The following is a 57,671-nucleotide window of genomic DNA, read 5'->3' as shown; positions in this document are numbered from 1 at the left end:
CGTGAAGAGATTTTACGTTGGTTTAAAGATTTATCTGTCGCTGACAAACAACACCATGGCAGGCAAGCATTGGATCGTGCGCTCAGAACGCATCAGAAAAGTTTTGATGATTTGACGGATGCTGATTGGAAAGACCTGACTGAATGGCGCGGTCTGACAGAAAAAGATGCGTTATTTGAACAAATAAGCTCAGGTACGCTACTTCCTCAGTTAGTTGTGACACGTTTGTTTAGCGATGAGCTGAGCGATCTACAGGCAAAAGTACATAGCGACGACATGACCCAACCGCAACAGCTGATTGCAAATGCTGCTGGCGTCGAGCTTGATTTTGCCAATTGCTGTCATCCGATATATGGCGATCCTATCGTAGGCCATTTATCACGTCATGGTTTGGTCGTTCATCGTCATAAGTGCTTCTCACTGGACGATATCCGCAAAGACAATCCTTATCAGGTGATCCAGTTACGTTGGCGCAATGACAATGCGGTCAAACAAGGTGATATAGGCGAGCATGACCTAAAAAACAGCGGCAAGATTCGTTTTCCTGCTTATTTAAAGCTCTCTATTGCGCTTAGTGACGAGCAAATCAGTGAAGTTATTTATCACTTACGCCAGCTCAATATGGGTGTTGAAACCGTTGATGTTCGTAATACTGACACTATCATTCATATCGTGGTACGTAGCCGCAACCACTTAGCACAGGGTATCCGTGAACTACGCTCGCTGCTAGGTTTCCCTAACATTATACGGTTATATCAATTATAATAAGCGCATTTGCTGATTTGCATTACTGATACAGTCGTGTATGCAAATAGCTAAAATAGAACTGCTATTCTAGTAGCAATGAATCACTCACATAAAATATAAAAGGGACATCCTATGACTCGTCAAACCATCCAAACTGATAAAGCACCTGCAGCAGTCGGCACCTATTCTCAAGCCGTAAAAGTCGGCAATACTGTCTATATCTCAGGTCAGCTTGGTTTTGATCCTGACACGATGGAGCTAAGAGAAGGTTTTAAAGCACAGGCTGAGCAAGTATTTGAAAATATCAAAGCTATCTGTGAAGCAGCTGGTGGCAGTCTAAATGACGTGGTCAAATTCAACGTATCTTTGACTGACTTGAGTGATTTTGCTGTCTTGAACGAAGTGTTTGTTGCCAATCTAAGCGAGCCATACCCTGCCCGTGCTGCCGTCCAAGTAGCTGCTCTACCTAAAGGTGGTGTGGTAGAAATTGAGTCTATTCTTTATATAGAATAAGATAATATTTGATGCTTAGTATTAGGTGCTAGTTGTTAAGCGCTCATTATTAAGTGCTAATTTTAGCAACAGCCTATAAGTCATATCACCATAAGCTTAGCGTCATGCTAAGCTTATTGGTCTCCGTTCTATTATTCTGATTTTATATTCACCTAATAAGACTGCGAAGCCGTTTATGTTGGTACAAGTTGCTCTGCCCGTTCCCCTTTATCGGGTGTTTGACTATAGCTTACCAGCTGATATGCTTGCTTTGCCAGACAGTGCGATACCGCAAATCGGCAGCCGTGTCGAGGTTCCATTTGGTCGTCAGACTCTGATTGGTATTGTGATTGCTCATATTTCACAAGCCGATAGCAGCGTACCTGCTAACAAGATCAAACCTATTAATAAATGTCTAGATGCTGAGCCTATTTTGGACTCGGACATGCTCAAGCTTGCCTACTGGTTGGCACGCTATTACCACTATCCACTTGGCGATGTGTTAGCAGTTATCCTGCCAAGCCTTGTTCGTCAAGGCAAACCGTTAGACTTGCTGATTACCCATTGGCGAATTTTGCCTCATATCACTGATGATGATTTTCGAGCCAATGCTAAGAAACAAAAGCAGCAGTTCGATATGCTAAAGCTACATGGTCAGCACGGCGCCAGTGAAGATGTATTGCTACTAGAAGGGATGCAACGAGCCTTTTTAAAGACGCTAGAAGATAAAGGGCTAGTCGAGCGCTATATTCAGCCAAAACAAGCACCTACTCCAGTCAAACTGGCAAAAATGCCACTTGATCTCAATGATGAGCAGAAACTTGCTGTCGACGCTATTCTTGCTGCACACGAATCCGATACTTATACTGGTTTTTTGCTCAATGGTATTACTGGTAGTGGTAAAACCGAAGTCTATCTGCAAGCGATGCAAGCTGTACTAGAGGCTGGTAAACAGGTTCTTATTTTAGTACCAGAGATTGGACTAACGCCGCAAACGCGGGCAAGATTTGCCAGTCGGTTTGCTGCCCATATTGTGCTATTGCACTCTGGTATGACCAACACTCATCGCTTACAAGGTTGGCAAGACTGCCGCACGGGGCATGCACAAATCGTAATCGGTACACGTTCGGCTGTGCTATATCCTTTTGCAAACTTAGGCTTGATTGTTGTTGATGAGGCGCATGATGGCTCGTATAAGCAACAAGACACATTGCGTTATCATGCTGCTGATGTCGCTCTCTATCGAGGTTTGCAGTACAAAATCCCAGTGATACTTGGTACTGCCACACCTTCTCTTGAGCATTTAAAACTGGTCGATGATGGCAAGCTATCAGAATACCAACTGCTTACTCGTCCGGGTAATGCCAAGCCTGCAACCATGCAGCTGATCGATGCTCGCTTGCAAAGTACCCATCAACAAGCCCAAGATGACGGTGCGCGCTATGATACAGGGCTGACGGATGCCATGATCGGGGCGATACGGCAAACGCTAGAAGCTGGTGATCAAGTACTAATATTTTTGAATCGTCGTGGCTATGCGCCTGTTCTCTTATGCGAGGCTTGTGGCTGGCAAGCAGATTGTCCGCGCTGTGACGCGCACCTGACCGTTCACTATAACGGCCAATCCCAGCGAAACAGTTATTCAAGCAACTCTTATTTGAAATGCCATCATTGCGATTGGCAAGCCTATATCCCTACCGTATGCCCTGATTGTGGCAGTCAAAATCTAGACGCCAAAGGCATGGGAACGACAAGGCTCAGCGAAAATCTACACGCAATCTTTGCTAATCCTCAAACCAGCAAAGAGCTCTATCCGATTATTCAAATAGACCGTGATACCACAAGACGTAAAGACAGCTGGGAAAATATTTACGAGCAAATTAATAAAGGCAACCCTGCTATCTTGGTCGGTACGCAGATGGTCGCCAAAGGACATCACTTCCCCAACGTTACATTGGTTTGCTTACCCAATGCTGATCGCGGATTTTTATCAGCAGACTTTCGCTCACCAGAGCATACCGCACAGCTTATGATTCAGGTAGCTGGCCGTGCTGGTCGAGGTGACAAAGCTGGCCGCGTATTGATTCAAACGTTGCAACCTGATAACGAGTTACTATTAAAACTGGTCAAAGACGGCTACTTGTCATTTGCACGCGAGCTACTGCAAGAGCGTCAAATGATGGGCTTGCCTCCTCATCGACATGCTGCATTGATACGCTGTGAAGGCAAAACATTAGCAGCTACTACTCAAGCGCTCAAGGATGCTATTGCGCATTTGCCGAATGCTCATAACCTCGCTGTTCTCGGTCCTATTGATGCGCCCATGAGTAAAAAGAACAGCCGCTACCATGCACAGCTTTTGCTACTGGCTAAAGATCGTCGTCAATTGCATCATGTGTTAGAACAGTGGTGGCAACCAGTGCTTGCCCTGCCAAGCGCTAAATACCTTAAGCTTACTTTGGACATTGATCCTGTCGGTTGGTAGTTCTCACGCAGCTCTCAACAAATGGGTGCATATCTTTCTACTCATCTCCTCATCTCCTCATCATGTTTACTTCGTCGTTACAGCTTCTCATGCTTGGCTATGTTAAATTTATAACCATCAAATGGTATGCGGAAAAGGCTCTACGCCTACTCTCTCTGTCCATAGTCATAGCAAGCATCACTTATTAGTAAACGTCACTTATCAGTCAGCATTATCTATCGAACGCAACTATCAGCGAATTTGAGTATTATTATGAATCCAAATAATCCAAACTCTGCCGAGCACAATCATAGCCAACAGCATGATAATAAGGATGTGCCTAAGTACGTTCGCGAAGATGAAGAAAATAACTACACTCAGGGAAATCAAGGCCGTCACGATCATGATGAGCATTTAGAACAAACAACCATAGCACGAGATACCAAGGGCTATCAGCGCACCTTGCTGTTCAGCTTTATTATCATTACTGGTTATATGTTTATCGAAGCCATTGGTGGCTGGCTTACCGGTAGTTTAGCCTTGCTGTCCGATGCAGGGCATATGTTAAGCGATGCGATAGCGCTTGGCGCCACTTTGGTCGCATTTAAAATCGGCGAAAAAGCAGCCACTCACCAGAAAACCTTCGGTTACAAGCGTTTCGAGATATTAGTCGCTACGGTAAATGGCGCGACACTTGTCATAATCGCTTTGATGATTTTTTATGAAGCGATTAAACGCTTTAACTCACCGCCAGAGATTGCGACCCAAGGTATGCTTATCGTGGCCACTATCGGTATGCTGATCAATATTTTGGTCGCTTGGCTAATGCACCGAGGTAGTCAAGGTGGCGAGTCACACGGTCATAATCATGGTACATATGATAACAAGGTCACAGAGCAGAAACCTAATAGTGCAGAACCCGTTAACCTTAATATGCAAAGTGCTTATTTGCACGTATTGAGCGATTTATTAGGGTCAGTGGCTGCGATTATCGCTGCGCTACTGATGATGGGATTTGGTTGGGTATGGGCAGACGCAGTAGCATCAGTAATCGTTGCCGTACTTATTTTAATCAGTGGCTACCGCGTTGTACGTGATTCTGTGCATATATTGATGGAAGGAACGCCTGCCAATATATCGCTCGTCGATGTGGAACAAAAATTACTCGAAGACTCTCAAGTACAAAAAGTACATGATCTACATGTTTGGAGTATTACTAGCGGTCTCAATGCACTCTCTTGTCACGTGGTGGTCGATGGTGAGATGAGTATCCATGAGTCAAATATTCTGATTGTCAGTCTCGAGCAAAGACTGCTAGAGCTTGGTATTCACCATGCTACTATTCAGGTCGAAAGCTCTTCTCATCCGCAGAATATCGCACATAGCGATGCATTGATCTGTGATATTTCGGGACAGCCACCTGATGGTAATAGTCATATTGGTCATAATCATTAATGATACATTTTCAGCTCAATGATTGAATAAAGAAGTCAGTAACTTGAAACACGACCTAGAAAATACAAGTATAGGCATCTGATACTGGCTCATACTAAAAGTTACGTAGAATTAGAACTAGAATCCAGATCACATTAAAGCAGTCATGATTTGCGACAATCTTTTACTTTATTCAACTTAAAAAAATTAAGTCCGAATCGGCTTATGTGGTTATAATAACTATTATAAAGTTTTGTTTAGCACCCCAGTTAATTTTTATAATCATACTTTTTGGTATTTTCACTCTATCTATTGATGATACAACACTATGTCTAGACGCTCAGCACCCTTTGTCGCCCCAGACTATATCGATGATCCTGCATCAAAAGATGGCAAAAAACACGCCAAAGTTTTGTTATCAACGCTGCAAGAAGACATTGCAAACTTTCGTAATGAACAGTTTCCACCTGATATTTTGCGCCAAATTCGTGATATGCCTATTTATGAAGGCAACTTAGCCGAAGTCCAAACCTATCAACAACGTTGGCAAAATCTGCTTGAGCGTGCCAAGGATTTTTATCCAGCGGCCAATATGCCACCTGATTACTTGCCACTTCCTGCCAGCCTTGAAATACCACAATTCATCTATCATGTTCAGCGTCTACACTTGACTAAGACGCGCGCTAAAGAATCTAAAAGCTTTGGATCAGTAGGCGCCCTGACTGATAAATGTGGTCAATATACGGATGATGAAATTGAGCGCATGACAGCGGTGCTAGATAACGACGAGGAAGCGCGACTGGTAGCGCATCGTGAATTTATCGATCTGCGTGCTTATGTTTTTTGTCGTGATAGTAAGGGCGAGATGCTAGAGCCTGAGCGGGTACGCTTTTATCGTACTGGTCTTATTGTACATGCTCTGCCTGACTTTAAGATTGTCGATAGCAGGCAAACACCGCGCAAACGCCGTAACGATGCTTATAATAATCCGCTCGCAGACAATGGGGTGTGGAAAATTTATCGCAAAAAATAATAGATACTAGCGCGATATCGTTTTAGCCATACTGATTTTAGTCACGTTCATTTCATATTGTATATTTTATTCAAATTTTAAGGAGCCCAGATGTTTGCTGCCGCCGCAGGCTCACCAAATCTCATGTTGCAAGCCACTATTTTTTTGGGAGCAGCATTGCTCTTTGTCCCTCTCGGTAAACGCTTCGGCATTGCAACGGTTTTAGGCTACCTCATCACTGGACTCATATTGGGCCCCAGTGGGTTGGATGTGGCAGGCGACGCTGAAAGTTTATTGCACTTTTCAGAGTTTGGCGTGGTCATGCTGCTGTTCATTATCGGGCTCGAGCTCCAGCCTTCGCGGCTCTGGGCATTGCGCCGCTCTATATTCGTATTGGGCGGTTTGCAGGTCGGTTTGACTGGTACGCTACTGATGTGGCTCCTACACCAGTTTTTCTCCTTGCAACTAGATACTGCCTTTATCGTTGGTTTTGGTTTAGCCCTGTCTTCTACTGCGTTTGTACTACAGATACTGACTGAAAAACAGCAGCTTTCGAGCACACATGGTCGAGAAGCTTTTACTATCTTGTTATTCCAAGATATTGCGGTCATTCCATTGTTAGCAGTCATTCCCTTTTTATCAGGAGTGCGTGAACAAAGCTACGATTTGATTTATTTTGGTAAAGTGTTTGCTGTCTTTGCCGGTCTGATTTTTGCCAGCCGTTATGTGGTTCGACCCTTCTTTAAATTTGTGGCTTCAAGTGGTGCATCAGAACTACTGACAGCGGTCGCGCTATTTATTGTGATGGGCGTGTCTATTTTGATGGGTCAAATCGGTCTATCAATGGCGTTAGGTGCATTTTTGACAGGTGTGTTGTTAGCAGATTCTGAGTATCGTCACGAATTAGAAGCCAGTATCGAACCTTTTAAAGGGTTGCTATTAGGTCTGTTCTTTATGTCGGTCGGTATGCTTACCGACGTCAAACTCATTTTGGCAGAGCCCATCTTTATTATTGGCTGCGCGCTTGCATTGATGTTTATCAAGTTTGCAGTGATTGCAGGGATTGCCAAAGTATCGGGCAATCGGTGGCCGACCAGTATTAGATTAGGCGTGACCTTAGCCCAAGGTGGTGAGTTTGCCTTTGTCCTATTCAGTGTTGCCACTGCCCAAAATGTCTTACGCCCTGAGCTTGCCAATACTCTTAACCTTGTCGTCACTATTTCAATGGCACTGACACCTTTGGCATTCTTATTGTTAGAGAAAGTGGGCGAACCGTTATTTGCCAAGAGTAAACCAAGTCGCGAATACGATACCATTCCTGATCATGAGCATCAGGTCATTATTGCAGGCTTCGGCCGTGTCGGTCAGATTATTGGCCGTGTACTGCGCATGCATAATATCGAATTTACCGCCATCGAACGCTCTGCAAACCGAGTAGATTTCGTAAGAAAATTCGGTAACCAAGTCTATTATGGCGATCCGAAAAACCCCGAGATTTTACGAGCTGCGGGCATTCAGAAAGCGCGAGTGTTTATTCTTGCTATCGATGACTTAGAACGCTCCATCACGACCGCTCAATACTTACGTAAAAATTATCCTGAACTGATTGTATTGGCAAGAGCACGCGACCGTCAGCACTATTATCGATTGCGTGAAGTTGGGGTACGTCATATTTGGCGTGAGACTTATTTGTCGTCTTTGGACATGTCACGCGAATCACTACAGTTATTAGGTATCTCACCAGAAAAAGCGCGAGAAACAGTAAAAACATTCCGTGACTATGATGATGACTTGATCGAACGCCAACAAGCTATCTACGATGATGAAGCCAGCATGATTGAATCCGCACAATCAGCAATGGCTGAGCTTGAAAGCTTGTTTGATGAAGATATTGGTAAAGCACGTAAAATGGATTTGACCGATTTTTATGAGGCGTTAAAGAGCCAAGCAACACCAGTTGAGGAAAAGGATGATACTGCAACGGACTCTAAGCATTAGCTCTAAGAATCAGCTCTCAGCACTAGCAGCATCTACAAGTACTCGTGAAATACAGCCCCTAATCAGCTATGCAGTTTTTAGGGGCTTGTTTTTTATTCAGTGAGCTGGTGCAATCCCAATTATCACTGTCTGGTATATGATAAAAGACCAGCGTCTGCTCGTTTAAATAGCGTATTGGAAACGTCACGTTCTGAATCGTTGCCACTACCGCACAGTCAGTTTCTGTCACGCCAGCAGCCTGAGTATCGACATGCATGCGTATTTGCTGCTGCTCGGTACTCAGGGGCAGATTTACTGGGCACTGCCCTGTCTGTTGATAAATCAACGCCACTCGATTTTGGGCATTCTTTGCAATATCATAAGCGTCAAACAACACTTCGTTTGCTTTTGGCTTGGCAATAATCGGTAAGAACTGCACCTTAATCACCAATAGCGAAAATGCAAAAAAACCAAACCCTAATGCCAGCCCAAATAAGCTAACACCACCTTCTCTTTGCAGATGTGCCTTCTGTGCTGCCTCATCTCGCGGATGGTCATTTATCGCATCAGCGATCTCACGCCTTGCCATGCGGTAGTAATACGCATCTGTCCAGCGTGCCACCATAAACGACCAAAATAGCCAAATAACAGCGGCAATACTGATACGTGTTGCCATCTGATAAGCATCTGGTACATAGGACATCGCTATAAATTCAAAGGCGACTAGCACTAATGCCACATTAAGCTGGATAAAAGACCACCCTGCGACACTATAAACAATCGCATCCATATAGCGCTTGCGATATAGCAGCCAAGGAAAAGTGATAAAAAACGCAGCCCAATGCCATTTTGGTGACAGATAACCTTGCTGATCAAACTGCTCAAAACGTTTGAGATAATAACGCTGGGTACGATTACCGATGAACCACTTGTCTAACTGCTTACGTTTAGTAGGTGTTAACGACTCTTGATAAAACGGTGGCGGTGAATCTGTCTCAATAAATAACATGGCAACACGCTCTACTTACTGACTCTTAGGAAAAGCACTTGAAAGATACCATTATATGATAACGCTAAAACCCATGTGTAACATAGAGAAACCACAGCACCGATCAGCCAATACGCGAAAATAGGATTGTCCGTTCACAGTTGTATGGATTTAACTTATAATAAGCAAACATCACCCACCTAATTAAGCCTTACGAATCCTATGAGTCAACATTCTGATATCAATGACAACGTCAATAGTACCGATACTACTGATGAGCAAACCCTTAATAGCACAAGCGAGTCTATCGATATCGATAACAGCACTAGCCAAGAGATAGAACCGACCTCTGACAAGCATATCCGCATCGTCAATACGTTTATGAAGCGCCGTACGCACATGAACAAAAACGCCGAGCTTGCACTAACTGCTCCAGAATTTTCTGAGTATTTGGTCAATAACAGTTTTGGTGATGGCGATCTTACCGGTATTGACAACCTACGTACGTTATTCGCCGATAGCCCTAACGGCCCAGATGCGCCGCTTACGGTAGAGATTGGTTTTGGCTTGGGCGATTCGTTTATTGAAATGGCGGCCGCTGACCCTACTCGTAATTTTGTCGGTGTAGAAGTGCATGAGCCTGGTATTGGTAAATGTGCGTATATGGCTGGCACCCAAGATTTGAGCAACGTAAAAATCATCAATGGTGATGCCATTCAATTGCTCAAGCAGCTACCAGAAAACCATATCGACCGTATTCAGCTATACTTCCCTGACCCATGGCAAAAGAAGCGTCACTATAAGCGTCGTTTTGTCAGTCCTGAACGTATGACCATCGTTACGCGCAGCTTAAAACAAGGCGGCTGGTTCCATACAGCAACTGACTGGGAGCATTATGCATTTTGGATGGTTGAAGTATTGGATGGTTTCGCTGGATTGACCAACAAAGCAGGTACAGGTAATTTCACTGAGCGTCCTGACTTTCGTCCAATGACTAAGTTCGAGCGTCGTGGCCTCGATCGTGGGCATGGCGTCTGGGATTTGATCTATATCAAAGACTGATCAATACAGCTCTACTTTTAAGTGTTTTGACAAAGCGGCTATCTGATGTAGCCGCTTTTTTTTGGCCTTCTATAGGCTGTAGAAAATATCTCTAAAAATACTAGACATCCTATGCATAACTATGTCTACTGACATCTTAGATATATATCTCGAGTCATACTCCTGACTTTTAATGCCTATAGTATGATTATGCATAAAAAAAGATAAATTTATAATTTGTGAAACATAGCGCTCATAGCGTTGTTTGTAGACAAAACTGCTTCTCTAAAGTGATTGAAAACGAAATATAAAATCCGTTCCTCATACTAATAATCTACGTAAACTTATGTATTATAAGGCTTTACAGAGTTCTCCCCATAAGCTGTGGATAACCCTGTGCATAAGTCGCTACTTGACAACTTTATAGCTAAGCAACTTAAAGGATAAGGTAAAATCGTTCATTTTTTGTACAATTTATAAAACCTTTATAATCAATAACTTATATTAAATTCACACACATAAAAAATTATTTTAAATAATTTCTAAAATAATTTAATTCTTCATAATGTTTCACAATTAGCGAAAATAAGCCTTTTATTTGTTGTGGACAACTCCTAAATCTATTGACAAGCACAGTCATTATCAGGTTCAAAACAAGAGCGACCTATCGCATCATTTCTATAAGTTTTCAGCCTCATACCATACGACAGATAGTGTCGTTTAGCCTCCCTCAACGCTCATTATCGTGCTTTGCTTTTGTTATAATTACCTTATCAAATCAACAGTGTTAAGAAGTTGAGTCGAGTAATTAGCACGCCAAGTCTGACTTAAAAACAACGATAACGACAATATAGTACGGACTTATTTTTACTTCTCTCGCTATTTAATTTTACTGTATAGTAGAACGATACCTTCGATACTACTACCTATACCAGTCAGGTGACAACCTATTTTTCGATAAAACAGCCAAACAATAATTGCCGACTTCATAACAGTCAGTATGCGTTTGCCAAAGGTTTTAACCGTACCAATATTTTATTTATAGCATCAACTTAACTACCGAAAACAAGGAATCCAATATGGACGACAATAAAGCCAAAGCCCTCAAAGCGGCATTAGGTCAAATCGAAAAGCAATTTGGTAAAAATACCATCATGCATCTAGGCGATGACTCAGCCATCCTTGACGCCGATGTGGTTTCTACAGGCTCTCTAGGATTAGACATCGCGCTTGGCATTGGTGGTCTACCAAAAGGCCGTATCGTTGAAATTTACGGCCCAGAAAGCTCAGGTAAGACGACGATGACTCTGCAAGCTATTGCAGAATGTCAAAAGCAAGGCGGCACTTGTGCCTTTATCGATGCTGAGCATGCGCTTGACCCTGTTTATGCGCGCAAGCTTGGGGTAAACACTGATGACTTATTGCTCTCGCAGCCTGATAATGGTGAGCAAGCTCTTGAAATTACCGATATGTTGGTACGCTCAGGCGCAATCGACATGATCGTGATTGACTCAGTAGCTGCGTTGACACCACGTGCTGAAATTGAAGGCGAAATGGGCGACTCACACATGGGTCTGCAAGCGCGTCTGATGAGCCAAGCCCTACGTAAAATCACTGGTAACGCCAAACGCTCTAACTGTATGGTAGTGTTTATTAACCAGATTCGTATGAAAATCGGTGTTATGTTCGGTAGCCCTGAGACTACGACTGGTGGTAACGCGCTGAAATTCTATGCCTCTGTACGTATGGATATCCGCCGTATTGGTGCGGTCAAAAATGGTGATGAAATCATCGGTAACCAAACCCGTGTCAAAGTCATTAAAAATAAAATGGCACCACCTTTCCGCCAAGCTGAGTTCGAAATTACTTACGGTGAAGGTACGAACCACTTAGCCGAAGTTATTGACTTAGGTGTAGAGATTGGAGCGGTTGGTAAAGCAGGATCTTGGTATAGCTATGGCGACGAAAAAATTGGCCAAGGTAAAGCCAACTCTGTGCTTTTCTTAAAAGAGAACCCTGCCATTGCTCAAGAAATCGAAGATAAGATTCGTGACGAAAAGCTTGGTACAAAGAAAAATAGCAAAGCCGACGAAACTAAAGAAGCAGAACAGGCTTCTGAACCTGTACAATAATGGTTTAATGATTAACCGTTGTCAGTCACTATGATTCATTATGAAAATTAAAACCTTAGCTGAAATTCTAGCTGAGTCGGGTGCCGACTCAGCTAGTTCTGTTGATAATAAACCAAAAAAACCGTTCAAGAACTCTCATACGAAAGAGTCTAAAAAACCAGAGAAATCCAGTAAACGGACTACCCGTTCAAATAAAGATGATTCAGTCAAGAATGACGCTACTATTGATACAGCGTTTTTTGAAGACTCCTCTCCTAAGTCAAAGAAAACTTCTAAATCTAAAAAACGTAAAAAGCGTTTCCACCCAGCGGCCAATTTTACCGCTGAGCCTAGTGACACCCCTATATATCAACCCCCTGAAGCGCAAACCATCAAAGAGATGCTAGCAGAAGTCAAACTCGACATTTATAATGACGAAATTGACAACAGCTTAGCAACAGGTAATGGTCGTAGCACTGAGCCGCTATCCAGAAACTCAGAACATGAAGCTGAGCTTTTTTCTATCAATGATAGTGAAACAGACAGCCAAAACGATAATATACCAGCCGCGCTCAAAGCCTACTTACGAACCCCTGAACAAAAACAAGCAGAAATCGATGCGATTAAAGCAGAAAGTCGATTGCGTTGGCTTGCATTTTATTATTTATCACGCCGTGAATACGGTAAGGCTGAGCTAAAGCAAAAGCTGATCGACAAAGAACAAGACCCAGAGAAAATTGATGCCCTGCTCGATGAGTTTGAAGAAAAAGGTTATCAGAGTGATTACCGCACTACTCTGATGCTGATACGTGAAAATATTCGCAAAGGTCGCGGACGTGGTCGGATCAAACAAGAATTCTATCGTAAGAAGATTGCTATGCCAGGTAACATCGATGAGCTAATCGATATGGCAAACACTGAGTCTGATGAATTTAGTGAGTTTGTAGATGATGATGCAGACAACTTAGTCGATGGTGTAGATTGGCTAAAACTGGCGGTGATAGCTCGTACCAAAAAATACGGTAATGAGATACCAGTTGAACAAAAGGAAAAAGCCAAGCAGCTACGTTTTTTACAGTATAGAGGGTTTAATACCGATATCTGCTTTGCAGCACTTAACCATACAACAGAGACGCTAGACGAGCGATTTTAAGGGCTTACTATCGCTATCACTGTCCCTGCCGAACGGTATTTACCGACAGTCATGCTCTTGTGATAGACATAAAAAAGAGCATGTTATATAACGTGCTCTTTAATCAATACTGCCAGTTATTTTAATCGAGGCGGCTTTAAAGTATACAATCAGAAGTCTTCGAATTTTAAGCTATCAAACTACTTGAACAAACTATTTAAAATTACCAAGACGACTAGATAGCTGGCTAATGATTTGATCTATCTCTTCATTGGCTTCAGACTCATTATCCAGATTGCCATTAGGCGTTAGCTGATTCATTACCTCAGGCAACAGCTCAGCAAGTCCCTGTCTTACCTCAGTTTCATTAGCACCAGTATGAGCGGCTACTTGCTGAATTTCGTTTTCATCAAACAAACGATTAATTTCGTTTGGATCTAAATTATCATTTGCTTCGTTATTACTCATCCAAGAGCGTGCTTGACCTTCATAGCCCATACCAGTGATTTTCGACAATGCCCCACTCAAACCACCATTACGTTTGATCCAGCTAAGTACCATAGGCATCAATGCAGCGACGAGCATACCTTTACCACCAAACCCACTATTAGTTCGCTGACCACCTAATACACTACCTAAAATATCACCTAGTCCGCCAGCACCTGAGCTCATACCGCCGCGCTGACTGCCGCCCGTGAGTCCACCAATGATGTCGTCTAAGCCAAAACCATTATCTGCTTGACGACTATTTTGTTGAGGGCTATAACCACCTGCCTGACTGCCACCGCCCAGTACACTACCTAAGATATCACCTAGTCCACCAGTCTGCCGTGTTTCAGTACGTTGGTTAACTGCATTGCGCTGAGCGTCGTCTGGATTCATTGCACTACGTGCCACTTGGCTCACTAAATTCCCTAATAAGCTCATTATCTATTCCTCTTTTTATCGTATTGTTTACTACAAAAATACTGCTAAAAATTGCAAAACGTCATACCTGCCTACGTGTTATTTAATAAAAGGACAGCAGACTTACGAGTTTTATTTTCTATTTTTAATATAACCGATTTTAATATAACAGACCTCTTTGTCCTTTGAGATAGCTATTTTGTTATGATGTGTAGGGATTTCTCATCGTAAAAGGAAAAACCTAAGCTCCATAAATACTCAATTATCTAGCATTACCCTTACTGGTATTGGCTAAAATATTTAATTGTCGCCATTGCTCGTGATTTACTTGATCGCGGAATATAGTGGTTGAAAACGTTCTTTGATAAGGCTCAACAATGTTGAACTCGACACTCATCGCCCATTGATAGCGATTTATATCAACTAACTCTGCTTGCCATAACTCATCACCGCGACCCGTTCGTATCAGTAATTGCCATTCTTTATCGACACGCTGACTGAGCGATGGCTGACTAATATGTAATAGGATCGGTCTCGATATAATCAGATAACTTGCAACCGCTGCCGAGACTATTAAGATCAGTAGATACTGCCACAAAGTCAAAGATGCAAACCATGCCAATATCATCATAACGCCAGTCAAGCCTACATATAGCAGCGCGCGTAAATAACTGGCAGGCTTGATAGCTGTATCAATACGTAGCGAGGTTACTGGCGTCATATAAGCGTACCATGGAAAACATTAGATATTGTGCCGACCCATTCTTTAAGACCTAAACCAAGTCTTTGGTATGGCGCCATGTTTTTATCTTATTAACCAATGCCCAGATGTCATCCTCTTCTGGACGATTTTGATTGGTAAAGTAATCAAGCAAGTCTGGGTCTTCATGAGTCAGCATTTCTGCAAATGCTGCTTGTTCAGTAGCATCTGCTGTCAGATATAGCTCTTTAACATAAGGATCAATATAAAAATCCAATTCTTTTAATCCGCGGCGAGCTTGATAGATAATACGGCGTTGCTCATTGGTTGGTTCTGGCTGAGTTGTACTTGTCATAGATTTACTCTTATTAATTGAGACAGTTTTATTGGTTTAGATAGTTTAAAAATAGACGTTAAGCATAGCGTATAGAATATTTATAAGCCTAAGAATATTTATTGCGCATTTGCGTTTATAAAGTGATATTAACAACGATATTCTGACAGTTGACTCCATAAGGCCACTGCTTGCTGCATCATTGCCACATTATGCGTACGAATGATACTTGCGCCTTGCTGTAAGGCAAATAGTCCAGCAGCGGTTCCTGCCGGATCACGCTCTATCGCTTGCGTCGTATTTACTGCTGGAACATCGCTTCTGGTCAATACTTCTGCTAAAAAACGCTTGCGAGAAATGCCAAACATCATTGGCAGCCCTAATGTCTGCAAGCTGCTCAGCTGACTTAATAATGCGCAGTGATGCTCATAGTTCTTAGCAAAACCAAAACCTGGGTCGATAATGATATTACTTTGTTTGACGCCGATGCTGACTACTTCGTTAATACGGTCAATCAGCTCCGTACGCACCTCATCAATCACATCATCATACTGTGCCAGATTATTCATTGTCGTTGGCTCACCGCGCATATGCATTAGCATCACAGGTATATTAAGCTTAGCCGCCAGCTCTGCCGCACCAGTACGTTTCAATGCTCGTACATCGTTCCAAATGTCAGCACCTTCATTAAACGCTGCCTGCATGACTTCAGGGCTGCTAGTATCAATCGATAACCAAATAGCATCACCACAATGCTGACGAATGGCTCTAACCACTGGTACAACTCGTTGTATCTCATCATCAGTCGCCACAGTTTGCGCATTTGGACGAGTAGATTCACCACCGATATCAATAATAGTGGCACCTTCCTTTATCATCTGCTGACAGTGCGCAACGGCTTTATCTATTGCGTTAAATTGCCCGCCGTCCGAAAATGAATCTGGCGTTACGTTCAGGATACCCATGATATGCGGCTGCGACAAATCTAAGGTTTTATCACGGCTAGACACTTGATAGTTGGGCAAAGGTTGAAATAATGACATGAATAATCCATCACAAGTAAAATTTATAATGCAGCTTTAGGGCGTATTGAACATTCGACCATGGCACTGACAGAGACTATTTTTTTAGACAGTTCGACGTTAAAAATAGTAAGTTTAGTCATTCTAAGTATGTATTTTTAACAATGAAATGGCAAAAAAGAGTCCTGTCTTCTTCTGTTAATATTAGAGCTGAGCCTAAAATTGCCCCCAGATCCATACAAGCAGTACGTTGCAAACCTAGTTAAGGCTGGAGCATTACCGTCACTTTATGCCTTGTCTGGAACAGTTTTAGCGATTAGCAGTGCCTATTTGTGAATGTTCAACACGCCCTATTTATTATTATCTATGCTTATAATACCAGTAAATCTTATGGGGTTCTAAACCCTTCATAAAATGATGACAATAAAAAAGCCCTCTATCATAAAGGGCTTTTTATAAAACATGAATACGCTAGCACTTACATCGCTGGTAATGGTGGCGGTGTGGCACCAGTTGTTTTCACATCATTTTTCGACAAGTTTACTTCGTTATGCTGGTAGATTCTTGGTGGACGCGGTGCTTCACCCGCTAAGATATCTTGCAGTTGGTCACGATCGATGGTTTCCCAATTCATGAGAGCCTCAACCATCGCATGCATTTTGTCTTGATTGGCTTCAATCAATTCACGAGCGATATCGTACTGCTCTTCTAGCATACGACGCACTTCTTCATCGACCTTCTGCTGCGTGGCTTCAGAGATAGTACGACCACCACCACCGAAATATCCTTGCGAGTTGTCGTCATCTTCGTACACCATGATACCGAGTGCATCAGACATACCGTACTTTGTGACCATTGCACGTGCCATTTTGGTAGCACGTTCAAAGTCGTTCGAAGCACCCGTTGACATCTGATTGATAAACACTTCTTCAGCGATACGACCACCGAACAAAATAGCAATATCGCTCAGCATTTTCGACTTATACATACTGGTCTGATCATGCTCAGGCAACTGCCAAGTGACACCAAGGGCAAAGCCACGCGGCATAATAGTAACCTTATGCACCGGATCTGTACCTGGTAATAGCTCAGCTACTAACGCATGACCCGCTTCGTGATATGCAGTTGCACGGCGTTCTTCTTCGCGTATGACCATGGATTTGCGTTCAGGACCCATATATAGCTTGTCTTTTGCATCTTCAAAGTCATTCATATCGACGCTGGTCTTGTTGCGACGCGCGGCAAATAATGCAGCTTCGTTTACAAGGTTAGCAAGCTGTGCACCACTAAATCCAGGCGTACCACGAGCAAGAGAACTGGCATCTACACTAATTGTGTTCGGCAATTTCTTCAAATGGACTTTTAGGATTTGTTCACGGCCTTTGATATCCGGCAAGCCTACTTGTACCTGACGGTCAAAACGACCTGGACGCAGTAATGCTTTATCGAGCACGTCAGCACGGTTGGTTGCGGCAATAACGATAACGCCTTCATTGCCTTCAAAACCATCCATCTCAACCAATAGTTGGTTCAATGTCTGCTCACGCTCATCATTACCGCCGCCCATACCGGAACCACGATGACGACCGACTGCATCAATCTCATCAATAAAGATGATACAAGGAGCGCTTTTCTTTGCCTGTTCGAACATATCGCGTACGCGTGATGCACCAACACCGACAAACATTTCAACAAAATCAGAACCTGAAATTGAGAAGAACGGCACTTTAGCTTCACCAGCAATGGCTCTCGCTAGCAACGTTTTACCCGTACCTGGAGGACCTACCATCAAGATACCACGAGGAATCGTTGCACCCAGTTTGGTAAATTTATCTGGATCACGTAAGAACTCAACCACTTCAACGACTTCTTCTTTGGCTTCTTCACAACCAGCCACATCTTCGAAGTTAACGTTGATTTGATCTTCGGTCAGCATCTTCGCTTTTGACTTACCAAAGCTCATTGGGCCGCCGCCTTTACCGCCAGCGCCGCCCTGCATGTTACGCATAAAGAATAAGAACAGACCAATAATCAATAAAATTGGGAAGCTGGCTATCAGTAGTTGCATTAGTACGCTTTGACGCTTTGGTGCAGTTCCTTGAACTTCGACTTGGTTCTCACGTAGCATTGGCATGAGCTGGTCATCTGACACAGCTGGTCTAATGGTCTCAAAAGATGAGCCATTTTTCTTTTCGCCGGTGATCTGTTCGCCGTCGATCTCGACACTGGCTACTTGGTTTTCTGACACTGCGGTCACAAACTCAGAGTAGTTAAGGTTATCCGGCTCAGAAGATTGATCAAAGCCGCTAAACACCAGCACCAAAACGCCGATTACCACCAGCCACAATAAGGTATTTTTTACCATGTCGCTCACTAGTTATTCCCATCCCTTACTTATTGGTGTGTTTATTAAACACGTGACGTCTATAAACGTATTGCTCATTTTTAACGAATATCCCGATAATAAAAAACTGCTAAATTAAACTTATATGATTTATAGGTAACCTAAAAATTGTTTTTATAAATAATCAGTATGAGATAAACATAGATATACGATCATTGAGCTTGTAAAACGCTTATTATCAGACGACTTTGCCTAAAACGTATGCTAAAAACAAAGGTAATATACCATGATATGTGGTGCTAACCCGCATAATTCAAGCAGGTTTCACGATTATTCATTTAACAATTGACGCAGCTTTTATATCGCGATAATAACACTTTATGGTGTTTTACCCTCACGCTTACAAGAGCAGCAACCTATTGATGTTAAAACTATTTAATCGCTATCCAAAACATCTCTTTTGAGCGTGGTCGTGACGCACCTGGCTTTATACTACGAATCTTACTAAAATCCTGCTGCATCTGCTTGCGTAATTCTTGTGTACCCTCGCCTTGAAACACTTTCATAATAAGTGCGCCACCTTCTGGTAAGGTTGCAAGCGCGAAGTCTACTGCTAACTCACATAAGTACATCATACGTGGCTGATCGATAGCACTGTTTCCAGCGGTATTGGGTGCCATGTCAGACAATACGACATCGACTTGCCTATCACCTACTTCTGCCATAATGGCATCAAACACTTCAGCTTCACGAAAATCACCCTGAATAAAGGTCACATCAGGCAAGGTATCCATCGCCAAAATATCAGAGGCAATCAAGATACCATCATCACCTACCAATCGACCAGCGACTTGTGACCAACTACCAGGCGCACTGCCCAAATCTACGACCGTCATGCCTTTTTTGATCAGGTTGGTTTTTTCATTAATCTCTAATAATTTATAAGCGGCACGGGCACGGTAGCCATCTTTTTGAGCTTTCTGTACATAATGATCGTCAATATGCTCTTTCATCCAAGCACTGCTGCTCTTTGATAGTTTTTTGTTTTCGATACGCGTGGCCAAAATACCTGCTCCTATTGCTTTACTAAATCTAGCTGCTTTAATTGTTCTATCACTTACAAACTGATATTAATCCGTTGCGGATTATTCTAAATACAGTGTTAATCAAATTTTTTATTCATGGTTGGTTGCAAACTGACCAAATTCTATTGGTTAAATAACTGTTTTATAAGGCAGTAGCGTTTATAATGTACCAAACATTCAGTTTAACATTTTCGTCACGTAAAATCGTGCAAAATCCTGCTGATCTCATGCAAGATGGTCACAGATTATCTATAATGATCAATAACTGTTTTTGACAGTACCATTTTTATTTTTACCAACACCTAGGAATTCTATGCAACTCGATAACGCTACCATCAAACGTCTAAAAGGCATCGGTCACGAGCTAAAGCCTATCGTTATGATCGGCAACAAAGGTATCACCCCAACCATTACTGAAGAAATTGATCGCGCGCTAACAGATCATGAGCTTATCAAAGTGAAACTGCCTGCTGGCACGAAAGAAGAGCGTGACATCGTTGGCGCTGAACTTGCTAAAGCGGCTAATGCATCTTTGGTTCACTCTATTGGTCGTATGGCATTATTACTACGCAAAAACCCAAATGCCAACCCAAAACTGTCTAACCTAGCACGTCACGCACAGTAATATGTCATGACCGACTAGACTTAAGTGACTGGGTTTTATGTTCACTTATATCATAGCCAAACGATAATGAAATACAAAGGCCGCGACGCATCTTGCTCGCGGCTTTTATGTTTTCCGATAGTCTCGGTTATACTTACCATATAGTATTAGTGCCCTGAATTAGTATGATTTCTCTTGTCACTATCACCTCTTTATTATTACCGTCGAGATGTACTTATAATGAACCAATCTTTTAACCTCTGTATAGCCACCGAGACGATAGCGAAAGACGCTCAGCAATTAGGTGTATCTATAGAAGCGCTTGAGAATATATCTATCAAAGTAAGTGCAGAAATCATCCAGCAACCAGCTTTGCAACTAATGCTGACCTATCAAGTGACTCTGCCTAGCCAAATTCTATCCAATCAACTCAATTGGCCGATATGGCAACAAACTCAAGTAAATTTCACTGATTATCTATGGGAAGAAACCTGCCTTGAATGTTTTATTGCTGGCAGCAAGATTGTGCGCTGTAAGACTGATGGTGAAGATGTCGTAGCATCTGACCAGACCGAACCTCACAAGATACCACTTCAGCAAGCAACCGCTTATATAGAGATCAATACTAGCCCTGACGGCCGCTATGCACTCTATCAATTTGAGAACTATCGTAACCCTGTGACACTACCGCCAGTACCGTTGTACGAGACCGACGGAACCACACGCGTATCTATTAATTGGCGTAACTGTAAAGAGCTAGCAGATAGATCAGGGCAGAACGCGTTATCTAGCACTCCAACGGTAGTACAGACACCTGCTCATTATAAGCGTAGCTTTAGCCTGCCTATAACTCAACTACCGAATCAACAATACGCTATTGCAAACATGAGGATCGAACAAATACATCCTTGTGTCATCTTATGGTTTGGCAAAACTGACTTATACTTTGCCTCGGGTCATGCCTCTCCGCCTGATTTTCACAATCGTGACTATTGGCCAAATTTTGAGCTTTGATTTGGTTATATGAGCTGAACTCATTTAAATACAGCTATTCTTAGATATAATTATTTAAAGCACAAAAAAAACCCAGTAATGTCATAAAGAGCATTACTGAGTTTGGAGAAAACTTTAGTCTTACTTAACTGACGCTTATTTCATTTAACCGATCTTTATTTGTCAGCCATCGCAAGGTAGATACCACGATCTGATGCATCATCAACATACTGCGAATCACGCCATGTCGTATAGCTGTATGTACCGCTATACGGGCTGATGCTGTTTTGACGGAAATCAGATACCCAGTCATTGCCATCAAAAATCTGAATATGACCATGTGGACGGCTTGACGTGCGGTTATAGACAACGACATCACCAACTTGTGGTGCCATGTCGTTACTGATCTTGGTAAAGCCAGCTTGGGCTAGCGTGCCACGAGAGGCGTACTGATAGGCCGAAGGGTTAGGTGTAAATTCGTAACCTGCTGATTGTAACGCTTTACGCACATAGCGAGCACAGTAGCCAGAGCTTCTAGATAGAGCGACGCGAGAGGCATTTGCTGCTGCAATAGCAGGAGCAGAGTTGCGGTCAGGTACGCGGCTTGCTTGCTGCTGACGCTGCTCGTAAGATAAACGACTGGTCAGTGAAGCGAGCTGATACTCTTTTTGCTTAGCATGAGCGCTTAGGTTGTCAATTGCTTGACTGATCTCATCGTTGCTATATACATGTGCACCACTGTTAGTGCTATAGATATTGCGACTAGAACCATAGTTCGCAGAAGTAGAAATATTTGTGATGGTATGACTCAAGGTATTATTTGGTTGAAAGGTTGTCTCGGCAGCACCACTCGTCTGTGCGATACCCATTCCCAATACTGACAAAATTAATAAAGCTTGTTTCATAAATTTACTACCTATTGTTAATACAAGTCTGCTCGTCATCCGTAACGAAGCATCAATTAATTTAGAGGATATAATCATCAAATAGACGTGATAAAATCCCTATTACAACGGTTCATTCTTTTCAAATAGTGACTAGTGCCAGTAGTACTTCCCACCTAGTCAACTATCTTATAAGCCATCTGCTATATATTGCTTTTAGCATGTCTATTATGAGTATCGAGTTTGTCACCTATTAGATGAGTACTTACGATGTCAAAAAAACAGCCTAATCGGCTTGCCCAGCTTATAGATCATCAAGCATTTGCTGGTAGCGCGCTACCTCAAACACTTGCTAACAACATGCGACTATATATAGAAGCAACCAACGAGATAAAAGAACTATTGGTAGACTGTCTACCTGAAGAAATACTCAATACCTGTTGGGTTGTAGGCTTAACACCTGAGCAGTTGATATTAAGTGTTAGCTCAATGACAGCAGCAAATCATATTCGCTATTTACATAGCTCGTATTTGCAAATACTAACAGAGCAGTCAATTACATTTAAACAACTCAAGCAAATCCGTGTCGTTGTGGCTAAAAGCTCTGCCGATAATTATTCATCTAAACAATCGTCAACATCATCACTGCATTTGCCAAATTCTCGTAAAGCCAATGAAAATCAGGCGCTTAGCCAGAACACAAAACGGACTATATCACAGGCCGCAGAGCATGTCACCACTGATGAAAATCTCAAAAAAGCCCTTTTGCGTTTGATTAATCATTAAAAATACTGACCGTTAAATGTAAAGTTATGTAAATAAGAGCAGGTGATGGCATTGATAAAGATGGATTTTTGTAATGTATCAGATAAAAAAAATCCTTCGTTAGTTACATCCAGATTATGGATATAGCTAACGAAGGATTTAAAAACCATCTACAGCTTTTGTATTATGTGCCTTAACGGAAAATTCATATATTCATATAGACAATATATTCAAAATAAAGCATATTATATAAATGTAATTATGAGCCGTCTATGTAATATTGCGTAAATGTTTCGATATTTCCTGTATTCATCCTTCAATAACCAAATCGTTAAGTGGTAAATACTCGATAGGACAGGTTACATTGTCATCAAAAGTTACAATTTCAAAGTTATCTTCGTCAGACAGTATTTCACGTACTAATAGATTATTTAGAGCATGACCAGACTTATAGGCATTGAAACGACCTAAAATCGGGTAGCCAATCAGATGCAAATCTCCCAAAGCATCTAAAATTTTATGACGGACAAACTCATCGTTAAAACGTAAGCCTTCTGCATTAAGTATGTTGGCATCATCGATAACGATGGCGTTTTCCATACTGCCACCTAATGCTAGATTATTTTGACGTAGTGCTTCTATATCACGTAAAAATCCAAAAGTACGCGCAGTGCTTAATTGTTCGATGAAGTTCTGTGTAGAGAACTGCAACTGTGCATGCTGAAAGTTCTTATCAAATGCAGGATGATCAAAATCAATTTCGAAATTTAATTCATACCCTTCATAAGGACGTAGCTCTGCCCATTTATCTTCTAGCTTTACTCGTACTGGACGTATAATTTTAATAAATTTCTTGGCCGCTTCTTGCTCACAAAATCCTGCATCTAGTAAGAGCGCAACAAAAGGCGCAGCGCTACCATCCATAATTGGTATCTCTGAAGCAGAAACACGAATCAACAGGTTGTCTACTCCTAGACCAGCGATGGCACTAAGCAGATGCTCAACCGTGCCCACTCGCGTACCCCCAAACACTAAGTTCGATGACATCATCGTGTCTTGTACTAAAAAAGCACTCGCTGGAATTGGTTGACTACCTTCTATATCAGAGCGCTCGAAAACAATACCAGTGTCAATCGGCTGTGGATGAAACTCCAAGTCAACAGGCTGACCACTATGTAGACCAGTACCCGTAACGGCTATTGCTGTTTTTATGGTTCTTTGGTTCATGGTTGTCTTCTCACATATTTTGTTACAATTGACATAGTGTACCATTACCGACCCCTTATTCGCTATATATAAAAAGCGCTAATTTTCTTATCTCCTTGATTGATAACACTTATCGTCAATATTCTATTGCTGATTTTTACTTTATATGACCTACCTAATGCTATAAAACAACGAGGCTCATATACGTTTCGATAATCATATACATATAGATTACATAGAAAATTGTCATAATTTTCCTTATCGCAAATGCTTCATCTTTCCTTAAACACAAAAAAGCCAGCGTCAAAACGCTGGCCTTTTCTTACTCACAGTAAATTAGAAGTACTATTTATTCTGTTGACGCTTTAAATAGTCTTGAATACTGTTTGTTTTAGTCTTAGGCTGCTCTTGAGGTGCACTTGCACTAGGACGTGCAACGCTATCTTGATACTGCTGAGCTTGAGACTGCTTCTGACTGTTTAAAGCGCTGGTATGCACATTAGGATCGACAGGTTGCGTGCTATTAACAGAAGGTACTGGCTGCTCTACTACTTCTGGCTCTTGACCTGCGTTTTCATCTAACGTTAAGCCAGTTGCGATGACGGTTACATGTAAGTCGTCACCCATTTTTTCATCAATCACAGAACCGTAGAAAATGTGAGCGTCGTCGATATCAGTAATTTCTTCGACTATTGCACTGATTTTGCTCATCTCATCTAGTGACAATGACTCTGAAGAAATAACGTTAACCAGTAGACCTTTTGCATTTTCTAAACGCAAATCATCAAGTAGTGGTGATCTGATGGCTTTTTCAGTCGCTTGACGCGCACGATCATCACCGCTGGCACGACCAATACCCATCATCGCATGACCTTTCGCAGTCATTGCCGTACGGATATCGTTAAAGTCAATGTTGATCATACCTTCGCTAGCGATGGTCTCGGCAATACCTTGAACGGCATGCAGCAATACATCATCCGCTTTTTTGAAAGCATCTTGCATAGAGATATTGCCGTATACACTCATCAACTTATCATTTGGAATCGTGATAATTGAATCAACAAAGTTAGTCAGCTGCTCAATACCTGCTTTAGCAGCTTTGATACGCTTACCACCTTCGAATTTAAATGGCGTAGTCACAACCGCAACTGTTAGTACTTCCATTTCTTTCGCAATACGAGCAACAACTGGCGCTGCGCCTGTACCAGTACCGCCGCCCATACCAGCAGTGATAAATACCATATCTGAGTGCTCAAGCAATGCGCGAATCGCTTCTTCTTCGCTCTCTGCTGCTTCACGACCCACTTCTGGATTTGCGCCTGCCCCTAGACCACGGTTCGTTTTTGCACCCAGTTGCAGTTTGTGCGGTGCAGTAAGACGATCTAGCGCTTGTTTATCTGTATTGGCACAAACGAACGTTACACCTCTGATGCCTTGTTGTACCATATGTTCAACTGCATTACCGCCGCCGCCACCAACACCGAATACAGTGAAGCTTGCTTGGCCATTGTTTTGAAGCTGATTATCATCTGGCATGGTGTATTTTGACATAAAAAAGATTCTCCAGTTGCAGATAGCGTGTAAGTCGATACATAGTAACGCACTCATGTGGCGCGCTATCGACATACTATATATAAATGTATTTAAATAAAACAGGGTATGGCTAAAATCGATCAGTATAGACAATAATATGTCATTATCACTTAATACTTTATTTTTAAAACTAATTTATTCGCAATGTTACTTTATTTTCTTGCTTAACCAACTTAGAGACATTCCATAATGTACGGATGCTCTAGATATGAGGTTAAACAGATCTATAATATTTTCTTTAAAACATTTGCAAACCGTTGACCCGCACTCCGAAATACACCTGATACTCGATTGTTTTGAATCGCTTCAGGTTCGCTTTTTTCGCTACGGCGGAATTGCTCACTTTGACTATATAGCAATGTGCCAAAAGCTGTCTGATAAGCACGGTCATTCACTTGACTATTTAGTAGCTTAAACGACTCATCATTATCAAAATGATTATAAGCACTGATAGCAGGATGAGTATTGGTCAGTACGACAGGCATTTTTAGTAGCTTCTTGGCAAAGGGTATCATACCTTTAATCGTACTACCGCCGCCAGTCAACACAATCCCTTTATCGATATAGCCTATCAAACCTGCTTCGTGTAATTGACGCGCTACTTCAGTGAATATCTGAACGTAACGAGCCTCAATGATTCGTGCCAAGTTATAGATGCCAATATTGATTTCGTCGCCCGATCCTTGAGGCTTGAATAAAAAGAAGGCGCTTGGGTCGACACTATTAACATCAGCTGTACCATGAGACTTCTTCAGTTTTTCAGCTTCAATCATAGAGATACCAAAATCAGCTGAAATATCCATCGTCACTTCATGACTGCCTGTTGCTATACAATGTGTAAAAATCAGCTTATTTTCTTTATACACACAGATGCTGGTCGTACTAGCGCCGATATCGACCAAGCAAACCCCTTGCTGGCGTTCCTCAGTCATCAAACTATACTCAGCACTGGTCACTGCATCGAAAACAATATGATCAATGCCGACGTCACAACTTTGCAATAGTTTTTGGATATTCTGACGGCTGGCAACAGGCATCATCATCATGTGGTACATCACAGTGATATTGTGTGCCATCATCTCGATGACATCATCCACCATAAAATCTTGCTCATCAACATAGATACCTTGCTGACAGCAATGCATCAAATAATAGTCAGATGACAAATCACGCGATTTTGCATTGGCCAATGCTTGTACCATGTCTTTGGCACGTACCACTTCATCTTCTACTTTGACTTCTCCAGCACTATTTTTGCTAGATAATTCAGGAGTCGCAAGCGTTAACCAAACACTATGCACACGGCAGTTAGCGGTGTCTTCTGCTTCTTGAATGGCTTGCTTGATAGCACCTTGCAGACGTTCACGATGCTTTATTTGACCTTGATAAAAATCGCTGTTTTTAACTTGTCCTACGCCCAAAATACGAATGTCTTTTGCAGAGACAACATTGCCTATGACGACATATACTGCCGTGGCACTTAGATGGACAACAACCAGATTTTCATTATTTTTCATGGTACCAGACAAATTATCGCTAAATAGAAGAGCAAGTGATGATCTTCTATTAAATCATTAAAAAAAGCGTTACTAATACGCTATGATGTTGTACATATTTTCTTCAAACTAAATAAACCGTATTAACTTACATCGGTTATGCATAGATGTAATACTTACTTAGGCTATTCTGATTCAGCACTCTGTGTCACGTTCCAAGCGATGGTAAAGCCATTTTTATATCGTAAATCTACAGACTGCATGTCATCTCGACGCGTACTTAACTGATTACCAAGCAGCTGGCTTAAATTCAGTAGTTTTTGTGCCGTATTTTCATTGTCTACAATCACACGTAGCCCATTGTCAAAGCGGATTAACCAAGTCATTCTCGGTGACAGAATGATATCTTCGACCTGCATACCAAGCGGTGCATACCAATCATTGACCTGCTGCATTTGTTGCATAATAACTGGTGCTTGAGACATCTCACCCTGTAAGGTTGCAAAACGCTCTTGTGTTAAATCCCTACTATCAGCAGGAACAAATACCGCCCCTTTTGCATCGACCAAACGTTCTGTACCAAAATTAGCAACTGCTTGCTTGGGTAATGCATTGACGACGATGCCGCGTTGCCAATCACGAGAGATACTCACTTGGTCTACCCAAGCTAAGCCCATCGTAATGTCGCGCAATGCTTGCAAATCAGAAGTAAAAAAGCTGCTTACTTGTTGTTGTTCCATCACGTCTTGTAATGAGCGATATTGATCAGCAGACAAACCTTGATTACTGACATAAATATTTGCTGGCGGTGCATCACGCAGCGCTTTGCCGCCCATCATTAATATTAGCACTAGCAAACCTAAGACCAGTACCATAAATAGATACTTTACCGTTGCCGGTATTTGGAGCTTAGATTTTGGGCGACCGGCTTTATCACTCATTAAGTCAGTTACCTCGTTGACAGTTTGAGCCATAACGACCTTTGTCCCTATATTTGCATAAAACTGATCATGCTATTTATTGATATAAATCTGCGTATTTTTGGCAGAAGCTTATTAAGTCGATATGTTATCAAATTTTGTTAAAAATATAGCTTATATACAACGATTACGTTGATTTAAACGTAACATTTTTCTTAAATTATGAATAAGTTATCAGTTGTATTCACAAAACAACATAAATATCACCGAAATAGACCTATTCTTACAATATTAACGTATTTTATGGTTAAACAATAGCCAAACACCAACCAACAGCAGCGAATTTACACAAGTTTACATGAAGCTGTGGTATAGCAGCTCTAGTGACACAAAGAGTCATCACTATCTGCTCAGTCTAGTTGATTTGACAGTTATAGCGTTTGTGCCAAAATATGCCAGCATAGTGCATCAAAATCTAGTCCACGAGCTTTGGCCGACATCGGAACCAAACTATGACTTGTCATACCTGGTACGGTATTGATTTCAAGCAACCAAAAATTGCCTGCTTCGTCTTGCATGGCATCGATACGCCCCCACCCTTTTGCATCTACTGCACGAAATGCTGCAAGGCTTAAATCTTGCAAGTGCTTTTCATCAGCAGCACTCAGTCCACAGGGGATATAGTAACTGGTATCGTTACGATTATACTTAGCTTCAAAATCATAGAAGTTAGTAATGTCAGCAGGCTCAAGGCGAATAACTGGATAGGCTTCGTCATCGATAATCACAATCGTAAATTCGCGACCTGTAATCCAGCGCTCAGCCATCACCGCATCACCACATTCCACTGCAGTTGCATAAGCAGCAGGCAGTTCGTCAAGGTGGTTGACCTTGGTCATGCCAATACTTGAACCTTCATGAACTGGTTTAATAATAAGTGGCAAACCTAGCATGTTAACCACTTGCTGCCAGTCAGTATCAGCCGTCAATAATGAAAATGGTGCAGTTGATAAGCCGCAGCCTTGCCACAATTGCTTGGTACGTACTTTGTCCATGCCTAATGCAGAAGCTAGAATCCCTGAACCAGTTTGCGGTATATCAAACCACTGTAATACGCCTTGCAACAAGCCATCTTCGCCGCCTCGACCATGCAGCACATTAAACACGCGGTCATATTTGCGTAGCTCAATGATGTCTTGGTGCTTTGGATCAAAATGAGTGGCATCAACGCCTTGGTTTTGGAGCGCTTGCAATACTGCCGCACCACTGTCCAAAGACACGCTACGCTCATTGCTACTGCCACCATAAATAACGGCTACTTTGCCAAACTGACTGGCGTTTTTTGTATGAGTCGTCGTGTCTAAAGATGTATCATTGATAGCTGCATTTTGAGTGCTATTATTGTCTTTATTATCAGTTGTCATGAGGATCGTCCCTAAATTTTAGCTTACTTAATATAAAGGTTATTGGCAGCCAAATCGATAGCAATCTGCCCGACATTACCAGCGCCTTGGGTAATCAGCATGTCGTTGGCTTTTAACAAACGCTGCATAACAGGGGCTAGATTGTCTTTATCAATAATAGTCGGTTCAACTTCACCGCGCAAACGGATACTGCGCGCTAGTGACTTTGTATCAGCGCCCGTAATCGGACTCTCACCTGCTGAATAAACATCTAATAATAATAGCTCATCAACACTCGATAGCACTTCTACAAAATCATCGTAGCAATCACGGGTACGGCTATAACGATGCGGCTGAAATAGCATCACTAAACGACGATCAGGGAAGCTTTGACGAGCCGCTTTGATGGTCGCATCGACTTCTTTTGGATGATGACCATAATCATCAATTAATAAGACATTGCCATCATCGATGTCGACAGAGGCATGCTGCTCAAAACGACGACCCACACCTTCAAACTTTTGCAGAGCACGCTCAATCGCTGCATCATCAACGCCTTCATCGGTTGCCATCGTGATGGCAGCAAGGGCGTTATAGACATTATGTGTACCAGGGATGTTCAACGTCAGGCGTAATGGCTCACGGTCACGGCGCAATACGGTAAAGTGTGTCTTGGTTCCTTCCGTTACCAAGTCTACAGCTTGTACATCATTGAACGGCTCAAGACCAAAGGTCAATACTGGACGACCGATATCATCAATCATTGCATATAGTTCAGGGTCATCACCGCAGACCACTGCCAAACCGTAAAACGGCATGTTTTGTAGAAACTGGATATAAGCAGCTTTTAATTTATCAAAGCTGTTTTCGTAGGTTTCCATATGGTCTTGGTCGATGTTGGTCACAATCGCGGCCATCGGATGCAATGACAAAAACGATGCATCAGACTCATCAGCTTCTGCTACCAAGAAACGGCTGCTACCCAATGCCGCATTTTTTCCTGACGCATTTAACTTACCGCCAATAACATAGGTAGGATCTAGCTGTCCCTCTGCCATCATCGTGGTGAGCAAACTCGTCGTTGTCGTTTTGCCATGCGCGCCAGCAACTGCGATACCATGACGATAGCGCATTAGCTCGCCAAGCATATCGGCGCGGCGTACTACCGGCAGACGAGCTTCAAGCGCTGCTTTTACCTCAGGGTTGCTACGATCAATCGCTGATGAGACAACGATAACATCAGCATTGGCAATGTTTTTGGAGTCATGGCCAATCGATATCTCAATACCGATTTGCTGTAGACGTTTAGTCACCAAGCTTTCTACGATGTCAGAACCACTGACCTGATAGCCTTGATTGTTCATTACCTCAGCGATACCGCACATGCCTGAGCCACCAATACCGATAAAATGCAAATGCTGAATGCGGCGCATTTCTGGTATTTCAATCAAACGCTTAGGTAGAGCTTTCGCAGAGGTAGGCATAAGGATCTCTCTTTATTAAAGGTCAATAAAATTTGGTAAATTAAAAATGATGAGGTATAGATTACAGACTATAGCGCTTGCCAAATGATATCAGCAACTTGCTTACTCGCACTACGGTTGGCCAATGCGTGGCCTTTTTTTGCCATCGTTAAGCACTTCTCTCGATTGAGTACGCCAAGCTCATCACTTAGACTTTTGGCAGTTAGCTCTGACTGCGGCAATAGAATTGCCGCATCATGCGAGGTCAGCGTGCGCGCATTAGCCGTCTGATGATCATCCACTGCATGCGGTAGTGGTACAAAAATAGCGGCGATGCCGACGTTTTGAATCTCGGTCACAGTCAACGCACCTGCGCGGCAAACAATAATGTCTGCCCAGTTATAAGCTGCAGCCATATCATTGATAAAAGGCTGTACAGTAAACTGATGGTTGTTTAGGTCTTGTGCGCTATAAGCCGCTTGCGTGGCTGCTTCATTGTTGCGTCCGCACTGGTGTAGGACTTCAAATGGCTGATTTAGTAATGCTAATGCTTTTGGTACTGTATCATTTAATACCTGAGCACCGAGTGAACCGCCTACTACCAACAGTTTAAGCGGTGAACTGTCATTTACATCGTAGCGTACCGTTGGCTCTGCGACACCAGTAATGGCGTTACGCACAGGATTGCCCACTGTCTCAAGCTTGGCATCTTGCTGACTATTAGCAAAGGTATTCTCGAACGCTTGTAACGTTTTGGTCGACAGTTTAGATAGGTAGCGGTTACTCATGCCAGCGATGGCATTTTGCTCATGGATGATCAAAGGCGTATTAGTCATACGCGCAGCGATACCGCCAGGTGCAGTGACATAACCACCGAACCCAACGACCACATCAATCTGATTACTGCGAATCACTTTTACGGCTGCCATCGTCGCGGATAGCAGAGTCATTGGTAACTTTAATAGTCGACCAACGCCTTTACCACGAAGCCCTTGCATATTAATAGCATGAAAAGGATAGCCCGTCGGCTCAACCAAGCCGTTTTCCATACCGTTTGGCGTTCCCAGCCAATGAATTACCGCACCGCGCTGGGTCAACTCGTCGCTCACTGCAAGCGCTGGAAAAACATGCCCGCCAGTACCAGCTGCCATCATCAATATATGCGGTGTTTTCATGAACGCCTGCCTATCTTTACTTTATTTATATGAAGGGTTTATCTCACTGCTGCGGTAGCAATTATGAAAAATAATGACCTAGCAAAAGCCCGCATAGTATAGAGGAAATCATTGTCTTATATACAGTACTTTATGCAGCAAAAATAACAAAAATCCAAGCCATGATTGGTCACAGCTTGGCGTCGTGTAATACTAGTAAACGGTAAGAAAACCCAATGACTAACAATACCTCAAAATATGGGTTTTACGTAGTCAAAATATTCCTGAACTCAAAACTTTCCTGAGTATAGCTAAAGCTACGCAGTAAATTTATTCTCAATCGCCATGATAAAATCGGTTGCGATATCTGTACCGCATTGGTCATCAATCTCACGTACGCATGTTGGGCTAGTAACGTTAATCTCAGTAATACGTCCACCGATCAAGTCTAGACCAACGAACATTAGGCCTTTTTCTTTGACGATTGGTGCCACAACTTCTGCTACTTGACGTTCAATATCAGTCAATGGCATGGCAACACCGCTACCACCAGCTGCTAGATTACCACGGGTCTCGCCTTTGGTTGGAATACGAGCCAAACTATAATCTACCACGACTCCATCGACGATCAATACGCGTTTATCGCCCTCTTTGATTTCTGGCAAATAACGCTGCGCCATGATGGGCAGAGTCTCAAGCTCAGTCAGTATCTCTAACGTCACTCCGATGTTTGGGCTATCAGCAGTTAAACGAAAGATGCCAGTGCCGCCCATACCATCTAATGGCTTGACGATGACGTCCTGCTGTTCAGCGATGAATTTACGAATGTGTGCTTGTTTGCTAGTCACAATCGTTGGGCTCATATAATCGCTAAACCACGTCGCAAATAACTTTTCATTGCATTCGCGAATCGCTTGTGGATCATTGACCACGAGCACGCCTGCTGCTTTGGCATGGTCTAGCATATAAGTGGCATAGATAAAGCGCATATCAAACGGTGGATCTTTGCGCATCAAAATCACGTCATAGGCGCTGACTGGCCCTGTGCTTTTATCACCCAACGTATAGAAATCTGCAGGATCACGCTTTACTGTCAGTGGCTGCGTATCGACCATCAACTGACCACGGTCCAACCACAAGTCATGAATCTGACAATAACCAAGCTGATGACCACGGTCTTGAGCGGCCCACATCATAGCGAGACTGGTGTCTTTTTTATAATTGACACGCTCGATAGGATCCATAATAACGAGTATTTTTAGCGGTTTTTCTTGTTTTTGTTGGCTCATGATAAGACTCACTTACGTTATATTATTAGTATGAAACAAACTTATTAAACAACGTCGTTGCCCAACTATACGCCGTACTGCTCACGGTAGTGTTGCATTTTAGCTAACTGGGTCGCGTCTTTATGCTGGCCGTTTTGTGCACCATGGTCATCGGCCAAATAACTGATCAAATCATCGATATCGACCAATGCACGTACAGGCACTTTTAGTGTCGCGGCAAGCTCTTGGATAGCAGAGTGCTCGGCTTGACCTTTTTCTTTACGATCGAGTGCAACAATAATACCAGCAACGCGTGCGCCTGCTTGCTCTAGAATCTCGACCACTTCGCGCATGGCTGTACCCGCTGTAATGACGTCATCAAGTACCCAAACTGCTTTGCCGGTTACGTCAGCACCGACCAAATTGCCGCCTTCGCCGTGAGTTTTTGCCTCTTTACGGTTATAGCCCCACTTGGCGTTAATACCATGATGTAACCATAACGCTTGCGCTGTCGCTGCGACAAAAGGAATACCTTTGTAAGCCGCACCAAAGATGACCAGCTCTTGCTCATTATCGCCGTTATGTGCACTCATTTGTTCAGCCAAGGCATCTGCATAACCACGTGCTAGTAACGACAACATCTCACCAGTCGCAAGCAAGCCTGCATTAAAAAAGTACGGACTGATACGACCAGACTTTAGGACAAACTCACCGAATTTGAGCACTTGGTTGTCTAGAGCCAGTTGGATAAATTGATGAGATGAAAATGTAGGGTCTTGAGGGCGTGTTACATGAGACATTATGACATTCCTATCAGCAAAAAGAGGGGACAAAAAATTTGCATTATTGTACGCATTATTGATCAGCTTGACCAACCATTGATCTCATAATCCTGCATATTGGCATAGCGAGTCAACAAACCACTCCGCGACGAGATATTAAAATAGCTCTGTCCATCTGCTCGGACTTGTATCTCCCAGCCCAAATGATAAGCGGCAACAATAATGTGACCAACAAATAGTCGAATCTGACGATATGCGTGGCGCTGCGATGGCTCACAAACGATCTGACTGAGCAAATAGCTACGCACATGCTGGCAGATTTCTGCGGCGCTATAGCTATGATTGATACTCTTACGGGTACTACACTGCTTTAGCGCATGGACGGCCACGCTACATGCCATAATATCTGTGGCCAAACTGCCCTCGCCTGTTTCAAACTGCTGCGGTTGTAGTATCACTTGCCAATCGTCGGCATACAGACTGTTAAGCAGCTCATCAGGATTATAACGTTTGGTCAATGCGCGCATAGACAATGCAGAATTTTGAGCCTTGCTGTCATTATTTGAGTCATTGTCTGAATCGTTATCTGATTCAACCCCTGTAGCGCTATCGGTAGGCAAGAACCCATAACGGTTCAATTTTGGATAAGCGCGAATCGCCTGTTGAATATCTGACATATCTAATAATGTCATATCTGATAATGTCGATATTAGTGGCTGCTCACTGTGATTCTGATAAAAGCTATCCGGCAATTCGATAAGCTGTGCCGCATTCAGCAATGATAAATGCTCAGCCAACGCTTCTGAGGCTATCAGCGACCATTTCGATAAGCTGTCTGCATTGGGCTGATAGAACCGACTCGAGTTACCGTAGAGCCTGCGCAGTTGACCATTTAGGCGACGAGCAGGCTCAGGAATATCACTTAATGGTCTGGCAGGGTCAAGAGGAGATTGTTTGGGATCAAAGTTAGGATGTACGATCGCAGGTTGCTGCGAATCAGCTAATATAGACGATTGCTCAGCCTTTTTTTGGACGTGACCTTCTGCTAGCTGCCCGCCCTCTGTTGCCAGATTAGCATGAGACAAACGGTCATCAGAAGTAGAAGGCTGGGACATGAAATCTCCATAGACTATAAAATATGAAACAAATAAAAACGATTATACCGAGGGCTATTTTATTCTTTAGAAATTAACTCTAAAGGCTTACTCTTGATGATTTAAAATATCTTGGTAGCCTGTCTGCCAATCAGCATAATCAAGCCAAGCTAACGGAATGTTGCTGTGCAAGCGTTTTCCTGTCACTGAGGTTTTTGTATTATCAATAGTAGGAAGTGTCTCGCCAACCTGCTCACTAAGCCAAACCCCTAGCTCAAACGTAGTAACAGGTCGATAGTCCGTCGCTAGATAGACAGACTTTGGTGTCTCTATCGTCAACACTTTGGCGATGATATTGACCAAGTCGCGATCCATAATGCGATTGCTCCAATGCTCAGCTGGCACTGGATCTTTATTTGGCTCACGAGCCTTACGTAGTCGCATTAAGCGCTCGCGCCCATAGATACCACTAGGGCGAATAATAATGGCTTTATCACCAAAGCCTTGTTGCAGCGATTGTTCTGCTTGCAATATAAATTTCGAGGCTTCACGCGCAGGCGTAACAGGTGCAGTATGCTCATCAATCCATTCGCCATTATCCTGACCATAGATACCAGTAGAAGAAATGAATACCACACGCTCAAGTTTGGTGATCTGTGGAGCAAGCGTTGCTAAATGCTGACTAATCGCTAGATAACTGTCGTGATAACCGCTGGTCGAATACTCATCAGGGGTGACGATAATCGCAATATGAGTAAATGCTTGTAGCTGCTCAGCCGTCAAAGTCAACGCATCAGCCTGCAAAAAATCTGCACTATCTATCAAATCATAATGGTGGCGCTCACTACGAGCCAGCCCAGTCACACAATAGCCATCTTGGGCAAGTTTATTGGTCACTGGCAGGCCGATATCACCTTGTCCAATAATTAGTAAATTTTGCGTACTCATAAAGCATGTTTTCCTTTATACAACTTCTGTTATACAAACATGACAGCGCTTAGAAGCCATTTTGTTTAAATTAATGCCTGAATCCGTGATTAAAAATACCGTCTGTACGATAGCTGTATATCATCATTGGCGTCGATACGATCTTGCCATTCGTAATTAGCATTGATACGTAGTGCTTGTTTTTTATCAATGTCGTATTGCAGACCTAGGCTTGAGATGGGTTGCCAATAATAACCACGGACGTTGGTATCATCGCTGCTGCCATGATACCAATATGGCAATTGCAATTCAGCTTGCGCGCGTAACTGATTGTTAATCTGGTAACGGCAGCCTGCATTGATACCTGCGCCTAGACGAAAGCCTTTATTGATACCACGTCCTACTTGCCCCGTACCTGCCAAAAAGGTATAGCACAGTTGCGGCGGCATCTCACCAGTACCTGCAGCTGGTGTACCAAATGCCCATGACCAGCCTTTTTCGTAACCCACGCTACCGACCAAATGATCCGTACCTACCTCTTGCGATCCATCGTTTACTCGCGTCGCCTCAATACTGGCGCCCCAAGTATTGCCTTTGTTGGCTGCATTGACTGGATTAAAAGAGCGGCCTCGAATCAAAGTAACATTTTGCAAGACCACACTATCTGGCTGATTGGGATTATTATCATCTGTGTCATACAGTCGTAATGTCGCAGCCAGCCCTTCTAAGTTGAAAAACTGTGGATACCCTGAGGCGTGGTCAAGCGTATCATGAAACCCCGCTCGAAACCCAATATCTATATAGTCATCGTCACTACGCTGCCCTATACCTATCGTGCCCAATTGTAGCGGATGCCTGTCTATCGGATTATTATCCGATACGTCGATTTGACGCTTGAGTAGTGTTTGCCCATCAGCTGACATGCTCGATACAGGGTTGAGCTGCGCAGACTTAATCTCATTCACGGTTTGTTTGGCGCTATTATGATAGCCCAACTGCGCGCGCTGTTGTTTTTCCTCATTTAGCTGATTTTGACGTAAGGTATTATCAGCAGGCGTATAAGTTTTACTTGCCAGCAACTGCTCGTCATTTAATAACTGAATCACGTCAGAAGGCACGACGGCGTAAGACAGTTGGCTCAGTAAGTTTTGCTGCGGACGGACCACATCAATAAGACGCAGAATCTCAGAAGCACAATTGTCCGTGGTAAAGTAATACGGCATCTTTAATGCTTTGGTTTCCCAAACGTGACGCATAATCTGCTGCACTTCCGCTGGCGTCAGACTCAACTGATATGTCCACGTATCACGTTCATCATCTTGCAGGTATTTCGCTAGCATCTCTGGATAAGGATCAATTTCGATAGCGCTGTTGTAACTACCAATCATTGACTTAGTAGCATAGACTGGAAAACTGTCGTTTGGATCACCGTCTACCGTATAGTTCAGCGCATAAGCCTTATCAATTTGGTTTGGATCGGCGATACTCGCTTTTGAGTCAATGCGTAACAGCGTATGAGCAAACGCAGAGAGCGGATTGTCCAAATATTCCTGCGCAAACATGATAGATAGCTGCTCAGGCGCTAATGTCGACATCCACTCATCCAGCTCTGGACAATCAACTTGTATCGTTGTGTCGTCAATATTCAACGTATCAGTCAGCCATTGTACTCGCGCTGGGAAACGGCATAAGACAGAATTATCATTGGTAACAGTTCTTGCTTCGTCGTTATCAGTCGCTGATGATGATGCCAACTCTTTTGCGAGTGCCACAAGCATCGCATCTAACTCTGCACCTGAATCTCGTTGACCATTTTTACTTAAAAAAAAGCTCGGATCATCAACCAAACTCTCGGTTTTCTTTTTGCTGAATACACTGTTTTTATCATCGTAAAAATATAATAAACGTCGCCATGTTGTATGCTGTGCCAACTTGCCTGTTTTTACTTGTTGACGCCATCTCGATAATAGCTGTTCTGTCGCTAAGCCTGATTCAGATAAAGTACTATTTTGAATATTAGGTTCAGCACTATTAATATTATCCGGCTCGGATAATGCATTTGAATTAGAATAAGTAGGTGCTGTGCTAGTAGGTGCTATGCTAGATGCCTCAGGTGACAATGTATCTGATTCAAGGACAGAGAGCGGCGTTGGTAAAAACGCCTGTGTTTGAGCCGAGAGCAATAACCCTGCTACAGCTAATGGCAGACGTGCTCGCAGGCCAATGGTCATTAGCGTACAATCGATAGGTATGGACGTCAGTTTTATAGACATGAGTTAAAATCTCGCACGTTATTATTCATACGCTATCAGCGTTATTAAAGTTTCTGGGTCAAAAAACCAAACACGTCGCCCACTATCGTTTAGCTATTTAGATAGATTATCTATCACACCATTATCAATACTAGTATAAAAAGAGAGTATTATGCCCGTATTATCACCAAACTCAGCATCTACCTCACCAATGTCCATCAAAGATGGTCTACTATCAGCAGCCACTTGGCTAGCCTCACCCAATTACAATGTAAGGCCAAAAGGTTTAAGTATTGACGCCATCGTCGTACACAATATCAGCCTACCACCGAATGAATTTGGTGCCTGCGACACTAACGGTACGCATTACGTGAAAGCATTATTTACCAATCAATTGGACTGGGATGCTCATCCTTATTTTCAAACAATCAAAGGCGCAGAAGTATCAGCGCATTTACTTATCGAACGTGATGGTGCTATCACTCAGTTTGTCAATTTCAACGAACGGGCGTGGCATGCTGGACGGTCTAGCTACTTAGGTCGACCTGAATGTAATGATTATAGCATTGGCATTGAGCTTGAAGGGTCGGATTTTGTGTCCTTCACTTCTGCTCAATATGAGCAGCTAGCCAACGTAATTGCCGCCATCTATAAGGCCTATCCCAAAACACGTCGCCACTTGACAGGCCATAGCGATATCGCGCCTGGGCGTAAAACTGACCCTGGTGAGTATTTTGAATGGGCAAGGTTGCGCCAGTTAGTCGCTGATGCAACGAAAAATGGTGTACCGCCACATAAGTGATTTCCACACTCAATCCATTTATCTCAATGGTGAAAGTGATATAATTCGTCAGTTTTTTATCCATATCACATCAGCACATAACTCCATATACAACTTGGCAAGATAGGTTCTCATGGCAAAAAGTCGGTTATTTCGTTCAACCATGGTGGTCAGTAGTATGACCATGTTATCGCGTATTTTAGGTTTGGTACGTGATGTTGTATTGCTAGGGGTTTTTGGCGCAGGTGGTTTGATGGATGCCTTTTTGGTCGCTTTCAAAATCCCAAACTTCTTACGACGACTGTTTGCAGAAGGTGCGTTTAGCCAAGCTTTCGTGCCAGTACTGTCCGAATACAAAGAAAAGTACAGCTTACAACAAGTGCAGATTTTGGTCAGTCGAACCTCAGGTGCATTATTGCTAGTGTTATCGATGCTGACGGTGGTGGTTATCTTAATCGCACCTTGGGTAGTGACGTTGTTTGCCCCTGGGTTTGCCGATCAACCCAACAAATTTGCCATTACCGCTGAGCTGCTACGTCTTACTTTTCCATATTTGCTATTCATCTCTATGACAGCCTTTGCCAGTGGTATTCTGCAAAGCTACGGTCGTTTCGCCGCACCTGCTTTTGCACCAGTTCTATTGAACCTATGTATGATTGGTGGTGCGCTGATTTTTGCGCCGATGTTTGATACGCCCATTATGGCGCTTGGCTATGCCGTTGCTATCGCAGGTTTGCTACAATTCTTGATTCAACTGCCGCAGCTTTGGCAACAAAAGCTGCTTGTCGCACCAAAGATTGATTTTCAGCACGAAGGCGTTCGTCGAATTTTAAAGTTGATGTTACCTGCTATCTTTGGTGTTTCTGTCACTCAGATCAATTTACTATTGAACACTATCTTTGCCTCGTTAATGATTGGCGGTTCCGTCTCTTGGCTCTATGCAGCTGAACGTATGAGCGAGCTGCCATTAGGTCTAATTGGCGTGGCGATTGGTACCGTCATATTACCAAGTCTGTCAAAAAGCGAAGCTCAAAAAGATGATGTCAGTTTCAAAAAAACCATCGACTGGGCAGCACGTCTTATCATCTTAGTCGGTGTGCCCGCCTCGGCTGCCCTATTCGTACTGGCAGATGTATTGATGCAAGCGCTGTTTTTACGCGGTGAGTTTACCTTACGTGATGCCCAAATGAGCTCACTGGCCCTACGTAGTATGGCAGGTGGTATCTTAGGATTTATGCTTATTAAGATATTTGCCCCTGCGTTTTTTGCGCGTCAAGATACCAGAACCCCTGTCAAAATCGGCATCATCTCTGTCATCGCCAATATGATCTTTAGTGTTATTTTTATCGGGATATTTTACTTCTTAGAGATACCGCTACATGGTGGTCTGGCATTGGCTACGACTGGCGCGGCTTTTGTAAACGCAGGCTTGCTATATTACTTCTTGCACAAGCGTGATATTTTCCGTTTCGGTCCGCATTGGAAAAAGCTGTTTACGCAGTTTGCTATCTCGACTGGCTCTATGATTAGCGTGCTTTATTTTATGCTGCCTTACTTCCCTACCGATCAGGCTCAGTGGCAACGTATCGTCGCACTGATTATTATGTGTGCCGTCGGAGCGCTAGTTTACGGTGTGGTATTGCTAGCGACTGGGTTCCGTCCGCGTCAGCTAAAGCACGGCTAGGATAAAATATAAGCAAACTCATGGCAGGCTTACGAAACCAAAACAAGCCTGTTATGAGAAATGACAATGCTCGCTGCTGATAATTGTCATAATAGATCATTAATGAATAAATGACATTTGAGGTTTGATATGACAACGAAACAGCCAATCTTCCAGCGCTTACCAATTTTGCTAGCAACTGGTGTACTAAGCACTGGATTATTTATTAGCGGTTGTAGCAATAATGAGTCGGAAACTGCTACCGATAATGAAGATGTGGTAGCGACTGTGGATACCTCAGAAGACATCACATTAGACAATGATACGACTGACCAAGCAATGACCGATGACAGTGCTAGCGAAACAGGCAAAATTACAGATGGCACTGAAGATAAGACAGCGATTGATAGCAACAATATTAATCCAGTTACCGATGCGCCTAAACAGAAAAGCCTAGTGACCAATCCGACTCAAGCCGGTACGCCAGAGGATACTGTCAAGCAAGCCCTAAACAGTTTATATTACGGTGACGTGAAGGATGCAGCATCATACTACCAAGTCGATATGGCAAACTTCGAAGAAGAGCTTGCCAATACCCAGACTGCGTTTCAGCAAACGGTGGATGGCGTTACGATTACTGATACCAAATATAATGATGATAAAACTCGTGCCACCATCACTGGCGAGCTGATGCTAAAAGGACAGAGCGAACCTGCATCACTGACCTACCAGCTACAGAAGATAGAAGGTCAATGGAAGATTTTAGGTTAGAGCGTTTTAAGCTAAATTGTTTCAGACGCTTTATCTGAGATATCGTCTGATGTCACTGATTTACCAAGCATCACAACATCAGCGATAAACCCTTCCATATCGCAAACTTTGGGCATATAACCCCATTGTTCAAAGCCAAGCTTACGGAACAGTCCTAAGCTTGGATGATTATGAGCAAAGACAAGGGCGATGATATTTCGAATACCTAGGTTTGGTGCTTGCGTCAACATCCAACGGGTCAGCAAACTGCCCAATCCTTTGCCCTGATAATCTTGATTTAGATAGATACTAATCTCGGTACTGATATGATAGGCCGTACGTGCGTACAAATCGCTAAAGCTGCCCCATGCGACTATCGGCGCCTTGGTTTGATCTACATCATCTGATGGTAGTACTTTAACCACATATATTGGTCTGGTTGCACTATCCAAATGCTCCTCAAACCAAGCGGCACGCTCCTCTAGCGTAACCAATGCAAGATTGGCTGTTGCTTGTTTACCCGGTATGCTTTGATTATAAATGGCTAAGACTTCTGCTAAATCTTCTTTATTTGCACGCTGCACAACGAACTGATCGGTGAGCTGATATGTCGATAGTTCGGTTGGTATAGTATTTAAGGCAGCAGCAGACATAAGATCTCCATCGTTGTCGAGATTGTTGTTAGGGTTGGTGTTAGCATCATTGGCAATAAAGAATAGCCACCCTATGCGCCATAGTTGCATTACACGTAGACTATAGGATGTTAGTGTGGCTATTTTACTTTATAATGGCTGGTTTTAGACACATCAATTTTAAGCATAGATGTGTTTTTTCGTTTTTTATTTGGTCTCATCATAGCTGAAAACTTATGAAAACCTATTTTCTTGAGCAACTGATTTCGTCGCCACACGCTTCATCTACGGACACTGTCCCAGTAGAGTTGGCAGCTTGCGTGCTCACTATTGGTAATTTCGACGGTGTGCACCTTGGTCACCAAGCCATGCTAGCCCAGGTTCGTGAAATTGCGCATACCCAAAACTTGGGTGCGGCGGTCATGATATTTGAGCCGCAGCCACGCGAGTTTTTTGCACCTGCTAAAGCGCCTGCACGTTTGACCAATCTGGCAGAAAAACAAGCACTGCTGGCAGAATATGGCGTTGAAACATTGATCGTAGCAGGTTTTGATACAGAGTTTCGCTCGCTATCAGCACAAGCATTTGCCGATATATTAGCCAAGCGTTTGAACGTCAAAGCATTGGTGCTGGGCGATGACTTTCGCTTTGGCCATGATCGTACTGGCGACAGTCAGTTTTTGCGTAGTTATGGTTTGGATGTGACCAACCTGCATACGGTCACTGATAATAGTAATGATAGCGACAGTGTTGATACTATCGATAACGACGCTGCCCGTATCAGCTCTACTCGTGTTCGTGATTTACTATTAGCAGGTGATCTTCAAGCAGCCAACAGGTTACTTGGTCGTGACTATGCAATCACTGGAGTGGTTGTGCGCGGCGATCAGATAGGTCGTACGATAGACTTCCCTACCGCAAATATCGATTTGCAACGTATAAATCCTGCCCTGTATGGTATTTTTGCAGTCGATGTGGTGAGCTTAGATGACAATGGTAATGTGATCGCTGATGGTTTGACTGCGCTTGCCACCGACGGTCATACAGGTGTTGCCGGCTTGCGTCCGCATAGTGTGTTCGGCACGGCTAATATTGGCAAAAGACCTTCTGTTGATAAAGGTGATGACTGGCGACTAGAAGTCCACTTTCCACAGTTGCAAGCTGATTTATACGGACTGAACTTACACGTACGTTTCCTACACTTCTTGCATGGTGAGCGTCGCTATGATGGATTAGAAGCATTAAAAGCCGGTATTCATCAAGACGTCGCAGACTTACTTGAGTGGCGCGACAAGCAAATTTAAAATTCAGTGTTAGTCCAGACATAAAAAACCCCGCGTTATTAAGACTATCGCGGGGTTTTTTATGTCTATAAGTCTTTATGCGTCAGGATGCAAACGAACATTTAACTCATCAATGGTTTCTACCCATGCTGCATCTTTTTGCCATTCTTCTTGTAAGAACATACGCTGATTATCTGTCCAAATGCTAGCCTCTGTCAGTTTTTCTTCGCTAGCTAGTTGGTTTTCTGCGATAAAATTATCGATTGCTTCATCAGAGCTGTCTAGGCCTAACTGAGCAAATAACTCATTCATACTATATTCTGGTTCACCCAACATAACTTTCTCCTTAAATGGTACGAATAGGATCGTACTTATTGTTTAATGTGCTTATTATTCAAATTGACATATTCATTGTAGCAAGCTTTATTTTAATAGCTGTTAATCAACGTTTATCTAACGTTATCAATTGTATTGACGCTAAACTGCTTTTATCCATTTAAAATAGTGAAATAAATTATTTTCGCTCACTCATTTCTTATATTTCTTATAGACACAAAAAAGCCCTCATATTCCAGAGGGCTTTTCATACTACTTATCTCTACTACTTGAATCATAGCTTACTGGATAGCAGCTTAGATTTACGGTAGTAAATGTGCTACTGCATCACGCTCTTCACTAAGTTCTTGCTCAGTGGCAGCCATTTTCTCTTTCGAGAAATCTGATGATACATCAACGCCGTCTACGATAGACCAGTCGCCGTTAGCGCATGTGCATGGGAATGAGTAGATCAAACCTTCAGCAATACCGTATTCACCGTTTGAGTAAACGCCCATAGATACCCAATCGTTTTCATCAGTACCTAGCGCCCACGTACGCATGTGTGCGATAGCAGCGTTGGCAGCAGAAGCCGCAGATGATGCACCGCGAGCTTTAATAATCGCAGCACCGCGCTGTTGTACTTCTGGGATATAAGTCGCTTCGTACCATTCACGATCAACTAAATCTAGCGCAGGCTTGCCGTTTACCGTACAAGCAGTTAGATCTGGATACTGAGTTGACGAATGGTTGCCCCAGATGATCATTTTTTTCACGTCATTTACAGTGCTGTCAGTTTTACCAGCCAACTGTGCCATAGCACGGTTGTGGTCTAGACGAGTCATTGCAGTGAAGTTGCGTGGATCAAGATCTGGTGCATTGCGCTGAGCGATAAGTGCGTTGGTGTTGGCAGGGTTACCGACTACCAATACTTTTACATCACGGCTAGCGACTTCGTTCAATGCTTTACCTTGTGCTGAGAAAATCGCAGCGTTGGCTTCTAGCAAATCTTTACGCTCCATACCTGGGCCACGAGGACGTGCACCAACCAGTAAAGCATAATCGATATCTTTGAATGCGACATTAGCATCGTCAGTTTGGACGATACCAGCCAACAATGGGAATGCACAGTCTTCTAGTTCCATGACCACACCCTTTAGGGCGTCAAGAGCTGGCGTAATTTCAAGTAATTGCAAAATAACTGGCTGATCTTTACCTAGCATCTCGCCAGATGCAATACGAAATAGCATCGCGTAGCTGATATTACCAGCGGCACCAGTGACGGCAACACGTAAAGGCTGTTTCATTGACATTGAATACTCCCTAATTAATTATTAGATAATTCTAATGAACGATTATCATTTTAGATATCGACTTGTTTGCCGCATAGCAGCATGTATAAACCGAGAGCTAGTGTAGCACTTCATCGCAGTGACCGTCTAGATACAGTCATAGACCCGTCAGGGATTATATTGTTACATTTTATACGAGAGGATTTTTGTAGAGGCTAAGCGCTTACGAATAAAGCGCTAGAGGATTCTAGCACGCGATAACTAAAGCACATTTTCACTGTGCTATACGTAGATACAATGGTCAAAATAGGCAATTTGCACTATTAAATTCGATTAAGTGAAATGAAAAATGGTATCAAAAAAGAGGTTTAAGCAGATAACTAAGTAAAGGCTATCGCCCACCTGAAATGATAAATTTACTGCCACAGCTGTCTACAACGTCATGACAAGTCCCAAAATCACTACCCTCATAACACACATGTATATCAGTGAGTATCGATTGGCGACGGCTGCCTTCTTGACAAATGAGGTCCACACTATTCGAAGACATACCACTATTGAGACGGGTCATTTGACTGATAAAACGTGATTTGGAAACGGTATAACTATTACCCGTATTTAACTCGTTCGGTAGTTTTAATCCACCTGCATAGTTAGTAATCTGTCGAAAGTAACTGCTGGCGCTAAGCGGACTACAAGCTCCATAACGTTGCCACGTTTGGCTACGTACCGTTGTGTCAGGCATGATGCGGTTAACGACTTTTAGTTGTAGCGGGGTAAGGCGTGGCTCACTACCACGACCGCAGCGTTCGCCATATCCCATATCTAGACCAGATACGGTTAACGAGTATCCTTCTAAACACTGACGCATACGTGCCCGCGTTGGCTGCATATTACATAATGCTGGGGTCATCTCAATCATCAATACGCGCTGACCAGTCTTAACCGTGTTAGCCGCCTGTGCTGGTAGCAGTACAACACCTTGTATAAGCAGTAAAGCGCCGAAGCTCATCGTTGCTTTAATACTACCTACATTGTGTTTGCTAGACAACTCTGCACGCAATTGCACCATAGCATTAGCGACCTTATTACTCAGGTTTGTATCTGTCTTTGTATTTGCCTTCGATAAAAAACATATCCGATTAGATAACGAATATCTGGTTTTTGGCGACGTAGACTGACTAAAATATTTTTTGATCATAGGACTGAAGGCAGTTAGTTAGCAATGATAAGACATAGGCTATAACTTAAATCATTAGACGCGATACATAAAACACGCATTGACCTAAGAACAAGACTGAAAAATAGGGTTTCCCATTAAGGCAATGGTAACAAAACGTTTTTTTTAATCTATAGCAAAAACGTAAACGTTGACGACATCGTCAGTAAGCTCGATAAGTGTTGATAAAGCACTGAAGGATAACGGCTGTGAAATTTACCTTGGCCAGATTAGTGCAGCTTTGGCAAATCAAATTTAACCAATTGACAATTAGCAAAGCAAATCAGCAGATAAAAATAAACCACTAACAATAAATCATTAGTGGTTTATCAAATACAAGTTCAGTGATTAAAAGCCAGCTGGCACTGTGCCCATACGCTGAGTAATCGGCTGACCACGACCCAACAGACTGCTATAAATAGTGGCGTTTTCCATTACGTGTTTGACATAATTACGTGTCTCAGGAAATGCAATCGACTCTACATATTGGTCTGCGGCGAGCGAACCATAAACTGGCTGCCAGCGTTTAGCGTTATTAGGACCAGCATTATAGCCTGCGGTTGCCAATACTGGTTGATAATTGAGTTTGCCCAAGATATCACCCATATACCACGTACCATAGCGGATATTGGTATCACCGCTATTGGCACGGCTCGCACTATACGTCTCGCCTAGGTTGCGAGCGATATATTTTGCGGTATCAGGCATAACTTGCATTAATCCACTCGCGCCTACGTTTGAGCGTGCAGAGGATACAAAACGGCTTTCTTGACGCATAATACCGTACGCCCATGCTGGATCAATACCCGCAGCCTCACTATAACGTACGACTGCGCTTTGATGCGGCATTGGATGCGAAAGTGCAAGACTATCCACTCTATCAGTATTATCAACCGCATAAATCGCTCGATCGAGCCAGCCCATATCATAGGCTTGACGAGCAGCGGCAATGATTAAATTGTCATCACGATTGTCACGAGCTTGTTTCACTGCCCAGTTCCACTCGCGGTTGGCATAAGCACGACTGGCCTCAGAGTTGTATAACGCAAACGCACGAGCGAAGTTAGCATCTTGCATGACGCGCGCGCGGTCAGCAGTACTGACATTGGGCAAATTACTACCGCCTAGGCGGCTAGCATCAAAACGCTGCCCTATTTTATCTTTTGCCATCAAACCATAGTAGTCATTACTCTTTGCTAAGTTCTGATACATTTTTTTGGACGTATTGCGCTTGCTACTATCGCTTGACTGCTCATACGCACGAGCTAGCCAATACTGCCACTGGGCTTCTTTTTGCGTTTCGCCGTCCATTTTTGAGATAGCTTCTACCACATCATCCCAACGACTGAAGCGAATCGCTGCCATAGCATAGTCTTCTGCTTCTTCAAAATTAAAGTCATTGTCCAAACTGTTGCGGAACCAATCCACTGCTTCAGCGTTAAAGCCGTCATCAGTGTTGTGATTCATACGCTGCACGCCAAGCGTACGATAAGCATAGCGTCGGGTTTCGTCATTCAACAATTTGACAGCGCGCTGATTGTCTTGTTTGATATCAAACTCTAACTGTAACGCTGCCTCACGATAAGACTTGTCAGCCATACGGCCGATTGCGTACATATATAGGTATTGATTGGTTTGGCTTGCAGGCTCACGACCAAAACGGCTAAAGAAAGAAGACGGATTTAGTTGAATTTCACTGAGCGCAGAATAAGCAATTGGCGTACCAAGGCGTGATGACAATGCCATAATATCGCCGGTCTTGCCTTTACGTAACATACGCTTAAGACGAGCCGCACGATCTTGATTACTAATCAGCGCGTTGTTGTTCATCTCCATCGCTAGCTGATCGCACAATGCTGGTTGCTTTTGGGTGGTCAGCCACACATCAGATTTGGCTGCCATAGCACGCATGGTGTCACCGCCATTATTAAACCCAAGCGCAACGGCACAGCGCTCACTGGCATCGGCATTGGTGATTAAATTCGCGACTTGACGTACTGATGCATAATCATTTGACCCCGCTTTGGTCTCCGCAAAATCCGCAACCAATTTCTCAGCCATAACCGTATCTGGATACTGACGCACAAACTGCGAGACCGCTGTTGAACTCTGTGAATTGAGATCTAAATTCATACGCCAATAGGTCGGATACATCGCAAACAAGCCACCGCTCATGACTTGCTCATAGTTATAGAGCGCGCTTACATCACCGCGATCTGCGGCGATAGCGGCTGCCATAAATGAGTCGATACTATTGTCTTGCTGATAATCTTGTTGGTAGTTACTTTCTTGTTGGTAGCTTTCCTCATCGCCCCATGTCAACTCGGCACAAGCGACTTGTGACACACCAAGCGCACTGACCGCTGTTGCCACGCTCAACGCGCTCAACCGTAGCGTATCTACTGTGATTCGCTTTGACGCGTGTTTTTGACTGATAGACTCTTCATCCTTGATGCTATGCGCAACACGCAACTTTGTCATACTGACTCTCTTTATGATATCTCTACAAATATGTGAATAACGGTTCGCTAAGTACCGCCAAGGGTATAGCAATCATCATACTATACTCATTGTGCTTTCAACTATCTCCTTTACCTTTTGTTAATAAATAGGACAGCACGGTGTAACATAGAAGTGATAACGAGCCGCAGTTTTTATGAATAGTAATATGAACGACAGTAAATAATTGATACTGCTATGAATTATTTATCATGTTGATACCCCATCGCTCGTGCTAATTTTTCACATTGGCACAGGGTTGTGATAAAATACGCCACCTGTTAATCGGCTACTCCGCTATATTTTTGGTCAATCATGGACTTATCCTTATGAGTGTTACTGTATTCAATCCCCGCATCGATGACGATGCTGTTGCTGAGACGACTGTCACCGCACGTGCTGTCACTGCACTCAAAGAAGCAAGTTCAGCCCAAGCGCCCGTCGAAAAAGCAGCGACAAAAAAGGTCTTTGTCACGACTCAAGGCTGTCAGATGAATGTCTATGACTCTGGCAAAATGCTAGACGTGCTAGGCGACTCACATGGTATGGAAGTGACTCATGATATCGATGAGGCCGATGTACTACTGATGAACACCTGCTCTATCCGCGAAAAAGCGCAAGAAAAAGTCTTTTCAGAATTGGGCCGCTGGCGCAAACTAAAAGAAAAACGCCCTGACCTCGTTATTGGCGTCGGTGGTTGCGTCGCTTCACAAGAAGGCGATAATATTCAAAAGCGTGCGCCTTATGTCGACATGGTATTTGGCCCACAAACCTTGCATCGCCTGCCAGAGCTATACGATCAATCAAATGAGCAACGTGAAATCGCGCCTAAAAATCGTATCGGTACGATTGATGTGTCATTCCCTAGCATTGAGAAGTTTGACTTTTTGCCAGAGCCAAGAGTAGAAGGCTACAAAGCCTTTGTCTCTATCATGGAAGGTTGCTCCAAGTATTGCTCATTCTGTGTGGTGCCTTATACGCGTGGTGAAGAATTATCGCGTCCACTTGATGACGTATTGGCAGAGATTGACAGCCTTGCCGCTCAAGGTATCCGTGAAATCAACCTGTTGGGTCAAAACGTCAACGGCTATCGCGGCGAAAAAGACGATGGCAGCATTTGCCGTTTCGCTGAGCTATTGCACTATGTCTCGCATGTCGATGGTGTCGAGCGTATTCGCTATACGACTAGCCATCCGCTAGAGTTCACTGATGATATCATTGACGCATATGCCCAATTGCCAGAGCTAGTATCACACTTACATCTACCGGTTCAGAGTGGCTCAAATGCTATCTTGGCAGCGATGAAGCGCAACCATACGATTGATGTGTATATTAATCAGATTAATAAGCTAAAAGCCATTCGTCCAGATATTCACTTGTCGAGCGACTTTATCATTGGCTTCCCTGGTGAAACTGAACAAGACTTCCAAGATACCTTGAACTTGGCAAAAGAATTGAACTTTGATCACTCTTACAGCTTTATCTACTCTAAACGTCCTGGTACGCCAGCGGCAGAGCTTCCGGATGATGTGAGCTTCACGACCAAAAAAGCCCGCTTAGCTGAATTCCAAAAAGTTATTATCGACTCAACGCTTGCGAAAACGCATGAAATGGTCGGCACCACGACTCGCGTCTTGGTTGAACAAGTGGCCAATCGCCATCCTGATTGCTTAATCGGCACGGCGGATAATACCCGTACCGTTATGTTCCCTCATGATGTTGAGAAAATGGATGAGATGTTGGGTAAACTCGTGAGCGTGCGTATTACTGATTTCGTCAGCCCGCATATGGTAAAAGGTGAGCTAATCGAAATATTGGCTTAGTGGTTAAGGTAACAGTAGTTAAGTTATAAGTTTGAGTAAAAATAAAAAAAGCCGTTCACTATAATAGCGAATGGCTTTTTTGTTGTTTAAATTTAAGATTAAGATGAACGGTTGCTACTCCGATAACCAATCTGTCCGTCGCAATTGTTGCTTGGTCTCGCGGCGACGTTTTTTTCGGATGATATCGATATCTTCTTTCTCATGAATACCACCTTTTCTTAACAGTGGATCCAGTGCCAAGTAGTTGCGCGGTTTGACAGTACCTAGCGATTGCTGTGTACCTGTTATATTTTGACGTTCTAACTGCGCTTGCTGTTCTAACTGCCGTTCAATTTGTTTGGCCTTTTTTAAAGTTTGTTTTAAGCTCATATTGTTACCTATATTTTTAATAGCTCTAAGTCTGTTTTATATATTCGAGTAACAGCATAGTGAGGTCACGACTAGGAAATCGAGCGCAAATAGTACACTTAGCTCGATTGACACCGTCGTGACTCGCTATGGTTTTACTCATTAGCCTTTAATGCACATGACCTGTTTAAGCGTATGCACCACCTTAACCAAATCCGTTTGATTGGCCATCACTTCATCGATGTCTTTATACGCGCCAGGTATTTCATCGATGACGCCTTTGTCTTTGCGACACTCGACGCCATCCGTCTGCGCTTTTAGCTCGTCGATGGTGAACGCTCGCATAGCTTTACCTCGGCTCATCTGTCGTCCTGCCCCATGTGAACATGAGCAAAACGATTCCGCTGCGCCCAGACCACGTACGATAAAGGATTTTGCGCCCATAGATCCTGGAATAATACCAAGCTCACCTTCATAAGCACTGATCGCACCTTTACGCGTCACATAGACTTGCTCACCAAAATGCACCTCTTCATTGACATAGTTATGATGACAATTGATGGCTTCTTTGGTCAACTGAAATCGTGGCAATCCCGCTTGTGGCGACTGCAATGACTTAATGACCAAGCGCATCATCTCACGGCGATTTTCTAGCGCGTAGTCCTGCGCCCAGCCCACTGCTTCGACATAATCAGCAAAACTATCAGACCCTTCGGCAAAGTAAGACAAATCACGATCTGATACATGGCCGAAGCGCGATTGACGCTCTTTTTTGGCAAGGTTAATAAAGTACTGGCCGATACAATTACCGATGCCGCGACTGCCAGAATGCAGCATGACCCAGACATCCTTGTTTTCATCCAAGCACAGCTCAATGAAATGATTGCCACCGCCCAATGTCCCCAACTGTTTCGCCCACGTACGCTCAAAACCTTTAAGCATTTTGAGTAAACCTGGATGCTTATCAGTAATCGGTTTGAGGCGTTTGCCCAACGGATCAAGCGTTGAGTTCTTAGCTTGGATTTGCTTGTGCATGTTAAAGCCGACTGGCACTTGCTGCTCAACGATCGATCGCAATGACTTCAAACTGTCAGGCAAATCACTCGCTGTCAGAGACAAACGTACCGCATTCATACCGCAGCCAATGTCCACACCGACTGCCGCAGGAATAATGGCAGACTTGGTCGGAATCACACTGCCAACTGTTGCGCCTTTGCCAACGTGCACATCGGGCATCACCGCAATGTGTGAGTGTACAAACTCTAGCTGAGCTAAATTGCGTAGTTGCTGCATCGCACCTTGCTCAACATCTGAGGTGTAAATCTTGACGGGTACGCCGTGTTTGCGGTTTTCATTTAATATTAATTGAATGCTCATGATTTATTATTTCCGTTTTATTATTTTTATAACCATACATATTTTTTAATTTACTAATTTTTAGACATTACTTACCCGTCTCCATTAAACGATACGTTTAATAAGCACATAAGTTAATAAATCATAAAATAAAGACAATAAAATACCGTATTTTTATTAATTAAAAAATCAATAAAAATGCATGGTTAATTTATGATGGACGTTTTAAAGAAAGATAATATAGATCAGCACCGTCGGCCACAGCGTAAATAGTATACGCATAGAAAAGCTTTAGCTAAATCATAGCCTGAGTCGCTTTATTAGCAATAACGGTAAAGAAAAATGTTAGGTAAACAGATAACAGCAAGCGCAATATGGCTTAGCACAATCGCAGAGCAAATTTGGCACAGTAGACTTAAACGAAGGATAGAGCGAGTAAATACAGAACGCTATTCGTTGATATCAATAGATAGGATATCACTCAATAGCTTATATATAGATTCAGCCAAACCTGTTCGAAGTCGTCATTGCTGTCATGTGGTTTACACATTCAATCTTTAAAAACGTCTTGGTAGTTATATAGGACACGATGATTCCTCCATAGGTTGTGGCTAATGTCAGGGCGACAATAGCAGATTAATTAAAACGATTTATCGCTTATGAAAGATAAACGATATAAATCAATGAGCCAATAATAACGGTTTAAAAATTAAAGTCAATAATTAATTTGGCTTGTATAGAAAATAATTTAATAAATGTGTTTTTAATTAATCACTTTAATTTGAAATCTTATCGGTATTTTTTAAACCATAAAACTATTTATCACTTCAGCCAATAAAGCAGCAGCGATAATTATAAATATCACCCCACAACCACGATTGAGCCATGCTAAACGATTACCAACATCGAGCCAGCTTGCTAGCTTTTTGCCACCTAGCGTATATACGATTTGCCAAATCGTTTCACTCAAAAACAAGCCGATAGTCAATAGAACATATTGTGGCCATAGTGGCGCACTGAAATTGATAAATTTAGGAAAAAAAGCAGCAAAGAACAAGATAGCTTTCGGATTAGATAATGATACCCAAACACCAGTACGAAACAAGGTAGTATTACTCGGCGCTATTTTAGTAGCGGCACTAGATAGTGAACGCGGCTGCGGTTTACTAGGTGCGCCATCAGTGGCAGCATAGTCTGCTGCTGCCTCGGCACTCAACTCTTTAGCATCGCTCATCAAGCTACCGTCGCCAGCATTGCGCCAAGAGCTGATACCCAAATAGACTAAATATGCTGCCCCCACGGCTTTGATAATGGTCAGTAGCCACGGTGACTGGCGACTGATTACATCCAATCCAAGCAGTGTTGATAGCAGTAATACAAACAAGCCAAGGCTCAGACCTGCCAGTGTCCATAAGGTTCGTTTAACGCCATAGTTCATGCCGTACTGAAATGCTAGCAGCATATTAGGACCAGGGGTCGCTGAGATAAAAAACGTACTTGCGAAAAACACTGCAAACAGATGCCAAGACATCAACCCACCCCTACTTTGTCATGTGTAAATGGTTCTAATACAAACGGCTATACGACTTAAATATGCGACTAAAAAATAAACACCGCCATCAAGACGGTGTCATTTATACTTATATATCAAAAAGTCTCGCAGAAATTATTAAAGGAACGTCACGCCTTCTACTGAATAATTATGATTGCATGGACGGCTGAATCGTACAGCTATCTAACAGCTTCTTTAAAAACGCATCGCAGCGTTCAATTTCGCTAAGCTCCACATACTCATCCGCTTTGTGCGCCTGCTCAATACTACCAGGGCCACAGATAATCGTTGGGATACCTGCATTGGTAAACTGACCGCCTTCAGTCGCGTAAGCCACTTTATGACGCTCATCATCTCCTGTCAGCGCAGCGATTAGTGATTGCAACTCAGCGCTATCATTATCAGTCATTGCTGGGACGCTTTCTTCTTGCATCAGCTCAATACCAGTCTCTGGCGCGCGCGCTTGCATTTGCGCGTTTAGCTCAGCGACTTTTGCCTGAATGGGCTCTAGTATATCGTCTTGCGTCATATGCGGCAGGTTACGATAGTCAAAAGTAAACTCGCATAGGTTGGGCACGATATTAGTCGCTGTACCACCATGTATGGTACCTACTGACAATGTCGAATAAGGCACTGTAAATAATGCATCGTTATCATCACGAGCGCTCAGCTCTTCAGCAAGCGTATCTACATAGCCAACCAATCTGCTAGCGTAGCTAATAGCATTGACACCTTGTGCAATCAGTGACGAATGCGCCGACTTGCCATGTACACGGCAACGATAAACCGCGATGCCTTTATGTGCAACTACCATAGCCATGTTAGTGGGCTCACCAACGATACAGTAATCAGGCGTGATGCCGCGTGCTTTTAGGTCTGCCAAAATCAATGGCGCACCCAAGCAGCCAACCTCTTCATCGAACGACAATGCTAAATGTAATGGACGACGTAGCTGACCGCTGTTCGATAACTGCACGGCTTGCGGCAATATCGTTAGCGCACAAGCGATAAAGCCCTTCATATCACACGCACCGCGACCATATAGCTTATCACCACGTATCGTCGCGGTAAATGGCTCTGAAGACCACGCTTGCCCATCAACTGGCACAACGTCGGTATGACCTGATAAGACCAGACCGTTATTGATAATATCAGCGTTTTCACCAGCTGGTACAGTCACAAACAAGTTAGCTTTGGTCTTAGCTTCATTAAAGGTCAAATCTACCGTCAAACCCAACTGCTCACAATAAGACTTTACATCGTTAATCAAAGCCAAATTAGAATGGCGACTGACCGTATCAAAGGCGATGAGACGTGTTAGCCAATCGAGACTCTGAGTAGGATGCTCGATACTTTTCAGCTGGACATCGCTGCTACTGCTAACGTTATCGCTATTACTGACGTTGTCGCTATTACTACTGTTATTTTGGATCATAAAATATCCTTACTACAATTTTCAGAACTATGATGTGTCAGAGCTGCCTTACGATGGATTGTTATGATTCATCACATCAACCACTGGCGGCATTGGTTTTGGTAGCTTGCCTTCTGCCTGTAGCTCTTTGGTTGTTTTGGCATCGATAGACAAACCAGCGATGAGCGCGATATCTTTGACAGCCTTGCGTTTACGCGTAGCAAAGCTTACGGGTACCATACGAGCAAATTCATAGATATAAAGATAAGACTCTTCGCCACCTTCAAAATCTTCATCATCTTCGAGACGAATTGCGCCGATCTTAGCCAAATCCGATAGCATCTCGTTTTCTTCACTGGTCAAACCACAATCGGTAATACCAAAACCAGTCATAAAACCGTTTGCCCACTGTTTCAACGCCATCACGCGCTCGTATAAATCATGTTCATCATCTGGGATGAGCGGCATGTACGCGTAGGCATCATCTTTGTCTTTTAGCTGAAAAACGATGTCTTCCGCTTCTTCTGTCAGCAAGGTCAATGCAGGCTCTGGTAATGGGGCAAAGCTGAGCTCTTCAAACACCTTGGCCCAAGTTGCTTCGTCAGGCGCATTACAAGCCGTCATAAGCCCTGTCATCATGCCATGCACTTCGCTGATAGACACGTCCGTCCAATCATCAAACGCAGTCAGCCAAGTATTCCAGCCAGAGATATTATCATTCATAATAGATGTCCTAGTAATTGATTACTGCTCATAAAATAAAAATAGTCGCGATAAAATGTCATAGACAAATCATCGATAAATAAAAGTGAAAAGACAAAGCCTGATGCTTGTAATTACTTTGTTGATATAGATATTATGCGGTCACCTATGGCATTATTAAATGCAGCGAACAAAATTCATTCACGCTTACTTGTTAAGGATAAAAACTGACTATGTATGATCAACTTAGAATATTAGAAAAAATGGTACTCGACATCAAAAAACAGTATCAGCTTGTCAGTGCTGAACTTAGCAGCTTAAAACAACACCCTGTTACTGATTCAAAAGAATTTGCCGCTCTAAAAACCAAATTAGATAACAGTCATAACGAACGTGACGGTGCCAAAAAACAACTGAACGATCTCGACAAGCGCTATCAGAGTCTTGCAGAAGCGCACCATATGATCGGTGAAGAACAAGACAAACTGCAAAAACAGATCAGCCAATTACAACAACAAAACAGCGAGCTGCAACAACACAATAATGAGCTAAAGCAGCAGTATAGCGATATCAAACAACAAAACAGTGAACTGCAAAAGAAGAACCAATTGGCAGCCGAGCGTACGCAAGTCGTATTACAGCGCCTAACTCGTATTGATCAGGCAGAAGGCTAACGCGTTCTTGCAGTAGATAATTAAGACGTAGTGCTTATTAAACTGCTAAATGCTATTTGTAAAATCTGATATCACTCATTTCACTGACCAGACATTGTAGGATTTATCATGACCGATGACCAAAGCAAATCGATAGAAAAACAACCAAAAAATACTCAAGCGCCAAGTGCGCCAGTAACAAGTGTGCCAGCGCCAGCGCAAAAAACGACACCAGCAGCATCAAATATAACAAGCGCCATGGCACAATCTAATACCAAGACACCTAAAGCGCCAGAACCACAAATCAAAAAAGTCGATATTGCGATTGCTGGGGTTACTTATCCAATATTTTGTCCAGTACATGAGCAAGAAGAGCTACTGTCAGCGGTTTCGTATATCAACAACTATGCGCTCGATCTAAAAAGAGATGCGCCAAGCCTCAGCCAAGAAAGCATACTGGTACTGTGCTGCTTAAACTTGTATGAAAAAATCCATGCCAATCAAAGAAGTGATGAAGATCGTTTGCAGAAAGACAAACAGTCCGAGGCATTGCTCAATAAAATTATGAAGGATGCTCATTCTATTCTGTAGATGCATCGTACTGTATTAAACATATAAGCGCCTAGCCAATAAAGTTAGGCGCTTTTTTATGGTCAATCATTTATCTATTTATGCATAAGGTGTGTAGGTCTTGCCTGCGTGAAAGTCTGCCTGATGCTCATAATTGCAAAAGAATAACTCTTGGTTCGCTTCAACATTGCCATCGGTAGCTGTACTTGGTTTGGTTTCAAGTACA

50 protein-coding genes (2 of these 50 cut by a window edge) are annotated in these 57,671 nt (G+C 43.0%); 19 read left to right on the top strand and 31 right to left on the bottom strand.

Annotated elements, in window-relative coordinates:
• The 6 genes from ACTXGF_RS16310 to ACTXGF_RS16285 form a co-directional block, all read left to right on the top strand.
• On the top strand, positions 1 to 765 hold the 3' portion of the coding sequence (locus tag ACTXGF_RS16310; RefSeq protein WP_057761397.1) for a RelA/SpoT family protein. 1,434 nt of this gene lie to the left of the window's left edge; the window shows 765 of its 2,199 coding nt (coding positions 1,435–2,199); its start codon lies beyond the left edge, outside the window; the stop codon is at positions 763 to 765.
• Between the two features lie 114 nt (positions 766 to 879).
• The gene (locus ACTXGF_RS16305) at positions 880 to 1,260 is read left to right on the top strand and encodes a RidA family protein (protein ID WP_057761400.1); all 381 of its coding nucleotides are present in this window, start codon (positions 880 to 882) and stop codon (positions 1,258 to 1,260) included.
• 175 nt (positions 1,261 to 1,435) lie between these two features.
• On the top strand, positions 1,436 to 3,724 hold the full coding sequence (locus tag ACTXGF_RS16300) for a primosomal protein N' (protein WP_443534578.1): 2,289 nt from the start codon (positions 1,436 to 1,438) through the stop codon (positions 3,722 to 3,724).
• Between the two features lie 252 nt (positions 3,725 to 3,976).
• Positions 3,977 to 5,158: a cation diffusion facilitator family transporter gene (locus ACTXGF_RS16295; RefSeq protein WP_443534580.1), complete on the top strand. Its 1,182-nt coding sequence runs from the start codon at positions 3,977 to 3,979 to the stop codon at positions 5,156 to 5,158.
• A 307-nt stretch (positions 5,159 to 5,465) separates the two neighbouring features.
• Positions 5,466 to 6,170, top strand: coding sequence for a hypothetical protein (locus tag ACTXGF_RS16290; protein ID WP_201579206.1), 705 nt, complete (start codon positions 5,466 to 5,468; stop codon positions 6,168 to 6,170).
• Between the two features lie 90 nt (positions 6,171 to 6,260).
• Complete coding sequence (locus tag ACTXGF_RS16285) at positions 6,261 to 8,147, top strand: monovalent cation:proton antiporter-2 (CPA2) family protein (protein WP_114700593.1); 1,887 nt, start codon at positions 6,261 to 6,263, stop codon at positions 8,145 to 8,147.
• Between the two features lie 58 nt (positions 8,148 to 8,205).
• Here the strand turns inward: ACTXGF_RS16285 and ACTXGF_RS16280 are convergent, their stop codons facing one another.
• Positions 8,206 to 9,135, bottom strand: coding sequence for a DUF2628 domain-containing protein (locus ACTXGF_RS16280; RefSeq protein ID WP_102091892.1), 930 nt, complete (start codon positions 9,133 to 9,135; stop codon positions 8,206 to 8,208).
• Between the two features lie 201 nt (positions 9,136 to 9,336).
• Here ACTXGF_RS16280 and trmB point away from each other — a divergent pair, with 201 nt between their 5' ends.
• The 3 genes from trmB (at position 9,337) to ACTXGF_RS16265 (ending at position 13,419) form a co-directional block, all read left to right on the top strand.
• Positions 9,337 to 10,176, top strand: coding sequence for a tRNA (guanosine(46)-N7)-methyltransferase TrmB (gene trmB / locus ACTXGF_RS16275; RefSeq protein ID WP_443534583.1), 840 nt, complete (start codon positions 9,337 to 9,339; stop codon positions 10,174 to 10,176).
• Positions 10,177 to 11,234: 1,058 nt separating this feature from the next.
• On the top strand, positions 11,235 to 12,287 hold the full coding sequence (recA, locus tag ACTXGF_RS16270; RefSeq protein WP_443534585.1) for a recombinase RecA: 1,053 nt from the start codon (positions 11,235 to 11,237) through the stop codon (positions 12,285 to 12,287).
• 40 nt (positions 12,288 to 12,327) lie between these two features.
• Complete coding sequence (locus tag ACTXGF_RS16265) at positions 12,328 to 13,419, top strand: regulatory protein RecX (protein ID WP_443534587.1); 1,092 nt, start codon at positions 12,328 to 12,330, stop codon at positions 13,417 to 13,419.
• Between the two features lie 192 nt (positions 13,420 to 13,611).
• Here the strand turns inward: ACTXGF_RS16265 and ACTXGF_RS16260 are convergent, their stop codons facing one another.
• The 6 genes from ACTXGF_RS16260 to ACTXGF_RS16235 all read right to left on the bottom strand — a co-directional run bounded on the left by ACTXGF_RS16260 (position 13,612) and on the right by ACTXGF_RS16235 (position 19,768).
• Positions 13,612 to 14,325: a YidB family protein gene (locus ACTXGF_RS16260; protein WP_443534589.1), complete on the bottom strand. Its 714-nt coding sequence runs from the start codon at positions 14,323 to 14,325 to the stop codon at positions 13,612 to 13,614.
• A gap of 241 nt (positions 14,326 to 14,566) precedes the next feature.
• Positions 14,567 to 15,025 (bottom strand): hypothetical protein, encoded by a 459-nt coding sequence (locus ACTXGF_RS16255; RefSeq protein WP_443534591.1) that lies wholly within the window; start codon positions 15,023 to 15,025, stop codon positions 14,567 to 14,569.
• A gap of 52 nt (positions 15,026 to 15,077) precedes the next feature.
• Positions 15,078 to 15,359, bottom strand: a complete 282-nt coding sequence (locus ACTXGF_RS16250) for an FAD assembly factor SdhE (protein ID WP_443534593.1) — start codon at positions 15,357 to 15,359, stop codon at positions 15,078 to 15,080.
• 128 nt (positions 15,360 to 15,487) lie between these two features.
• Positions 15,488 to 16,381 carry a dihydropteroate synthase gene (gene folP, locus ACTXGF_RS16245; protein ID WP_443534594.1) on the bottom strand — a complete coding sequence of 298 codons (894 nt, stop codon included), beginning with the start codon at positions 16,379 to 16,381 and terminating at the stop codon, positions 15,488 to 15,490.
• Between the two features lie 457 nt (positions 16,382 to 16,838).
• The gene (ftsH, locus tag ACTXGF_RS16240) at positions 16,839 to 18,734 is read right to left on the bottom strand and encodes an ATP-dependent zinc metalloprotease FtsH (RefSeq protein WP_443534596.1); all 1,896 of its coding nucleotides are present in this window, start codon (positions 18,732 to 18,734) and stop codon (positions 16,839 to 16,841) included.
• A 401-nt stretch (positions 18,735 to 19,135) separates the two neighbouring features.
• Positions 19,136 to 19,768, bottom strand: a complete 633-nt coding sequence (locus tag ACTXGF_RS16235) for an RlmE family RNA methyltransferase (RefSeq protein ID WP_057761424.1) — start codon at positions 19,766 to 19,768, stop codon at positions 19,136 to 19,138.
• Positions 19,769 to 20,102: 334 nt separating this feature from the next.
• On the opposite strand from ACTXGF_RS16235, the gene ACTXGF_RS16230 reads away from it, so the two are divergent.
• Both ACTXGF_RS16230 and ACTXGF_RS16225 read left to right on the top strand, forming a co-directional pair.
• The gene (locus tag ACTXGF_RS16230; RefSeq protein WP_057761426.1) at positions 20,103 to 20,414 is read left to right on the top strand and encodes a YhbY family RNA-binding protein; all 312 of its coding nucleotides are present in this window, start codon (positions 20,103 to 20,105) and stop codon (positions 20,412 to 20,414) included.
• 219 nt (positions 20,415 to 20,633) lie between these two features.
• Positions 20,634 to 21,407: a DOMON domain-containing protein gene (locus ACTXGF_RS16225; protein ID WP_443534599.1), complete on the top strand. Its 774-nt coding sequence runs from the start codon at positions 20,634 to 20,636 to the stop codon at positions 21,405 to 21,407.
• Between the two features lie 155 nt (positions 21,408 to 21,562).
• On the opposite strand, the gene ACTXGF_RS16220 is transcribed toward ACTXGF_RS16225, so the two are convergent.
• Positions 21,563 to 22,291: a CHAP domain-containing protein gene (locus tag ACTXGF_RS16220; protein ID WP_160022325.1), complete on the bottom strand. Its 729-nt coding sequence runs from the start codon at positions 22,289 to 22,291 to the stop codon at positions 21,563 to 21,565.
• A gap of 249 nt (positions 22,292 to 22,540) precedes the next feature.
• Between ACTXGF_RS16220 and ACTXGF_RS16215 the strand changes: the two genes are divergently transcribed.
• Positions 22,541 to 23,056 (top strand): hypothetical protein, encoded by a 516-nt coding sequence (locus ACTXGF_RS16215; RefSeq protein ID WP_102091884.1) that lies wholly within the window; start codon positions 22,541 to 22,543, stop codon positions 23,054 to 23,056.
• Positions 23,057 to 23,344: 288 nt separating this feature from the next.
• Here ACTXGF_RS16215 and lpxC read toward each other — a convergent pair whose 3' ends face one another.
• From lpxC to ACTXGF_RS16155, 12 genes are all read right to left on the bottom strand, one after another.
• Positions 23,345 to 24,262, bottom strand: coding sequence for a UDP-3-O-acyl-N-acetylglucosamine deacetylase (gene lpxC / locus ACTXGF_RS16210; protein ID WP_201605716.1), 918 nt, complete (start codon positions 24,260 to 24,262; stop codon positions 23,345 to 23,347).
• A gap of 324 nt (positions 24,263 to 24,586) precedes the next feature.
• Positions 24,587 to 25,792, bottom strand: a complete 1,206-nt coding sequence (gene ftsZ, locus ACTXGF_RS16205; RefSeq protein ID WP_057761433.1) for a cell division protein FtsZ — start codon at positions 25,790 to 25,792, stop codon at positions 24,587 to 24,589.
• Positions 25,793 to 26,058: 266 nt separating this feature from the next.
• Positions 26,059 to 27,351, bottom strand: a complete 1,293-nt coding sequence (gene ftsA, locus ACTXGF_RS16200) for a cell division protein FtsA (protein WP_057761435.1) — start codon at positions 27,349 to 27,351, stop codon at positions 26,059 to 26,061.
• A gap of 164 nt (positions 27,352 to 27,515) precedes the next feature.
• Complete coding sequence (locus ACTXGF_RS16195; protein ID WP_443534602.1) at positions 27,516 to 28,304, bottom strand: cell division protein FtsQ/DivIB; 789 nt, start codon at positions 28,302 to 28,304, stop codon at positions 27,516 to 27,518.
• Positions 28,305 to 28,681: 377 nt separating this feature from the next.
• On the bottom strand, positions 28,682 to 29,674 hold the full coding sequence (locus ACTXGF_RS16190) for a D-alanine--D-alanine ligase (protein WP_443534604.1): 993 nt from the start codon (positions 29,672 to 29,674) through the stop codon (positions 28,682 to 28,684).
• A gap of 23 nt (positions 29,675 to 29,697) precedes the next feature.
• Positions 29,698 to 31,137, bottom strand: a complete 1,440-nt coding sequence (gene murC, locus ACTXGF_RS16185; RefSeq protein WP_443534606.1) for a UDP-N-acetylmuramate--L-alanine ligase — start codon at positions 31,135 to 31,137, stop codon at positions 29,698 to 29,700.
• Between the two features lie 68 nt (positions 31,138 to 31,205).
• Positions 31,206 to 32,291 (bottom strand): undecaprenyldiphospho-muramoylpentapeptide beta-N-acetylglucosaminyltransferase, encoded by a 1,086-nt coding sequence (murG, locus tag ACTXGF_RS16180; protein WP_443534608.1) that lies wholly within the window; start codon positions 32,289 to 32,291, stop codon positions 31,206 to 31,208.
• A 296-nt stretch (positions 32,292 to 32,587) separates the two neighbouring features.
• Positions 32,588 to 33,559, bottom strand: coding sequence for a glutathione synthase (gene gshB / locus ACTXGF_RS16175; protein WP_443534609.1), 972 nt, complete (start codon positions 33,557 to 33,559; stop codon positions 32,588 to 32,590).
• 65 nt (positions 33,560 to 33,624) lie between these two features.
• Positions 33,625 to 34,338 carry an orotate phosphoribosyltransferase gene (pyrE, locus tag ACTXGF_RS16170; protein ID WP_443534611.1) on the bottom strand — a complete coding sequence of 238 codons (714 nt, stop codon included), beginning with the start codon at positions 34,336 to 34,338 and terminating at the stop codon, positions 33,625 to 33,627.
• Positions 34,339 to 34,400: 62 nt separating this feature from the next.
• Entirely contained in the window at positions 34,401 to 35,435 is a 1,035-nt protein-coding gene (locus ACTXGF_RS16165; protein ID WP_443534613.1) for a hypothetical protein, read from the bottom strand.
• Between the two features lie 87 nt (positions 35,436 to 35,522).
• Positions 35,523 to 36,362, bottom strand: a complete 840-nt coding sequence (locus ACTXGF_RS16160; protein ID WP_443534615.1) for an SDR family oxidoreductase — start codon at positions 36,360 to 36,362, stop codon at positions 35,523 to 35,525.
• A gap of 89 nt (positions 36,363 to 36,451) precedes the next feature.
• Positions 36,452 to 38,614, bottom strand: a complete 2,163-nt coding sequence (locus tag ACTXGF_RS16155; RefSeq protein ID WP_443534616.1) for an Lnb N-terminal periplasmic domain-containing protein — start codon at positions 38,612 to 38,614, stop codon at positions 36,452 to 36,454.
• Positions 38,615 to 38,765: 151 nt separating this feature from the next.
• On the opposite strand from ACTXGF_RS16155, the gene ampD reads away from it, so the two are divergent.
• The 3 genes from ampD to ACTXGF_RS16140 all read left to right on the top strand — a co-directional run bounded on the left by ampD (position 38,766) and on the right by ACTXGF_RS16140 (position 41,808).
• Positions 38,766 to 39,395 carry a 1,6-anhydro-N-acetylmuramyl-L-alanine amidase AmpD gene (ampD, locus tag ACTXGF_RS16150; protein WP_443534618.1) on the top strand — a complete coding sequence of 210 codons (630 nt, stop codon included), beginning with the start codon at positions 38,766 to 38,768 and terminating at the stop codon, positions 39,393 to 39,395.
• Between the two features lie 112 nt (positions 39,396 to 39,507).
• Positions 39,508 to 41,058 carry a murein biosynthesis integral membrane protein MurJ gene (murJ, locus tag ACTXGF_RS16145; RefSeq protein ID WP_443534619.1) on the top strand — a complete coding sequence of 517 codons (1,551 nt, stop codon included), beginning with the start codon at positions 39,508 to 39,510 and terminating at the stop codon, positions 41,056 to 41,058.
• Between the two features lie 129 nt (positions 41,059 to 41,187).
• The gene (locus ACTXGF_RS16140; protein ID WP_443534621.1) at positions 41,188 to 41,808 is read left to right on the top strand and encodes a nuclear transport factor 2 family protein; all 621 of its coding nucleotides are present in this window, start codon (positions 41,188 to 41,190) and stop codon (positions 41,806 to 41,808) included.
• Between the two features lie 11 nt (positions 41,809 to 41,819).
• On the opposite strand, the gene ACTXGF_RS16135 is transcribed toward ACTXGF_RS16140, so the two are convergent.
• Entirely contained in the window at positions 41,820 to 42,440 is a 621-nt protein-coding gene (locus tag ACTXGF_RS16135; RefSeq protein WP_443534623.1) for a GNAT family N-acetyltransferase, read from the bottom strand.
• A gap of 215 nt (positions 42,441 to 42,655) precedes the next feature.
• On the opposite strand from ACTXGF_RS16135, the gene ribF reads away from it, so the two are divergent.
• On the top strand, positions 42,656 to 43,723 hold the full coding sequence (gene ribF, locus ACTXGF_RS16130) for a riboflavin biosynthesis protein RibF (protein WP_443534625.1): 1,068 nt from the start codon (positions 42,656 to 42,658) through the stop codon (positions 43,721 to 43,723).
• A gap of 75 nt (positions 43,724 to 43,798) precedes the next feature.
• Here ribF and ACTXGF_RS16125 read toward each other — a convergent pair whose 3' ends face one another.
• The 4 genes from ACTXGF_RS16125 to ACTXGF_RS16110 form a co-directional block, all read right to left on the bottom strand.
• Positions 43,799 to 44,038 (bottom strand): DUF2789 domain-containing protein, encoded by a 240-nt coding sequence (locus ACTXGF_RS16125; protein ID WP_160022359.1) that lies wholly within the window; start codon positions 44,036 to 44,038, stop codon positions 43,799 to 43,801.
• A 302-nt stretch (positions 44,039 to 44,340) separates the two neighbouring features.
• The gene (locus ACTXGF_RS16120) at positions 44,341 to 45,330 is read right to left on the bottom strand and encodes a malate dehydrogenase (RefSeq protein WP_185156582.1); all 990 of its coding nucleotides are present in this window, start codon (positions 45,328 to 45,330) and stop codon (positions 44,341 to 44,343) included.
• A 370-nt stretch (positions 45,331 to 45,700) separates the two neighbouring features.
• Positions 45,701 to 46,381 carry a T2 family ribonuclease gene (locus ACTXGF_RS16115; RefSeq protein WP_443534627.1) on the bottom strand — a complete coding sequence of 227 codons (681 nt, stop codon included), beginning with the start codon at positions 46,379 to 46,381 and terminating at the stop codon, positions 45,701 to 45,703.
• A 495-nt stretch (positions 46,382 to 46,876) separates the two neighbouring features.
• Positions 46,877 to 49,009: a lytic transglycosylase domain-containing protein gene (locus ACTXGF_RS16110; protein WP_443534628.1), complete on the bottom strand. Its 2,133-nt coding sequence runs from the start codon at positions 49,007 to 49,009 to the stop codon at positions 46,877 to 46,879.
• A 347-nt stretch (positions 49,010 to 49,356) separates the two neighbouring features.
• Between ACTXGF_RS16110 and miaB the strand changes: the two genes are divergently transcribed.
• Positions 49,357 to 50,850, top strand: a complete 1,494-nt coding sequence (gene miaB / locus ACTXGF_RS16105; RefSeq protein WP_443534630.1) for a tRNA (N6-isopentenyl adenosine(37)-C2)-methylthiotransferase MiaB — start codon at positions 49,357 to 49,359, stop codon at positions 50,848 to 50,850.
• A gap of 114 nt (positions 50,851 to 50,964) precedes the next feature.
• On the opposite strand, the gene ACTXGF_RS16100 is transcribed toward miaB, so the two are convergent.
• The 5 genes from ACTXGF_RS16100 to ACTXGF_RS16080 all read right to left on the bottom strand — a co-directional run bounded on the left by ACTXGF_RS16100 (position 50,965) and on the right by ACTXGF_RS16080 (position 56,243).
• Positions 50,965 to 51,219 carry a hypothetical protein gene (locus ACTXGF_RS16100; protein WP_443534631.1) on the bottom strand — a complete coding sequence of 85 codons (255 nt, stop codon included), beginning with the start codon at positions 51,217 to 51,219 and terminating at the stop codon, positions 50,965 to 50,967.
• Between the two features lie 141 nt (positions 51,220 to 51,360).
• On the bottom strand, positions 51,361 to 52,575 hold the full coding sequence (locus tag ACTXGF_RS16095; protein WP_443534632.1) for an RtcB family protein: 1,215 nt from the start codon (positions 52,573 to 52,575) through the stop codon (positions 51,361 to 51,363).
• A 781-nt stretch (positions 52,576 to 53,356) separates the two neighbouring features.
• Positions 53,357 to 54,085, bottom strand: coding sequence for a LysE family translocator (locus ACTXGF_RS16090; RefSeq protein ID WP_443534634.1), 729 nt, complete (start codon positions 54,083 to 54,085; stop codon positions 53,357 to 53,359).
• 169 nt (positions 54,086 to 54,254) lie between these two features.
• Positions 54,255 to 55,541 (bottom strand): acetylornithine deacetylase, encoded by a 1,287-nt coding sequence (gene argE / locus ACTXGF_RS16085; protein WP_443534636.1) that lies wholly within the window; start codon positions 55,539 to 55,541, stop codon positions 54,255 to 54,257.
• 48 nt (positions 55,542 to 55,589) lie between these two features.
• Complete coding sequence (locus ACTXGF_RS16080; protein WP_057761477.1) at positions 55,590 to 56,243, bottom strand: UPF0149 family protein; 654 nt, start codon at positions 56,241 to 56,243, stop codon at positions 55,590 to 55,592.
• Positions 56,244 to 56,455: 212 nt separating this feature from the next.
• Here ACTXGF_RS16080 and ACTXGF_RS16075 point away from each other — a divergent pair, with 212 nt between their 5' ends.
• Both ACTXGF_RS16075 and ACTXGF_RS16070 read left to right on the top strand, forming a co-directional pair.
• A complete protein-coding gene (locus ACTXGF_RS16075; RefSeq protein ID WP_057761479.1) occupies positions 56,456 to 56,896 on the top strand; it encodes a hypothetical protein in 441 nt (146 codons plus the stop codon).
• Between the two features lie 108 nt (positions 56,897 to 57,004).
• Entirely contained in the window at positions 57,005 to 57,466 is a 462-nt protein-coding gene (locus ACTXGF_RS16070) for a cell division protein ZapA (RefSeq protein ID WP_443534638.1), read from the top strand.
• Between the two features lie 78 nt (positions 57,467 to 57,544).
• Here the strand turns inward: ACTXGF_RS16070 and ACTXGF_RS16065 are convergent, their stop codons facing one another.
• Positions 57,545 to 57,671, bottom strand: the 3' portion of a protein-coding gene (locus ACTXGF_RS16065) for a hypothetical protein (protein WP_224737782.1). 164 nt of this gene lie beyond the right edge of the window; 127 of the gene's 291 nt are visible here — the last part of the coding sequence; its start codon lies beyond the right edge, outside the window — the gene reads right to left on this strand; it ends in the stop codon at positions 57,545 to 57,547.

It is taken from the genome of Psychrobacter sp. 1Y6 (assembly GCF_052258385.2).
In the GTDB taxonomy this organism is placed as follows: domain Bacteria; phylum Pseudomonadota; class Gammaproteobacteria; order Pseudomonadales; family Moraxellaceae; genus Psychrobacter.
The sequence above is the reverse complement of the archived record's forward strand: the minus strand, read 5'-3'. Positions and strand labels throughout refer to the sequence as shown.

Coding starts and splice junctions, on each gene's coding strand:
- ACTXGF_RS16280 (WP_102091892.1), bottom strand. CDS start 9,135: ATGTTATTTATTGAGACAGATTCACCGCCACCGTTTTATCAAGAGTCG.
- murG (WP_443534608.1), bottom strand. CDS start 32,291: ATGAAAACACCGCATATATTGATGATGGCAGCTGGTACTGGCGGGCAT.
- ACTXGF_RS16195 (WP_443534602.1), bottom strand. CDS start 28,304: ATGGCTCAAACTGTCAACGAGGTAACTGACTTAATGAGTGATAAAGCC.
- ACTXGF_RS16080 (WP_057761477.1), bottom strand. CDS start 56,243: ATGAATGATAATATCTCTGGCTGGAATACTTGGCTGACTGCGTTTGAT.
- ACTXGF_RS16165 (WP_443534613.1), bottom strand. CDS start 35,435: ATGTCCCAGCCTTCTACTTCTGATGACCGTTTGTCTCATGCTAATCTG.
- recA (WP_443534585.1), top strand. CDS start 11,235: ATGGACGACAATAAAGCCAAAGCCCTCAAAGCGGCATTAGGTCAAATC.
- ACTXGF_RS16155 (WP_443534616.1), bottom strand. CDS start 38,614: ATGTCTATAAAACTGACGTCCATACCTATCGATTGTACGCTAATGACC.
- ACTXGF_RS16120 (WP_185156582.1), bottom strand. CDS start 45,330: ATGTCAATGAAACAGCCTTTACGTGTTGCCGTCACTGGTGCCGCTGGT.
- ACTXGF_RS16225 (WP_443534599.1), top strand. CDS start 20,634: ATGAACCAATCTTTTAACCTCTGTATAGCCACCGAGACGATAGCGAAA.
- ACTXGF_RS16125 (WP_160022359.1), bottom strand. CDS start 44,038: ATGTTGGGTGAACCAGAATATAGTATGAATGAGTTATTTGCTCAGTTA.
- pyrE (WP_443534611.1), bottom strand. CDS start 34,338: ATGTCTCATGTAACACGCCCTCAAGACCCTACATTTTCATCTCATCAA.
- ACTXGF_RS16115 (WP_443534627.1), bottom strand. CDS start 46,381: ATGGTGCAATTGCGTGCAGAGTTGTCTAGCAAACACAATGTAGGTAGT.
- ACTXGF_RS16305 (WP_057761400.1), top strand. CDS start 880: ATGACTCGTCAAACCATCCAAACTGATAAAGCACCTGCAGCAGTCGGC.
- ACTXGF_RS16160 (WP_443534615.1), bottom strand. CDS start 36,362: ATGAGTACGCAAAATTTACTAATTATTGGACAAGGTGATATCGGCCTG.
- trmB (WP_443534583.1), top strand. CDS start 9,337: ATGAGTCAACATTCTGATATCAATGACAACGTCAATAGTACCGATACT.
- ACTXGF_RS16070 (WP_443534638.1), top strand. CDS start 57,005: ATGACCGATGACCAAAGCAAATCGATAGAAAAACAACCAAAAAATACT.
- ampD (WP_443534618.1), top strand. CDS start 38,766: ATGCCCGTATTATCACCAAACTCAGCATCTACCTCACCAATGTCCATC.
- ftsA (WP_057761435.1), bottom strand. CDS start 27,351: ATGAAAAATAATGAAAATCTGGTTGTTGTCCATCTAAGTGCCACGGCA.
- ACTXGF_RS16140 (WP_443534621.1), top strand. CDS start 41,188: ATGACAACGAAACAGCCAATCTTCCAGCGCTTACCAATTTTGCTAGCA.
- ACTXGF_RS16190 (WP_443534604.1), bottom strand. CDS start 29,674: ATGACAACTGATAATAAAGACAATAATAGCACTCAAAATGCAGCTATC.
- ACTXGF_RS16265 (WP_443534587.1), top strand. CDS start 12,328: ATGAAAATTAAAACCTTAGCTGAAATTCTAGCTGAGTCGGGTGCCGAC.
- folP (WP_443534594.1), bottom strand. CDS start 16,381: ATGTCATTATTTCAACCTTTGCCCAACTATCAAGTGTCTAGCCGTGAT.
- ACTXGF_RS16100 (WP_443534631.1), bottom strand. CDS start 51,219: ATGAGCTTAAAACAAACTTTAAAAAAGGCCAAACAAATTGAACGGCAG.
- gshB (WP_443534609.1), bottom strand. CDS start 33,559: ATGAGCCAACAAAAACAAGAAAAACCGCTAAAAATACTCGTTATTATG.
- ACTXGF_RS16295 (WP_443534580.1), top strand. CDS start 3,977: ATGAATCCAAATAATCCAAACTCTGCCGAGCACAATCATAGCCAACAG.
- ACTXGF_RS16260 (WP_443534589.1), bottom strand. CDS start 14,325: ATGAGCTTATTAGGGAATTTAGTGAGCCAAGTGGCACGTAGTGCAATG.
- ACTXGF_RS16230 (WP_057761426.1), top strand. CDS start 20,103: ATGCAACTCGATAACGCTACCATCAAACGTCTAAAAGGCATCGGTCAC.
- murJ (WP_443534619.1), top strand. CDS start 39,508: ATGGCAAAAAGTCGGTTATTTCGTTCAACCATGGTGGTCAGTAGTATG.
- ACTXGF_RS16215 (WP_102091884.1), top strand. CDS start 22,541: ATGTCAAAAAAACAGCCTAATCGGCTTGCCCAGCTTATAGATCATCAA.
- ACTXGF_RS16090 (WP_443534634.1), bottom strand. CDS start 54,085: ATGTCTTGGCATCTGTTTGCAGTGTTTTTCGCAAGTACGTTTTTTATC.
- ACTXGF_RS16095 (WP_443534632.1), bottom strand. CDS start 52,575: ATGAGCATTCAATTAATATTAAATGAAAACCGCAAACACGGCGTACCC.
- ribF (WP_443534625.1), top strand. CDS start 42,656: ATGAAAACCTATTTTCTTGAGCAACTGATTTCGTCGCCACACGCTTCA.
- ACTXGF_RS16255 (WP_443534591.1), bottom strand. CDS start 15,025: ATGACGCCAGTAACCTCGCTACGTATTGATACAGCTATCAAGCCTGCC.
- ACTXGF_RS16110 (WP_443534628.1), bottom strand. CDS start 49,009: ATGACAAAGTTGCGTGTTGCGCATAGCATCAAGGATGAAGAGTCTATC.
- miaB (WP_443534630.1), top strand. CDS start 49,357: ATGAGTGTTACTGTATTCAATCCCCGCATCGATGACGATGCTGTTGCT.
- argE (WP_443534636.1), bottom strand. CDS start 55,541: ATGATCCAAAATAACAGTAGTAATAGCGACAACGTCAGTAATAGCGAT.
- ACTXGF_RS16290 (WP_201579206.1), top strand. CDS start 5,466: ATGTCTAGACGCTCAGCACCCTTTGTCGCCCCAGACTATATCGATGAT.
- ACTXGF_RS16075 (WP_057761479.1), top strand. CDS start 56,456: ATGTATGATCAACTTAGAATATTAGAAAAAATGGTACTCGACATCAAA.
- ACTXGF_RS16250 (WP_443534593.1), bottom strand. CDS start 15,359: ATGACAAGTACAACTCAGCCAGAACCAACCAATGAGCAACGCCGTATT.
- lpxC (WP_201605716.1), bottom strand. CDS start 24,262: ATGAACCAAAGAACCATAAAAACAGCAATAGCCGTTACGGGTACTGGT.
- ACTXGF_RS16300 (WP_443534578.1), top strand. CDS start 1,436: ATGTTGGTACAAGTTGCTCTGCCCGTTCCCCTTTATCGGGTGTTTGAC.
- ACTXGF_RS16285 (WP_114700593.1), top strand. CDS start 6,261: ATGTTTGCTGCCGCCGCAGGCTCACCAAATCTCATGTTGCAAGCCACT.
- ACTXGF_RS16220 (WP_160022325.1), bottom strand. CDS start 22,291: ATGAAACAAGCTTTATTAATTTTGTCAGTATTGGGAATGGGTATCGCA.
- ACTXGF_RS16135 (WP_443534623.1), bottom strand. CDS start 42,440: ATGTCTGCTGCTGCCTTAAATACTATACCAACCGAACTATCGACATAT.
- murC (WP_443534606.1), bottom strand. CDS start 31,137: ATGCCTACCTCTGCGAAAGCTCTACCTAAGCGTTTGATTGAAATACCA.
- ftsZ (WP_057761433.1), bottom strand. CDS start 25,792: ATGTCAAAATACACCATGCCAGATGATAATCAGCTTCAAAACAATGGC.